Genomic DNA, 55004 nt, shown 5'->3' with positions numbered 1-55004 from the left:
TCACCGTGCTCATCAACGGACCCACCGGCACCGGCAAGGAAGTGCTGGCGCGGACCATCCACCTGCAATCCGCGCGGCGCAACGGCCCGTTCATCGCGATCAATTGCGCGGCGCTCCCTGAAACGATGCTGGAAGCTTTGCTGTTCGGCCACCAGAAGGGCGCGTTCACCGGCGCCTCCTCAGGCGGCGAGGGCTTCTTCCGCGCGGCGAACGGCGGCACGCTGCTGCTCGACGAAATTGCCGAGATGCCGGTCTCGCTGCAGGCCAAGTTGCTGCGCGCCCTGCAGGAGCGCGAGGTGGTGCCGCTCGGCGCGTCGACGCCCGAGCCGATCGATGTCCGCGTTATCGCTTGCGCCAACCGCGATTTGCAGGGCGAAGTCGCGGCCGGTCGCTTCCGCCAGGACCTTTATTATCGCCTCAGCGTCTTCCCGCTGACGACCAAGCCGCTCGCCGATCGCCCGCAGGACATCTCGGCGCTCGCCGCCGCGCTGGTGCTGCGTCACGCCAGCCAGCGCACGCTGGTGCCGTGGATCGACCAATCGGCGATCGACGCGCTGATGGCGCATGACTGGCCCGGCAACGTCCGCGAGCTCGACAATGTCATCCAGCGCGCGCTGCTCTTCGCTGCCGGCGACACGATCACCGCGGGCCATATCCTGTTCGACCGCCCCGCGCCTGCCCGCATCGATCGCGATGCCGCGCCGGCGACGCTCGGCAATATCGTCCAGATGAGCGAATTCCAGGCGATCCGCGACACGCTGGCGGCGTGCGGCGGCAGCCGCATCGAGACCGCGCGGCGGCTCGGCATTTCCGAACGCACGCTGCGCTATCGCCTCGCAAAGGCACGCGAGCAGGGCGAACAGATTTTCCCCAACACTAACCGGGTGGCATCGGCATGAGCGGGATCAACGGCATCGGCGGCGCGGGCGGCATTGACCGCATCATGGCCTTGCGCGCCCAAATTCTCGAGCAGAACCAGGCGCTGCAGCGCGCAAGCCAGCAGGCCAGCGCGACCAATGCGGCGCCGGTCACGAGCGCCGGCCAGCCCGCGCCGGCGGCAGCCAACAGCTTCAGCGCGGCGTTCAACCAGGCGCTGGGTGCGGTTAACGACCAGCAGAACAGCGCCGGCCAGCTTTCCGAAGCGTATCAGCGCGGCGAGAATGTCGACATCGCCAAAGTGATGCTCGCCCGCCAGCAAGCATCGGTCAGCTTCGAAGCGACGCTGCAAGTCAGGAACAAGCTCTTGTCCGCGTACAAGGACATTATGAGCATGCCGGTCTGATCCGGGGGGATTGAACGATGAGCAATAACCTTGCCCAAACGCCCGAGCGCTTCGCCAATCCGCTGAAGCAGCTGAACGGCGTGCTCGCGCAGCCGGCGGTGCGCCGCAGCCTGCCGATGGTGCTGATGCTGGGCCTGATCGCGTCTGCCGCGCTCGCCTGGATGATGCTGGCGACGCCGACGCAGAAGACGCTGTTCCCCAACCTGCCCGATGCCGACAAGGCAGCGGTGACCGCGGCGCTGACCCAAGCCAATATCAAGAGCCATATCGATGCCGCGACCGGATCGCTCACCGTTGGCGAAGAGGATTATTCGCGCGCGCGCATTCTGCTCGCCGGCCAGGGCCTGCCCAAGACCGCACCCACCGGATACCAGGTGCTCGACCAGCTGCCGATGGGCGTCAGCCGCGCGGTGGAAGGCGAACGCCTGCGCCAGGCGCGCGAGACCGAGCTTGCCCAGTCGATCCAGGAAATCGACGCGGTGTCCGAAGCGCGCGTCCACTTGGCGATGCCCGAGAACACGGTGTTCGTGCGCGACAATCCCGAGCCTTCCGCCTCGGTGATCCTGAAGCTCGCGCCGGGGCGCAGCCTGTCCGACGCGCAAGTCTCCTCGATCGTCAATCTCGTCGCCTCGTCGGTGCCGGGGATGAAGCCGGACTCAGTCACCATCGTCGATCAGATGGGTGCGCTGCTGTCGCATCCCGGTGGCGGCGATGACGCCACCGCCGCCTCCGACGCGCGCATCGATTTCCAGCGCAAGATGGAAGCCAAATATCGCGAGCAGCTGACTCAGCTGCTGACGCCGCTGGTCGGTGCCGGCAATTTCTCGGCGCAAGTCCAAGCCGATGTCGATCTCGACGAAACCCAGGCAACGCGCGAAAGCTATGACAAGCAGGGCGCGCTGAAGGCCGAGCAGGGCAATTGGACCGCCGACAAGGCCGGCGCCCAACCGGGCGGCATTCCGGGTTCGCTTTCCAACCAGGCGCCGCCCGCCAGCACCATCACCGCGCCCAAGCAGGCAGCGGGAAATAGCGGCCAGCCGCAGAACGGCAACAGCACCAGTCAGCCGACCGGCGGCGCCGGCAACCCGGCGGACAGCGCCAAACAGTCGGACAGCTATGCCCGCGCGTTCGACCTCGGCAAGGAAGTGTCGGTCACCCGCGCCTCGCCCGGCAAGATCAAGCGGCTCTCCGTCGCCGTCGTGCTGCGCGATCCCGAAACCGGCCGGCCGCGCAACGCCATTGAGATCCAGCAGGTCACCGACCTTGTCCGCGCCGCCGTCGGCTATGATGCGAGCCGCAATGACCAAGTGACGGTCATCTCGCGCCGCTTCGCCGCCTCGGCAACGGGCGCGGCCGATAGCGCCAAGACAGCCTGGTACGACGCTGCCTGGGTGCCGATCGTGGCGCGCAACGTGACCGCGCTGGTGATCGCGCTCCTTGTGCTGATGCTGGGGGTGCGCCCTTTGTCCAAAGCCTTGCTGAAGCGGCGTGACGACGTGCCCGCCGCGCTGCCCGCCTTTGCCGCGCCGGCAATCGCATTCGACGAGACGAGCGGCACACCGGTGCCTGCGCCCGCGCGCCGCCCGTCGATCAGCATCGAAATGCTCGAACAGACGCGCGGCTATGACGATCGCATCGCGATGGTCCAGGGCTTCACGCGTGAAAACCCGACCCGCGCCGCGCTTGCCGTGCGCGACATGATCAAGGCGGATGCCAACTGATGGAACAGCCAGCCAAGACCTATACCGGCGTCGAACGCGCCGCCGTGCTGATGATGCTGGTCGGTGACGACGAAGCCGCCGCCATCCTGCAGAAGCTCGAACCCGACGAGGTGCGCGAGCTGGGCCGGGCGATGTTCGCGGTCGCCGACGTGACCGAAATCGAAGTGGAAAGCGTGCTCAACGATTTCGTCGGCAAGGCGCGCGATCGCACCGCGATCGGCTTTGATCCGCGCCCGAAGATCGAAAGCGTGATGACGCGCGCGCTCGGTCAGGAAAAAGCGGAGAATGTGCTGGCGCGCATCACGCCGTCGCACGATGCCTGCGAAATCGACCTGCTCGACTGGATGGACGCGAGCGACATCGCTGCGCTGGTCGAGAAGGAACATCCGCAGATCGCCGCGGTGCTGATCGCCAATCTCGATCCGGGAATCGCCGCGCAAGTGCTCGAGCTGTTGCCCGAGGCGGCGCAGCCCGAGATTGTCCACCGCATTGCGACGCTGGGGCCAGTGACGCCCGAAGCCGTCGAGACGTTGAAGAGCGTGATCGCCAGCCAGGCCGGCGGGCGGCGCGGCTCGACCGGCGTCACCATCGGCGGCACGCGTGAGGCGGCCAAGATCATGTCGTCGGCGCGCAAGGCGACCGAGCAGCGCGTGATGCCCAAGCTCGCCAAGATGGACCGTGACGTTGCGCGCGCCATCGAAGAAGCGATGTTCGTGTTCGAAAATCTGCTCGACCTGGACGACAAGAATCTGGGCACGCTCATTCGCAATATCGACGGCGATATCCTCACTCGCGCGCTGAAAGGCGTCGACGAAACGGCGCGCAACCGCTTCCTCGGCTGCATGTCGGCCCGCGCGGCCGATTCGATCCGCGACGAAATGGAAGCGCGTGGGCCCATGCGGCTGTCCGAAGTGCTCGAAGCGCAGAAGGCGATCATCCAGATCGCGCGCAACCTCGCCAAGGACGGCACGATCATGATGGGCGGCGGCGAGGACGATTATGTCTGAGTTCACTGCCGGCTTCGCGTCGCGGCTCGATGCGGCGGCGCGTGCGCTGGCGCTCTCTTACGCGCAAGCCGAGGACGGCTTCGCGCCGCGCAGCCTGAAAGCGCGCGCCGCCGGCCGGGCGCGCGCCGAGGCCGATGGCCCGGTCAGCTTCGCGCCGCAGCCGGTGGCACCGCGCTTCCGCAAGGACGACAGCGATGAGAACACCGATCGCGCGATGCACCCCGGCAGCTTCGCCGACCCAATGACGAGCGCGCGCAGCACCGGCTACAATGATGGCTTTCGTGATGGCTACGAACAAGCGCGGCTGGAGCAGCAGCGCGACGAGGCCTTGCTGGGTGATCTTGCACAAGCGCTCAACGCCGGCATCCGCGTCGATCGCGATCTGATCGCGGCGCGGCTGCGCCAGACGGTGCTGTTCCTGGTGAGCAAGCTGATCGGCGAGGCAGGCATAGAGCCTGATCTCCTCGCGCGACGCATCGGCGCGGCGGTCGATCTGGTCGCCGACAGCGCGGAAACGGTGCAGGTCCGCCTCCACCCCGACGATATCGCGCTGCTGCCCGCCGACATGCCCGCCATGGTTCAACCGCTGGCCGACGAGACGATGGCGCGCGGCGCTTTCGTGATCGATGCCGGCGGCACCATTGTCGAGGACGGTCCCGATATCTGGCTCGAGCAGCTCGCCCAGGCGATCGACCGCGTCGGCGTGCCGCCGATATGCTGAACCGTTTCGTCGCCGATTATCTGGACGGGCTGGCGGCCGCCGACTTCGCGCCCACGCCGCGCGTGGCGGGGCGGCTTGCTTCGTATGACGGCCTGCTGATGGAAGCGACCGGCCTGTCGCTGCCGGTCGGCACCGTCTGCGCAATCGGATCGGGCGCTGAACGCGTCGAGGCCGAGGTCATCGGCTTCCGCGCCGGCCGCACGCTGCTAATGAACCTGGGTGGCTCGACCGCGTTGCTGCCCAATGCACCGGTACGCCCGATCGGCCCGCCGGGCGAGGCGGAAGTCGGCCATGCGCTCCTCGGCCGGGTGATCGATGGTGCCGGCAAACCCATCGACGGAATGGGCCCGATCCGCGGCGCCGGCCGCTGGCCGCTCGCCGGCAAGGCGGGCAACCCGCTTGACCGGGGCCGCGTGCTCAAACCGATGGATGTCGGCGTCCGCGCGATCAACGGCTTGCTGACGATCGGCCAGGGTCAGCGCATTGGGATTATGGCGGGCTCCGGCGTCGGCAAATCGGTGCTGCTCGGCATGATCGTCCGCGCCGCGCAAGCCGATGTCATCGTCATCGGGCTGATCGGCGAGCGCAGCCGCGAAGTTGCCGACTTTCTTGAGACCAAGGTGGCGGGCGAAGCGCGGAAGCGCGCGGTCGTCGTCGCGGTGCCGGCCAATCACTCGCCAGTGCTGCGCATCCGGGGTGCACTCCGCGCGACCGCGATTGCCGAAGCCTTCCGCGCCGAGGGCAAGAACGTGCTGCTCATCATGGACTCGCTGACCCGTGTCGCCCATGCCGGCCGCGAGATCGGCCTGGCATTGGGCGAGCCGGCTTCCGCGCGCGGCTATCCGCCGTCAGCCATCGCGATGCTACCCAACATCATCGAGCGTGCGGGCGCCAGCGTCTCGTCGGGCGGATCGATCACCGCGATCTACACCGTGCTCGCCGATGGCGATGACGGCAACGACCCGGTCGTCGATTCGGCGCGGTCGATCCTGGACGGGCACATCGTCCTGTCGCGCCAGATGGCCGAACGGGGCGTTTATCCCGCCATCGACGTCGGCCCCTCGGTCAGCCGGGTGATGACTGACATAGCCGACAAGCCGCACCAGCTCGCCGCGCGAGTGCTGCGCCGGCATCTCGCCACCTATGAGGAAAACCGCGATCTGGTGCTGATGGGCGCCTATCGCGCCGGTGCCGATCCCGCGATCGACGCGGCGATCACCTATCATAGCGCCATCCTCGAATTCATCCGCCAGGAGCCCGACCAGATCGTCCCGATGGCCGAGTCGATTGCCGAACTGACCGGCGTGTTCGGCGATGGCTAAGGCCGATCGCTTCGGACGCGTGCTGCGCGTGCGTACGCTGCAGCTCAACCTGAAGCGCGCCGAGGAAGCGCGCGCGCTGGCCCGTGTCGAAAACGAGCGCGCGCTAAGCTCGCGCATCCGCCAATTGTCGGACGCGGTCGCGCCCGAGGAAAGCGCGACCGAGGCATTCTCCTTCATCGCGGCTGCGCATTTCCGCGAGCGGTTGCACCAATCGGCAAGCGCCGCCGACCAGCGCGTCCGCGCTGCCGAGCGCACGCTTGAAGCGGCCAGCGAAGCGACGCGCGACGCCAAGCGCGACCAGACCGCAGTCGAGAAGCTGATCGAGCGTGACGCCGCGCGCGACGCGCTCAAAGCGATCCGCGCGCTGGGAGAAGCGCCCGCCGTCCGGCGCAACCGGCACGATCCTTGCTGATCCATGCCAAAGCGGCATCGGCGCCGCGCGGGATGGGGCATGGCAACGATTTCTACCGTCACCAATACGGCATCCGCCCTGGTCGCATCGGGACCGGCGTCGGCGCCCGCAACGGCACAGACTGCGGCGCAAACTCCAGCGCAGGCAGTCGCTTCGCCGGATTTTGCGGCGTTGCTGACCGGGGCCGACATCGCCGCCAACCCTATCGCCGACCTCGCCGCGTCCACCGCCACCCCGCCGGCATCGACCGACGCATCGACCCTGCAAGGCGTTGCCGGAGACGGCAAGGATTTGCCGTCGGGCGACGATCAGGATCAAGCCGATAAGGACGCCGACCAGCAGGATCCTGCCAATGCCGCCGCGCTGATCTGGCTGGCGCTTGCGATGCCGGTGGTGGCGCCCGCTCTACCCGCCCCCGCGAACGACGTCGCGCGCTCGGCGCCGGCTGCTCCGGTTGCTACGGTTGGCGCGATTCCGGATGCTCCCAGCGCTTTAATAGCGCTTCCCGCTGACGCGCCAGCATTAACGCCAGCAGCGACCAGCCTAGCTCAACCATCACCAGCATCCGGCGCGCTCGATCTTGCGACCGTAGCGAACAACAGCAACGACGCGCCGCCCACGCCCGTCGACCCGGCATCGCCACCCAGCCCGGCCAAAGCGGATCGCGGCGACTCGGCCAAGGCCCAGGCGGCCCCGCGCGACCCCGTCATCGTCTTGGCCAATGCGCTGCGGACAAGTGCGAACGCGGCACCCCTGGCAAATCAGCCGCCGGCCGCTGCCACGCCGGCTGCAAGCGCGCCAACGCCCGTGATCCCCACCCCCGTCGCCGACAATGCCACGCCGATTGCCCGCGCAACGGACCCCGCATCCACCAGCAGCCCGACCGCGCCCAGCGCGCCGCAACCTGTCGCCAAACCCAATCCCGACGTCCAGCCGCTCACGCTCGCGAGCCTGCCCGGGGCTGCCAACGTCGCCCTTGTCGGCTCGGTGCAACCAGCGAGCCAGGCCTTTGCCGCTGCCTTGAGCGTCGCCCAGCCTGCCGCCAAGCGGTCCAACCGCGACCCCGGCTCGCTCCCTACCGCCCAGCCCTTCACCGGCATTGCCGACGCATCGGCGACTGCATCGGTCGACGCGAAACCCGCGACGGTCGACACGAGCCATACCAAATGGGTCGAGGGGATTATCGACCATATCGAGTTGCTGCGTGATGCCAGCAACGCGAGCGACACCCGCATCCGCTTGCTGCCCGATGCGCTCGGCAAGATCGACGTCGCGATCCGCAAGGACGGCGACACCATCAATGTCCGCTTCTCGTCCGATCAGGCGCCGACGCGCCAGCTGCTCGCCGATGCCCAGCCGCGCCTCGCTGAAATCGCCGCCGGTCGCGGCATCCGGCTCGGCCAGACGCTGATCGACGGCGGCGACAGCGGCGCGGCCCAGCAACAGCAGCGCGGCGCCCCGCAACAGGCGCCCCATGCGCGTCAACCCATTGCAAACGCTCCCCACGTTAAAGGGGACGACAGTGATGACACCGTCGAGACCGCCGCGATTGCCGGCTGGCTCGCCTGATTTGCGAAGGATTTTGACCAATGGCCAAGGCTCAAGTTGAAACGCCCGACGGCGAAGCGCCCAAGAAGAAGGGCAAGAAGAAGCTGCTGATGCTCGTGGGCGCGTTCGTCGTGATTGGCGGCGGCGGCGCGGGTGGCGCGCTTTATGCGATGCAGTCGGGGCTGCTCGGTGGCGGCGCGACCGTGAAAGTCGACAATGGCCCGCACCTCGTACCCAAAAGCCTGGAAAAGCGCGCGAGCGCATCCGGCGAAGGCGGCGGCGAAAGCAAAAGCGGCGGCAGCTCGAACAATGCCCCGCTCGGCACCGGCGGCGAGAAATATGCCTCCACTTATTACACGATCGACAAGGAGTTCACCTCCAACCTGCGCGACAGCGTCCATTTCATCCAGGTCGGCATCGCGGTGTCGACGCCGTACGACGAGCGCGTCATCGAAAATCTGAAGACGCATGAGATCGCCGTGCGCTCGGCGATTCTGATGGCGCTGGGCGATGCCAATGAGGACCAGGTCTTCACCAATGAAGGCAAACGCGCCCTGCAGGTCCACCTCGCCCATGCGATCAACGATGTTTTGAAGCAAAAAGAGGGATTCGGCGGGATTAGTAACGTCTACTTTACCAATTTCGTTGTTCAGTGAACGGGCATGGTTAACGGGGATTCAGACACGGACACCGATCGGCGCTCGCGCGAGCGAGCCGGGCCGCTGGTGACGCATAGCGCGGTGTTCGGCACCGCCAATCTGAATCCTTTTGGTGACCTCCACACGCTGCAGCATCTCTGCGCGCTGCTTTCGCGGCAATTGCGTGGGGTTTTCGAGCCCTTTGTCCGCCGTGAAGTGCGCGTCTGGGCCGATCCGCTCGAGGTACAGCGTTTCTCCGATTATCGTATTGAGCGTGGCGAGCGGCTGACGGCGTGGCTGCCTGTCGCGATGCGCCCGACATCGGGCCAGGCGCTGATCGTGCTCGATGGTAAGTTCGTGCTCGAAATGGTCGATCTGTTCTTCGGCGGCCCCGGCGAAGCCCCCGCCAAGATGCCGGCCGAATTCTCGCCGGCAGCCGAAGCCATGGTGAAGCGGCTCGGCATTGCGCTCACCGGCCCGCTCAAGACCGCGTGGGAGCCGATGGCGCGGATCGATTTCCAGCCCGGCCATGTCGAATCGTCCGCCGCGCTGATCGGTGACATCGACAATGACGATGCGCTCGTCATCACCCGCTTCGGCATCGCCGTCGCCGGTCGCGAGACGGCGCATTTCGACATCGCTTATCCCGTGTCCGCGCTGAAGCCTTATGCGCCTTCGCTCACCGGCAAAGTGCTCGGTCGCGGCACCGAGCCCGATCCAAGCTGGCGCAATGGCCTCACCCGCTCGGTGATGGGCGTCAAGTTCCATGTCCGCTCGGTGCTTGCCGAGCCGGAGATGTCGCTCGCCCATCTGATGGCGCTCAAGGAAGGCGACGTCATCCCGATCAACTTCGGCGACGACGTGCCGGTGATGGTCGGCCGCGACCGGCTCGGCTTCGGCACCGTCGGCACGTCCAATGGCCGCGCGGCCGTGATGCTCAACCAGATCGAACGGAAATTCGAGGAGGATTACCGATGAACGACATGACCGGGGGATTCCCCGTCGACGGGGCGCTGGCGGCGAATTTCCGCTTGCTTCAGGATGTCGACGTGAAGCTCACCGTCGAGATCGGCTCGACGTCGCTGACCTTGCGCGAGCTGCTCGCGCTAGGCGAGGCGAGCGTCATCGAGCTCGACCGCCAGGCGAACGAATTGCTCGACGTGCTGGTCAACGGCACGCTGATCGGCCGCGGCGAAGTGGTGACGGTCGGCGATCGCTTCGGCGTGCGCATGACCGAGCTCGTCAGCCCTGAAAAGCGGGCGGGCCGCGCGTGACCGAATATATCATCAAGCTCGTCATCATGCTGCCGCTCGTCTGCGGCCTGATGATTGGCTGTCTTTATCTCTGGCGGCGGCTGGAAAGCCGCCTGCCCGGCGCGCCGGCGGACCGGATGCTGCAGGTCAAGGAGACGATGATGGTCTCGACCGGCAGCCGCCTCGCCGTGCTCGAATTTCAAGGCCGCAAGCTGCTCGTCGCGGTCAGCCGCAACGGCGTGACGCTGATCGACAAGGTCGACGCGTGATGCCGGCGACCGTCCGCCGCCTGGGCACTGGCCCCAGCCTGTTCCGCGCCGCGCCCGCACCGCGCCGCACGAGCCGGACGGCCAAGATCGCCCTCGTGCTGCTCGCGATCCTGTTTGCAGTTCTCGTCGCGATGCCCGCCTTTGCGCAAACCGCGCCGGCGGTGCCCGCACCCGCCGCGCCCGGCGTCGGCGACGCCGTCGACAAGGCGCTCGGCGATCTCGGCGGTGGCAAGGCGCCGCTCGCGCTTTCCCTGCAAATCCTCATCATCATGGGGCTGCTGTCGGTTCTGCCCGGCATCCTGTTGATGATGACCAGCTTCACCCGCATCGTCATCGTGCTGGCGCTGCTCCGCCAGGCACTCGGCCTGCAGCAGACGCCGCCTAATCAGGTGCTGATCGGGCTCTCCTTGCTGCTCTCCTTCTTCGTGATGGCGCCAACGCTCGACCAGATGAACAAGACCGCGATCCAGCCCTATGCCCAAGGCAAGATCGGCGCGACCGAAATGATCAAGGATGCGGGCGAGCCGCTCCACGCCTTCATGCTCAAGCAGACGCGGATGAAGGACATCACGCTGTTCGCCGGCATCGCCAAATCGGGGCCCTATGCCAAGCCGCAGGACGTGCCGTTCTCGGTGCTGCTGCCGAGCTTCGTGACCAGCGAACTCAAGACCGCGTTCCAGATCGGTTTCCTCATCTTCCTGCCTTTCATCGTCATCGACCTGATCGTGGCATCGGTGCTGATGTCGCTGGGCATGATGATGGTCTCGCCGACGATTATTTCGCTGCCGTTCAAGCTCTTGCTGTTCGTCCTCGTCGATGGCTGGGCGCTGACAATGGGCAGTCTGGCCAGCAGTTTTGTGAGGTAGCGCAGCGATGGACGCCGATTATTTCCTGACGATCGCGCACGAGGCGCTGTGGGTGCTGGCGCTGGCCGCCGCGCCGATCCTGATCCCGGCGCTGCTCTCCGGCCTGATCCTGGGCATGGTGCAGGCGGCAACCTCGATCAACGAACAGACGCTGACCTTCGTCCCCAAGCTTGCGGTGGTGGCGATTTCGCTGCTCATTTTCGGCGGCATGATCCTGGGGCTGCTGAGCGACTTTACGATCAGCATCTTCGATCGCATTCCCGATCTGGTGAAGTGATGGATGCCGGCCGCGCTTCGACGGTGAAACCGCCGCGGCAAAGCCGCGTCGTCGGCCGGCCAGTTGCCCGCCGGCCGGGCTCGGTCGCGTGGCGCGCAGCATGCGCGCTCTCGCGGCCCGCGCCATGCTAGGCTTCGGCCTCTCGATCGAGCCGCAGCTCTGGACGCTCCTGTTCGTGATGGTGCGGATCGGCGCGGCGTTCGTCGCGGCGCCGATGTTTGGCGCGGTCGCGGTGCCAGTGCAGGTGCGCATCACGCTCTCAGGCGCGATCGCGGTGCTGGTGATGGGCGTGCAGCACATCACCCCGCCGGCGCAAGTGTTTTCGATCGTGACGTTTTTGGCGGTGGGGATGGAGGCGCTGGTCGGGCTGGCGCTCGGCTTCGTCCTGCAGATCGCCTTTGCCGCGCCTTTGGTCGCGGGCGAGCTGATCGGCAATTCGATGGGCATCGGCTTTGCATCCGCCATCGACCCGCAAAGCGGCGTCAGCTCGCAAGCGCTCGGCCAGTTCATGATGGTGCTGATGACGCTGTTGTTCCTGTCGGTGAACGGGCATCTGATGCTCGCCGACATCATCGTGAAAAGCTATCAGGCGATGCCGCCGGGCAGCGCCTGGCTCGCGCCCGAACGGCTGCGCGACATCGCCTTTTTCGGTGGCTATGCCTTTTCGGGCGGCTTGTTGCTGGCGCTGCCGGTCGGGTTTCTGCTGCTGTGCCTCAATCTCATCGTCGGCATGTTGTCGCGATCGGCGCCAGCGCTCAACCTGTTCGCGATCGGCTTGCCGGCCAGCCTCGCGGTCGGCGTCATCGCACTGGTCATCGCCTTTCCGGCAATGGGCGATTACATGCTCGTGGTCATTCGTGACGGCCTTGCCGCCACCCAACGGCTGGTGCTCAGCTGATGGCGGAGCAATTCGGCGACAAGACAGAAGCCCCCTCGCAAAAGCGCAAGGACGATGCGTTCAAGGATGGCGATATCCTGCGCAGCCGTGAATTCGCGACGGCGTTGGTGGTGCTGGCGGGGTGCGGCTGGCTGTCGCTGTTCGGCCCGTCGTTAATGGCAGCATGCAAGGCGCTGATGACCGAGAGTTTCCAGTTCGGCCGCGCCGATGTCGAGAATTTCGCGCCGATGCGGCCGCTGGCGGCGGCCGGATGGCGTCTGGCGCCGTCGCTCGGTGCGTTGGCCATCGTTTCGGTGGCCGCGGCGGTCTTGAGCCAGGGCGGGCTGGGGTCGATCAGCTTCAATGGCGGGCTGCTCCAGCCCAAATTCCAGCGGATCAATCCCGCTTCGGGGATGAAGCGCATCTTTGGCCTTAATGGTTGGACGGAGCTCGGCAAATCCTTGCTCAAGGTCGCGCTGCTGGGCTCGATCGGCGCTTATATGCTGTGGTGGGCGGGCAAGCAGTCGATCGGCCTTGCCGCCGGCGATGTCGATGGCGCGGTCGGCTCGCTGGGCTCGATGCTGAGCGGCATTCTGTTCGCGATGGCGCTGGGCCTGGTCATCATCGCCGGCATCGACGTGCCGATCCAACTGTTCCAGCGCTTCCGCCGCTTGCGCATGACCAAGCAGGAAGTGAAGGACGAGCGCAAGGAAGCCGACGGCAATCCCGAGGTGAAAGCGCAGATTCGCCAGCGCCAGCAGGCAATGGCGCGGCGCAATGTGAAGAAGGCAGTCGAAAGCGCGCATGTCGTGCTCACCAACCCGACGCACTTCGCGGTCGCGCTACGCTATGATCGGGGCACCGATCAAGTGCCCGTCGTGGTCGCCAAGGGGCGCGGCGTCACTGCGCTCGCGATCCGCGAAGTGGCAGCGGAAAACAAGGTGCCGACGCTCGAATATCCGATGCTCGCCCGCGCGCTTTACTACACCACGCGCGAAAATCAGGAGATCCGCGACGATCTCTATATGCCGATCGCGACCGTGCTCGCCTTTGTCTTCGGCCTCAATGCGCGCGCTGGCGGCAAGCAGCCCGACGTGCCGGTACCGCCGACCGCGCGGTTCGACGAAAACGGCGTGAAAATCGCAGAAAACGCCTAAAATCGGCGGCGTTCCGGTCGTTCCTGATTGGTAGGGGGCGTGTACCGCGAGAACAGCCATGACGACGACGAGCAGCACCACATCATCGCTGAGCAACGCCCAGTCGGTCCTGACCGCGCTGAATGCCGGCTCCGGCATCGATTATAACGCGATCGTCACCCAATTGGTCGCCGCCGAGTTCGGCCCGCAGACGCAGACCCTGCAGGACCGCAGCGCCAAGCTCGATACTCAGATTTCCGCGGTCGGCACGCTCAAGAGCAACCTCAACGATTTCTACAGCAGCCTGTCGCAGCTCGTCTCCGGCGGTACGCTCGCCACGCAGCCGACCAGCTCGGATTCGACGATCGTCAAGGCGAGCGTCATCCCCGGCCAAAGCGCATCGGGCCTCGCCTCCTCGGTTGAGGTGCGCCAGCTTGCCCAGGCGCAAGTGGCGACCACGGGCGTTGTCGCCGATCCCACCGCCGCAGTCGGCACCGGCAAGCTGACGCTGCAGCTTGGCACGGCGACTTATGCGAACGGCGCGATCACCGGTTTTACCGCTGGCAGCAGCGCGCCGGTGTCGATCACGATCGACTCGACGAATAATAGCCTGCAGGGCATCGCCAAGGCGATCAACGCCGCCAATGCCGGTGTGACCGCGACGATCCTGACCGATTCGAGCGGCGCGCGCCTCTCGCTCAAGGGCAAGACCGGCGAAGCGCAGGCATTTACACTGACCGCGACCGAGGATGCCTCGGCGCCCGGCCTTGCCGCGCTCAACATCGGCGTCGGCGCGACCGGCACGACGATCGGCTCGGCCGCGCAGGATGCGGTTGTCGCGGTGGACGGCGTGCCGCTCAAGCGCTCGACCAACTCGATCAGCGACCTCGTGCCCGGGGTTAAGCTCGATCTGGTTTCGGCCAAGCCCGGCACCATCGTGTCGCTAGGCGCCTCGACGCCGACCGACGCGCTCTCTCAGGCGATCAACAATTTCGTGTCGGCCTATAACTCCCTGCAGAATGTGCTGAAGGGCGATCTCGATGCTAAGACGGGCACGCTGTTCGGCGATCCTGCGGCGACATCGCTCGCTACCTCGCTGCGCGGGCTGACACTCACCAAGCTCTCGACCAGCGCCAGCGGGCCGACGACGCTCACGGAAATCGGCGTCGCGACCAATCGCGACGGCACATTGACGGTCAATGCCGATCAGCTGAAAGCGGCGATCACCAACTCGCCTGATGCGGTCGAAGCGCTGTTCGCCAACGGCACGGGCGCTACGGGCGGCGGCATATCCGCCGCGTTCAAGGCGATCCTCGATAATGCGACCAGCACGACCTACGGCCTGGGCGCGAGCGAGACCAATTACAACAACGCCAAAACTCGCATCAGTGATCAGCTCAGCGCTGTCTCGACCCGGCAGGACGCCGAGACGACGCGGCTGACCCAGCAATTCTCCAACCTGTCGTCGCAGCTTGCCTCGTACAAATCGACGCAATCATTCCTCACCCAGCAAATCGCTGCGTGGAACAGCAAGCAGAACTGATGGTCCATTACGCAACGACGCTGGGCCGCGACCCGGAGGCGATGTACCGCCAGATCGACCTTGCCGGCCGCACCGCCGAGGCCGATCCGGGCAAGCTCGTCAGCCTGCTCTACGAAGAGCTCGATCGAGCGCTGCGCGCGCTGGCCTGGGCAACCGAGCATCGCCAATTCACGGTGAAAAGCGAGAAAGCGACGCGCGCCATTGCGGTGCTGTTCGCGCTCGAAGCCGGGCTCGATTTCGACAAGGGCGGCGACCTCGCCCGCACGCTGAGCCGCGTCTATGCCGGCGCGCGGCGCGAGATCGTCGATGCAAGCCTGGGGCAGGATGCCGCCCCGTTCCTGGCAGTGGCGGATCGCATGGCCGAAATCGCCACCGCGTGGAACCAGATTGCGGGGCGCGCTTAACCCCTATTCCCGCTCGGGCACCGGCACGTTGAAACCGTTGAGCGTCATCGACACGAGACAATAGAGCCCGACGAGATAGATCAACTCGTTGGCACCGTGCTGACCGAAGGTGTCGACGGCGAGGCGGTAGCAGGGCTCGGGCAGCACACCGCCATTGACCAGCGCGAACGCCGCATCATAGGCGACGCTTTCCTGCGGATCGAGATCGCGCGGCTTGATGTTGGCGCACAGCTCCGACAAGCGCTGCGCCGACATCTTCTCGCGCTCGGCGACCGCGATATGCGCGTAGATTTCGTACGCTGAGTCAAAATGCGCGCCGGTGACGAGGATGGCGATCTGCCGCGCGGTATCGGGCAAGGTCGCTTGCATCGACATCGCTTTGGTCAAGTCCCACACCGCCTTGCCGATCACCGGCTCGTGCAGCCAGGGATTCCACGGGCCGATCAGCGCGCCATTGTCGGCAACCGTCTTGAAGTCATTGAAGTTGCTGGCGATACCGGCCTTCATATCCTCGTAGAGCGGCTTCTGCGCGTCGGTGAGTTGCGCGGGGTCGATGAGCGGCAAGCGCATGGGCTGGTCTCCGTCAAGCTACTAATCGTGTTGCAATGCAAAATGACAGGCGAATGCGAAAGTTGCGCGACACGCGCGCAATCCGGTTCCAAAGACTTATCGTCATCCCCGCATAGGCGGGGATCCATTGGCGCTGAGCGAGGCGAGTCTCGCCAGTGCCACCAAGAATGGATTCCCGCCTTCGCGGGAATGACGGATGCATCTGGTTAAGACAGACTCTAAAGGCTGCTGATGCTTCGTCGCCTGGTCCTCACCGATTTTCGCAACCATGCCGATGCGGTGATCGCGCCGGGCGATGGCTTTGTCGTGCTGACCGGCGACAATGGCGCGGGCAAGACCAACATCCTTGAAGCTGTATCGCTGCTCGCGCCCGGCCGAGGCTTGCGCCGAGCGAGCTTGGGCGAAATGGCGCGGCAAGGCGGGGCCGGCGGCTTTGCGGTCGCGGCCGAGCTAGGCGACGACGTTCAGCTCTCGACTGGCACGCGCGCCGATGCACCCGAGCGGCGGATCGTCCGCATCCAGGGCGCGACGGCCGCCGCAACCGCGCTCGCCGAATGGTTGACGGTGCTGTGGCTGACCCCGGCGATGGACCGGCTGTTCGTCGAGCCCGCCAGCGAAAGGCGGCGCTTTCTCGATCGGCTGACGCTGGCGCTCGATCCGGCGCATGCGGTCCACACCAATCGCTACGATGCGGCGATGCGCGCGCGAACCCGGCTGCTGACCGAAACGGAGGCGCCTGACGCCGATTGGCTCGCCGCGCTCGAAGCGCAGATGGCGCAGCATGGCGCGGCGATCGATGCCGCGCGTCGGGCAGCCGTGGCGGCGTTGGGCGCGCGACTGGCCGACCAGCCGCCCGGCATCTTCGCGCGCGCCGGCCTGGCGATCGAGGGCTGGGCCGGTGACGCGCCTTCGCTCGCTACCGATCTGCGCCAGAGCCGCGCGCGTGATGCAGCGGCCGGGCGCGCGCTGGCCGGGCCGCATCGCCACGACTTGATCATCACGCATCTCGACAAGGCGCAAGCGGCGGCGTTGTGCTCGACGGGGGAGCAGAAAGCACTGCTGCTCGGCATCATCCTCGCCCATGCCGGGCTCGTCGCCGATCGGACCGGGCGGCCGCCGGTTCTGCTGCTCGACGAAGTCGCCGCGCATCTCGATCCCGCCCGGCGCGCGGCACTGTTCGATCAGCTCGCCAGCCGCGGCCAGGTCTGGCTGACCGGGACCGAAGCTGCGCTGTTCGATGCCGTGCCGGGGGAAGCAACCCGGCTTACCTTGGCTGATGGGAGGATCGACGCATGAAGGCCGATGTGAGGCGCGAGGCGCTGCTGGCGCGGCTGGTCGATCATGTGCTGGAGCATGGCATCGGCAGCGCCAGCCTGCGCCCGCTCGCGCTGGCAGCCGGGACCAGCGACCGCATGCTGATCTATTATTTCGAGGACAAGGCCGGACTGATCGCCGCCATCCTGACGACGGGCGCCGCGCGCATGGCGGCGATGCTCGACGCGCTTGCCGGGCCGGAGCGGCGCGACGAAGCGACGCTCGCCACCCTGCTCCACCAGCAAGTGCTGGGCGAGCGTTTCTGGCCGTTCATGCAGCTCTGGCTGGAAATTGCGGCGCTGGCTGCTCGCGGCGATACGGCGTGCAAGGCAACGGGCGAAGCGATCGGGCGCGGCTTTGTCGACTGGATCGATGCGCGGTTGGCGATCGACGACGCCGATGCGCGGCGTGCTACCGCCGAGCGATTGCTCGCCGAGTTGGATGCACGCGCGCTGCTGACGGCCTTGGGACTAAGCGACATTGCCGCGCGGCTGGCACGCTGACCGGCGTTGCGCGCGCCGTTCCATCGCCATGCCCAGCGCCAAAGCAACCGCAACGCCCCAAAGCAGCGCCCCTGCCGCCGCGCGGGCCTGCGCCGGGTCGGTCGCATAAATCCAGGGCGCAAAGCCGATGACGATGCCGTCGATGAACAGCGCGGTCATCGACATGACCGTCACGGCGTAGAGCGTCCGATCGATCGGCAAGCGCGCGGCACGGCGCCCCAGTCGCACGGCCGGCACGGTGAGCAGCACGATCAGCGCATAAGCAAGCCAGTGCCAGCCATCGCCGGCGAGCCATCCCGCCGCGGTCAGCGCACGCAGCAGGACGACGCCGAGCGCCCAGAAGAGGACGCCAAGCGGCACAAGAACAGCGAACGCGCCATTCGCGCGGCCGATTTGGGGTTTTGATTGGGCAGACAGGTCCATCGATCGGGCTCCATTATGTAGCGAGTGCTACATAGCAGCATCGATGCGCCGCTGCCAGCCCATTTTGCTTCCGTTATGGCGAGCACATCCCTATATGCTCGTCATGGCATCTGACCCCAATTCCAACGATTATGGCGCTGACTCGATCAAGGTCCTGAAGGGGCTTGACGCGGTGCGCAAACGCCCCGGCATGTATATCGGCGACACCGATGACGGCTCCGGCTTGCATCACATGGTGTTCGAGGTTTCCGACAACGCGATCGACGAAGCGCTGGCCGGCCATTGCGACCGGATCGACATCGTCCTCAACCCCGACGGGTCGGTCTCAGTGACCGATAACGGCCGCGGCATTCCGACCGGCATTCACGCCGAGGAAGGCGTCTCGGCGGCCGAAGTCATCATGACCCAGCTCCATGCCGGTGGTAAGTTCGAGAACACCTCGGATGATAACGCTTATAAGGTGTCGGGCGGCCTGCACGGTGTCGGCGTGTCGGTCGTGAATGCGCTCAGCGAATGGCTCGATCTCACGATCTGGCGTGACGGCGAGGAGCATTATATGCGCTTCGCCCATGGCGATGCAGTCGCACCGCTGAAAGTCGTCGGCAAGGCCGCGCCGGGGCAGAAGGGCACCCGCGTGACCTTCCTGCCCAGCCCGGCGACGTTCAAGATCACCGAATTCGACTTCGAGAAGCTCGAACACCGCTATCGCGAGCTCGCTTTCCTCAATTCGGGCGTCCGCCTGTTCCTCACCGATGCGCGGCATGAGGACCCCAAGACCGTCGAGCTTTATTATGAAGGCGGCATCGCCGCATTCGTGAAATGGCTCGATCGCAACAAGCAACCCTTGATGCCCGAGCCAGTCGCGATCAACGGCACGCGCGACGATGTAACGATCGACGTCGCGCTCGAGTGGAATGACAGCTATTACGAAAACGTCCTGTGCTTCACCAACAACATCCCGCAGCGCGACGGCGGCACGCATCTGGCGGCGTTCCGCGCGGCGCTGACGCGCACCCTCAACAATTATGCGGAAAAGACCGGGCTCTTGAAGAAAGAGAAAGTCACGCTGACAGGCGATGACATGCGCGAGGGGTTGACCGCGATCGTCTCGGTGAAGCTGCCCGATCCCAAATTCAGCAGCCAGACCAAGGACAAGCTGGTTTCGTCCGAGGTCCGCCAGCCGCTCGAAAGCCTGATGGCCGACAAGCTGGCCGAATGGCTCGAGGAAAATCCGGCGCATGGCCGCGCCATTGTCGGCAAGGTGATCGATGCGGCCGCCGCGCGCGAGGCCGCCAAGAAGGCCCGCGAGCTGACCCGGCGCAAAGGCGTGATGGACATCGCCAGCCTGCCCGGCAAGCTCGCCGACTGCCAGGAACGCGATCCCGCCAAGTCCGAACTGTTTCTGGTCGAGGGCGATTCCGCCGGCGGCTCGGCCAAGCAGGGCCGCGACCGGCATTTCCAGGCAATCCTGCCGTTGCGCGGCAAGATTTTGAACGTCGAGCGCGCGCGGTTCGACCGGATGCTGTCGTCCAAGGAAATCGGCACGCTCATCCAGGCGATGGGGACCGGCATTGGCCGTGACGATTTCAACGTCGAGAAGCTGCGCTACCACAAGATCGTTATCATGACCGACGCCGATGTCGACGGCGCGCATATCCGCACCCTGCTGCTGACCTTTTTCTACCGGCAGATGCCCGAGATCATCGAGAAGGGGCATCTCTTCATCGCCCAGCCGCCGCTCTACAAGGCGACGCGCGGGCGCAGCGAAGTGTATCTGAAGGACGATGCCGCGCTCGACGATTATCTGGTCGAGGCGGGCGTCGGCGCGAGTTATCTCGACACCGCCGGCGCGCAACGTTCGGGAGCAGACCTGGCCGGTCTGGTCGATCACGCGCGGCGGATGCGCACGCTGATGCGCTATGTGCCCAAGCGCTATGATCCGGTGATCATCGAGGCGCTGGCGCTGGCCGGCGCGCTTGATCCCCAGGCAGGCAGCGAGGCGCGCGGTGCGCGGCTGGCAGGCGTGACGCGCCAGCTCGACGCGGGCGACCCCGAAGCGCGCTGGTCAGCCGAATTGAGCGCGGAAGGCGGCATCCATTTCCGCCGGCTGTGGCGCGGCGTGACCGATCATCACATCATCGAAGCGGGCTTCCTCGCCTCGGCCGAAGCGCGCAAGCTCCACGCGCTCGCGGCCGAACAGGCGGAAAGCTACGCCGCCGTCGCCAAGCTGGTGCCACTCAAGGGTGCCGCCGTCGCCGAAGAAGCGGGTGAGGACGAGGATGAGGCGCCGGTGACACTCGGCAAGGGCGAAGCACTGATCGCACGGCCATCGCAGTTGCTCGACGCGGTGCTTGCCGCCGGGCGCAAGGGGCTCGCGATCCAGCGCTACAAGGGGCTGGGCGAGATGAACGCCGAGCAGCTTTGGGAAACGACGCTCGACCCCGCCAATCGCTCGATGCTGCGCGTCGAGGTCGAGCAGGCGGATGTCGCCGACGGGATCTTCACCCAATTGATGGGCGACGAAGTCGAGCCGCGCCGCGACTTCATCCAGGAAAACGCGCTGTCGGTCGCCAATCTCGACGTCTGACGGTTTTACTAGGGAGAGCAAGGCAATGAAGCGGATGATGTTGGGCATGGCTGCGCTTTGCGCCATCGCGATTGCGGGTCTGGCAGCGGCGCATGACGGCAAGCACCCGGCATCAGCGGCGCAAGTTGCCGCAGCGCTCGCCGATCCCGCGCGCGCCGACCAGGCAAGTGACGACGCCCGCCGCCACGCCGCCGATATCCTGGCCTTCACCGGCGTCGGGCCGGGCAGCAAGGTCGTCGATCTGCTGCCGGGCGGCCGCTATTACTGGACGCGGATGTTCAGCCCGATCGTTAATGAGACGGGCAAGGTCTATCCGATGTGGCCGCAAGTCGCCGCCGCGCGGGCGGAAAAAGCGGCAGCGGCGCTCGACGGCTGGCACCTCGCCAATGTGACCAACACGATCACGCCGGCCAATGTCCCGACGCTGGGCGCTGCTGATGGCACCATCGACATCGTCTACACCAACGAGAATTACCACGACATCGCCAACCTGCCCGGCGGCGAAGCGGCGCTCGATGCCAACAACGCAGCGGTGTTCAAGGTGCTGAAGCCCGGCGGCGTCTATGTAATCGTCGATCACGCCGACGCTGCGGGCACCGGCCTCACCGGCACCTCGACCAAGCACCGCATCGACCCGGCGGTGGTGAAGGCGGAGGTGCTGAAGGCGGGCTTCACCTTCGCCGGCGAGAGCAAGGTGCTCGCCAATCCGGCTGACGACCACAGCAAGAACGTGTTCGATCCCGCAATCCGCGGACACACCGACCAGTTCGCCTATAAGTTCCGCAAGCCGCTGTAAGTTGGTTGACCCTCCCCCTCAGGGGGAGGTGTCGCTGCAAGCGACGGAGGCGGCGGATACTGATCGAGGGCAAGGTAAGTCGCTCCTCCCCCTCCTTCAGGCTTCCCCTGCCACCTCCCCCGATGGGGGAGGGTTGGATGTCTACTTACAACAACGCCCCCTGGCGCGGCGGCGTGCGATCATAGCTGGTGCCGCCGCGCCGGCGGATGCGTTCCTGCTCGGCGGTGTAGCGCACGTCAGGATCGCGATCGGCGGCGAATGCCTCGAGCGTGTCATCGTCGAGCTCGCGCCAGTCCTTGCCGCGATCGGGGCCGTTCCGCACGCGCGGCAGCAAGCCGGGGAGGTTGGACCATTCGATAAGCTGAGCGACGCTCGCCTCGTTGAGCATGTCACGCAGGTGGTGCGCGGTGACATAAGCATCCGGCCCGGCGCGGTGCGCGGGCAAGCCATGTTCGTGGACGAGCCCCTCGGGCCGCCGCCAGTAGCGCAGCAACTGGTTGGAAAAGCCTGGGGAGTCGGGCCAGAGCCGCAGCGCGCATTTCCAGGTGCAAATCCAGTCGGCGCCGCGGGTCAGTGAGGGCGTGCAGAATTTCATCTCGAAATCGGCGCGGTGCGCAGCGAGCGCGACGCGGCGCGGCCAGGGATCGAGGATCGGCCGGGCACAATCATGCCACCACGGCGCGTCGGCGACATCCTCGTCGCGGATATGGTGGACCGCCATGGTGAGCGGCGGAATCGGCCGGCCGGGATTGACGAGGATCGCGCCACCACCATCGGCCACGACGTCCCAGCGACCATCGGCGCCCAGCGCGACATCCTGCCAGCCAATCTCGCACACGCCATGCGCGAGCGGCGCCTGGCCAGTAGTTTCAAGATCGATGACGCGGATGATGTCAGGGGAGGGCATCCCGCCCCAATGGGGATTTTCCCGCGCGATTGCGAGTCCCGCCCGCGCCGATCAGTGCGCGGCTTGCGGTCCGCGTTCGAGCCCCGATGCCGCGAGCTGCGCGTCGATCTGGCCGATCAGCCGATCGAGCCCCGCCTGATCCTTCGCCTCGGCGCGCGCGACCAGCACATCCTGCGTGTTCGAGGCGCGGAGCAGCCACCAGCCGTCGGGCGTCGTCACCCGCGCGCCATCGGTGCGGTCGACGTCGGCGCCCTCGGCGGTCAGCCGGGCGAGCACTTCGTCTACCACCGCGAACTTGCGGCTTTCATCGACTTGGAAACGCATTTCGGGCGTGTTGACCATCGCCGGCATGTCGCCGCGAATCTGCGTCATCGATTTGCCAATATGGCTCGCCGCGCAGATCAGCTGGACGGCGGCAAACTGCGCGTCATCGAAGCCGTAGAAGTCATAATAATCATGCGCGAAGAAGATATGGCCTGACATCTCACCGGCGAGCGGCGCGCCGGTTTCCTTCATCTTGGTCTTGATCAGGCTGTGGCCGGTTTTCCACATGACGGGCGTGCCGCCCAGTTCGGCAATGCGGTCGTAGAGCGCCTGGCTTGCCTTCACATCGGCGATGATCGTCGCGCCGGGCAGCGCTTCCAGCACAGGCTGCGCCAAAATGGACAGAATTTGATCGCCCCAGATTACGCGGCCTTCGCCGTCAATCGCGCCGATTCGGTCGCCATCGCCATCGAAAGCCAGTCCGAAATCGAGGCGTTTGGCCGCGACCAACGCCTTCAGATCGGCGAGGTTCTTTTCCTCGGTCGGATCGGGATGATGGTTCGGAAAATTACCGTCCACTTGGGTGAAGATCGTGTGGTGCTCACCCGGCAAGAGCTTGACGAGCTTCTCGATCACCGGGCCGGCGGCGCCGTTACCCGCGTCCCAGCCGATGCGGAAGGCTTTGCCGTCAAACCCCTCAACCAGCCGGGCGACATAAGCGTCGAGGATATCATAGTCGCTGACCGTGCCGGCGCCCGACTCCCAATCGCCCGCCGCCGCCATCTCACCGAGTTTCTGAATGTCTTGCCCAAAGAACGGCCGATGCTGCAGCACCATCTTGAAGCCATTATACTCGGCGGGATTGTGGCTGCCGGTTATCTGTATGCCGCCATCCACCTCTAGCGTCGCCTCGGCATAATAGAGCATCGGCGTCGGGCCCATGCCAGTGCGGACAACGTCGACACCGGCAGCAGTCAACCCGTCCAGCAGCGCCGCAGCGAAGGCAGGCGAGCTGGTCCGGCCATCGAAACCCATCGCCACCCGCGTGCCGCCGGCGCGGCGGACGATGGTGCCGAAAGTGCGGCCGATCGCAGTCGCGTCGGCCTCGTCGAGGGTTTTGCCGACAATGCCGCGAATGTCATATTCGCGCAGCGAGGTCGGGTTGAACTGGTGGGACATTGCGAGGCTCCGGGGTGGGCGAGGGACTACAAGGATGAGCTTTTGGCTTGCGCGAGCAACGCATCGCGCGCGGCATTGATCCGCTGCGTCTGCTCGTCCGAGCCGCCATGGTCGGGATGCGCAGTCGCGATCAGCCGGCGATGCGCGGCACGGATTTCGGCCTCGTCGGCACCTGCACTGACACCGAGCACGCCGCGCGCCTCTGCAAGCGTTGTCTGATCGCTGCCAGCCGGGCGCGGCGGCGTCGACTGGTAGCGCCGGCGCGGGTTGGGGCCGTGATACCAGAAACGCCAGGCGAGCCAGGCAAAGGCCAGCGCCAGCAGGAACTTGGCCATCAGCCGAGCCTCGCCATCAGCTGAACAGCGGCAGCGGCGCTTCGGGCAGGCCGAGCCCCGCCATCATTTCGCGCAATTCCTGGCGCGCGGCGACGTGAGAGAGCCCCATCTCGCCAAACTCGCGCGAATCGATCATCGTCAGCCCATTGGGGAACAGCTCGCGATAGATGACGCGCTCGCCCAGGCCGGGAATGATGCGGAAGCCGACGCGCTTGGCGAGCTGATCGAGCGCATCCGATACACGGCGCATGTTGCGCGCCTCGATATGCTGGAGGCGGTTGCGCAGCACCACCCAGTCGATCGTCGAGCCGTCGCTCTTGGCCCGCGCCTTGCGCGCATCCCAGATCAGCTCGGCATAGAAGCTCGGGCGGGTGACTTTGTAGGTCGTGGGATCGACTTGGCCGATCAGGTCGAAATCGACGAAGCTGTCGTTCATCGGCGTAACCAGCGTGTCCGCGCGCGAGGCCGCCATCCGCGCGAAGCGATCGTCGCGTCCGGGGGTGTCGATGACGAGGAAATCGGCGCCCTCCGCTAACGCATCGAGCTGCTCGGTATAGCGCGCCAGGCTTTCGCCATCATGCGTTGCGTGGCGCGGCATCGGCAACTCGTGACCGGTGCGCTTGATCGTCGCTTCGCGATTGTCGAAATAGCGACCCATGGTGCGCTGGCGATGATCGAGGTCGAACGCGCCCACCTTTGCTCCGCGCGCCGCCAGCGCGATCGCGACATGGACGGCGGTGGTCGACTTGCCCGTCCCGCCCTTTTCATTGGCGAAGACGATGACGTGCGTCTTGTGCGGCGGCTGCGACAAACCGATGTGATCCCCAGTTGATCGCCGTCGACTGCCCCCATAGAAGGCGCGCCCGGCGTAAAGTCACGCCGTCCTTATCGAAGGGCATGTGCCGGTGCAAACCATCCGTCAACTGGGCGCGCTGCGCGCGGCGATCGCCGCGTTTCGCCACGCCGGCGAGCGCGTTGCACTGGTGCCGACGATGGGTGCGCTCCATGCCGGGCATCTGGCGCTGGTCGCGGAAGCGCGGCGGCGGGCGATCCGCGTCGTCACCTCGATCTTCGTCAATCCCAAGCAGTTCGGCGCGGGCGAGGATTTGGATCGCTACCCCCGCCGCGAAGCGAGCGACGCGCAGATGCTGAGCGAGGGCGGCTGCGACTTGCTGTGGCTGCCACCGATCGAAGTGATGTACCCGGCGGGGTTCGCGACCAACATTTCGGTCGCAGGTGTTTCGGAAGGATTTGATGGCGCCGCGCGGCCTGGTCACTTCGATGGGGTGGCCACGGTCGTCACCAAGCTGTTCAATCAAGTCCAGCCCGACATCGCGCTGTTCGGCGAGAAGGATTATCAGCAGCTCGCGGTTATCCGCCGTCTGACAATCGACCTCGACTTGCCGATCGAGATTGTCGGCGTGCCGACCCAGCGCGATGCCGATGGCTTGGCGCTATCCTCGCGCAACGCGTATCTGCTGCCCGACGAGCGCGCACGAGCGGTGGCGCTGCCCCGAGCGCTGGGACTGGCGGCGCGGGCGATTGGCCGCGGCGCGGATGTCGGCGCCGCGCTGGCCGAGGCGACTGCCGCGCTTGCTGCTGCGGGCTTCGACCTCATTGATTATGTCGCGCTGGTCGATGCCGTCAGCCTGGCGCCGATCGACCGATTGGGCGGCCCTGCCCGGCTGCTCGCCGCCGCGCGGATCGGCAATACGCGGCTGATCGACAACCTGGCGGTGGAAATTACCGAACAGGGTTAACCGCGTTAACCATTTTTAGACACTCTGCCGGCCACAACCCGTTCTGCCAAATGGGGCGAAAAGGGGTTGGCGGAGATGGCAAACAGCCTGAAGAGCGCGACGTTCCTGATCGAAAGCCGGATTGCAGACGCGGCGCGCGGTGATTTGAATGCCTGTTATGATCTGGGCATCGTTTATTCGACTGGCGCCGGCGGGGTCGATATCGACCTGATCGAGGCGCATAAATGGTTCAACCTGGCGGCAGTGTGGGGCAGCGACGCCGCTCAGCAATGCCGCGCTGACATCGCCGAAGACATGACCGCGCGCGAGATTGCCGAGGCCCAGCGCCAGGCGCGTGCCTTCCTCCAGATGACAAGCGCGCGGGCGGCTTAGGTCGCTCGATACGTCACCCCAGCGAAAGCTGGCGTCGGGTACCGCAAGCGACGCCTGCTTTGGCTGGGGTGATGCGGTCGTTGCCGGGCACAGCTTCGCCCTTTAGCCTGCCGCTCCGAACAGGAGGGGCCATGCATCTTTACATTACCGCGCTGATGGCCGCTGCTTTAGCGCTGCTGCTGGTCGCCTTGGCGATCGCTACCATCATCTTGCGCATGCGCTACGGCGCTGCTTTTGGCGACGCGGGTCAGCAACCTCTGACCTCTGCCATCCGTGCGCATGGCAACCTCGCCGAATATATGCCGATCGGCATCACGCTGACCGGGCTGCTCGAAGCGAGCGGCGTCAACCACGTGCTGCTGGGCGGTCTGGCGGCGGGGTTCGTCGCCGCGCGGCTGCTCAACGCGGTCGGCCTGTTCGCGCCGCCCGGCCCGCCACCACCCTGGCCGCGAGCGGTCGGGATCGTCGCGACGCTGCTGATCCTCGCGGTGATGGCGCTCTGGCTCGTGGCGTCCGTGCTCCAGACAATGAGCTAGGTGGACTTTTTGGCTTTTTTCGCTGTCGATTTGGCCCCGGCCGATTTTTTCGCCGCTGCCTTCCGGGCAGGCTTCTTGCCCTTGGCAGGCGCCGCCGCCGCACGCGCGTCGATCAGTTGCGCGGCTTCTTCCAGCGTCAACGCGTCGGGTGCCACCGTCTTGGGGAGTGTCGCATTGGTAGTGCCGTCGGTGACGTAAGGACCGTAGCGGCCTTCCATCAGCTTGATCTCGGCCTCGGTGCGCGGGTGCTTGCCGAGCAGCTTCAACGGCTCGCGCGATCCGCGCTGCGGGCGACCGCCACCAGCTGCCGCTTCGGCAAGCTTGACGACGGCGGCATTCATGCCGGTTTCGAACACTTCTGCCGTCGATTGCAGCCGCGCATATTTGCCGTCATGCGCCAGATAGGGCCCGTACCGGCCAATCGAGGCGGTAATTTCCTTGCCCGTTTCGGGATGCGCGCCGATCGTGCGCGGCAGCGAGAGCAATTTCACCGCCCAATCGAGATCAAGCTCGGGGATATCCTTGGGAATCGACGCGCGCTTGGCGTCCTTGCCGTCGCCCAACTGGACATAGGGCCCGAACCGGCCCGAGCGACGCGAGACTTCCAGCCCGGTCTCGGGATCGGTGCCGAGCACTTCCGGTCCGGTATCCTCGCCTGCCTGCCCGCCCGCCTGTGCAAAGCGGCGGGTATATTTGCATTCGGGGTAATTGGAGCAGGCAACGAACGCGCCGAACTTGCCGCCGCGCAGGCTCAGCCGGCCCTGGTGGCAATTGGGGCATAGCCTGGGGTCGCCGCCGTCCCCCTTGTCGGGGAAGAGATAGGGGCCGAGGAACTTGTCGAGCTCGGCGGTGACTTCGCTCGGCTTGAAGTCCATCACTTGCTGGGTGCGCGGTTTGAAGTCGCGCCAGAAATCCTCGAGCACCGCCTGCCACGCCGCCCGCCCGCCCGAGACATCGTCAAGCTCCTCCTCGAGCCCGGCGGTGTAATCATAGCCGACATAACGCTCGAAAAACCTCTCAAGGAACGCCGTCACCAACCGCCCGCTCTCTTCGGCGAAGAAGCGGTTCTTCTCGATGCGCACATAAGCGCGATCCTTGAGCGTCTGGATGATCGACGCATAGGTGGAGGGCCGGCCGATGCCGAGTTCTTCGAGCCGCTTGACCAGCGACGCCTCGGAAAAGCGCGGCGGCGGCTGCGTGAAATGCTGCTCGGCGGTCACGCCCTTCTTGGCGGGCGCATCGCCTTCGCGGAGCTTGGGAAGCCGGCGCGACTCCTCATCGGCGCTATCGTCGGCGCCCTCCTCGTAAAGGGCGAGATAGCCGGGGAAAAGCACGACCTGGCCAGTGGCGCGCAGCGCGTGCTGGCCAGTCCCGTCGACCAGCTCGACCGTGGTGCGCTCCAGTCTCGCGGAAGCCATCTGGCTGGCCAGCGCCCGCTTCCAGATGAGGTCATAAAGCCGCGCATGATCGCCCGAGCCGACACGGTCACGGCCGAAATCGGTCGGGCGGATCGCTTCGTGCGCTTCCTGCGCGTTCTTGGCCTTGGTCTGGTAATGGCGCGGCCTGTCAGGGACGTAGCTCGCGTCATAGCGATCAGCGACCGCCCTGCGCGCGGCGGAAATGGCACTGTCGTCCATCTGCACGCCGTCGGTGCGCATATAAGTAATCGCGCCATCCTCGTAGAGTTGCTGCGCGATCCGCATCGTGTGGCTGGCGGAAAAGCCGAGCTTGCGCGCGGCTTCCTGCTGCAGCGTCGAGGTGGTGAAAGGCGGCGCGGGGTTGCGCGTCGCGGGCTTGGTCTCGACCGACGCGACCGCAAAGCGCCCCGCCTCGACATCGGCCTTGGCGGCGAGCGCATCGCCTTCACGGCCAATCGTCAGCCGGTCGATCTTGTCACCCTTCCAGCGCACCAGCCGTGCGGTGAACGGCGTGCCGTCATGTTCCAGATCGGCGACGACCGACCAATATTCCTGCGGCACGAACGCTTCGATCTCGCGCTCGCGCTCGACGATCAGCTTGAGCGCCACCGATTGCACGCGCCCCGCCGATTTCGCGCCGGGCAGCTTGCGCCAGAGCACGGGGGAGAGGGTGAAGCCGACGAGATAATCGAGAGCACGCCGCGCGCGATAGGCGTCGATCAGATCGGTATCGAGTTCGCGCGGGTGCTTCATCGCCTCGGTGACGGTCGCCTTGGTGATCGCGTTGAACGTCACCCGCTCGACCGCCTTGGGCAGCGCCTTCCTTGCGCGCAGCACTTCCTGCACATGCCAGCTGATCGCTTCGCCTTCGCGATCGGGGTCAGTGGCGAGGATCAGCCGGTCGGCTTTCTTGGCCTCGTCGGTGATGGCTTTGAGCTGCTTGGCCTTGTCGGCGTAATTTTCCCAATCCATCGCGAAGCCATGCTCGGGGTCGACCGAGCCGTCCTTCGCGGGCAGATCGCGGACATGGCCGTAGCTCGCGAGCACGCGATAATCGGCGCCGAGATATTTCTCGATGGTTTTAGCCTTGGCGGGCGATTCGACGATGACAAGCTGCATATGCGCGCGATCTAGGGGTCCTTACGTGTACGCGCGAGGGTGGCGGGGTTAGAGGTAAAGCGTCAAGCGGGTTCAGGAGCGCGTGCTTGCCGCAATCTCCCAAACGAATGTCAGCTTTGTTGGCCGCTTGCCGGGCGGCAGCGCGAAGGTAACGGTCTCGATCGACGGGTCACATTTACCGAACCCTTGATCGGAAAGGACCTTGCAGTCGGTAAGCTTGCCTTCGGGCGTCACGCGCAACTCAACCCGCCCCATTTCCTTTCGATATTCATAATTTGTGATCGGGGTAAGCTCGTCGCCATCCTGTAGCGCGCTAATGCGAAACAGGCCGCGCCGTAGTTTTTCTAGACTAATGCCAAAGGTCAAAGCGATATTCCGGCCCCAATTCGGGCGATTGCAGGTTCGTTCCTTGGGGATATGTTGCCAAAAGGGATCAGAGGCGACATCGCAAGCCGTTATGCTGCCATCGGGACTGAAGACAAAGCTTACGGTGCTATGCCCAGTTGGCAATGCCTCATCCGTGCCGGATGCTGCCGCCGTGACTGAGCCATTTGCGAAAACCATCAACAATAATAGCGCACGGATCATGACGCACCTCTAGAGCAGAAATGTTTATTACAACTGTCTGTTGCTTGCCGCTTATCCTGGCAACCGTAATGCTCTACGGCTGCCGACGCCATAGAACGAAGAACAGCCCCGCAAAGAGCGTATCGATCTGCGACAGCGCAAAAGGGAGCGTGTCAAGCCGACCGGCGGCGAACAGCAGCGCGCAGGGCACGGCGAACGCCAGCTTGGCAAGCACGCTGATCGGCATCAGCGCGCGATAGCGGATGGGATCGCCACCGATTGTCCAATAGACGAGCTGCATCGCGAGCGCGGTGCCGACAAAGCCGTAGAGCATCTCGGGGTGGGTAAACGGCTTGTCCGCGGGTGCCAGCCGCTCGGCGAAATAGACCGGCAACAGCACCAGGATGCCATAGATCGCCGCGCCCCGATAAATCGCCTGCGCCAGTCCAACGCGTTTCATGCCAGACTCCTTCAAGTGGTTAACGACACCCGCCCGCCGGCATGCCGTTCCAGCCGGCCCGCCAGTTCCAGTTCGAGCAGCACCGTCTGCACGATCGCCGGCGGCAGCGCGGTCTGGCGGATCAGTTCGTCGACCGGCACCGGCACGGGCCCGAGCAGCGCGGTGATCGTGCGGCGATCGCTGTCGGCGGCGTCAGCGGGGGGCGCCGCGGTGTAGCGATCACCGGGCGCGCGCAGCATCCGCGTATCGATCGGGCGGATCTGCTCGCGGATATCGTCGGCGGTCTGGACCAGGGTGGCGCCGTCGCGGATCAACAGGTTGCAGCCCTGTGCGCGCGGATCGAGCGGGCTTCCGGGCACCGCCATCACCTCGCGGCCCATCTCGGCCGCCAGCCGCGCGGTGATCAGCGAACCCGACTTCGGCGCGGCCTCGACCACCACGGTCCCCAACGCCAGCCCGGCGATGATACGGTTGCGCTGCGGGAAGTGGCGCGCGAGCGGCTCGGTGCCTGGCGGATATTCGGTGACGAGCAGGCCTTCGCTGGCGATGCGCGCCTGCAGCGCGGCGTTTTCGGGCGGGAAGACCATGTCGATGCCACAAGCGATGACGGCAATGGTCCCGCGCTCGATCGCGCCCTGGTGCGCGGCGGTGTCGATGCCGCGCGCCAGGCCTGAGATGATCGCCATGTCCGGCCCCGACAGCGCGTGCGCCAGCTCGCGCGCAAAGCGGATCGCAGCGGCGGACGCATTGCGCGCACCGACCAGCGCAACGCCGTGGCGATCGAACAGTGCCGTGTCACCGCGCACGATGAGCGCGGGCGGCGCGTTCTCCAGCTCGGCGAGCAGGCGCGGGTAGTCGGGGGTATCGAGGAACAGATAGCGCGCACCGAGCTTCGCAACCTGCGCCTGCTCGCGCTCGATGGCACGCGGGTCAGCCAGCACCGGCGCTCGCCCGCCGCCGCGCGCCGCCAGCATCGGTACGGCCTCCAACGCGTGCGCCGCCGTCCCGAAGCGCGCGATCAGCTGGCGGTAAGTGACGGGGCCGATATGGGCGGAACGGATCAGCCGCAGCCGATCGACGGCGTCATCCACTGCGCGCACCAACGCGCGGCTCCGTGCCCGCGAGCAACCGCGCGATATTGGCGCGGTGCTTCCAGACGACGAGCCCGGCCAGCCCGACCAACAGCGCCAGCAAGTCGTATCGCGCCATGATCGCCGCGGCGATCGGTGCACTCGACGCCGCCGTCAGCCCCGCGAGCGATGAAATCCGCAACAGCGCGAGCAGCCCCAGCCACACGACCGCATAGACCAGGGCGATCGGTGGGCAGAGGCCCAGGCACAGCCCCATCAGCGTCGCCACCCCTTTGCCGCCCCGGAAGCGCAGCCAGACGGGGTAGCAATGGCCGATAAAGGCGCCCGCCGCCGCGACGACCTCTTGCCCCGGCGTCAGCCGCGCCGCGATCAGCACGGCGGCGGTGCCCTTCAGCATGTCGAGCAGCAGCGTCGCTGCCGCCAGCCCCTTGCGGCCGGTGCGCAGCACATTGGTCGCACCGATATTGCCCGAGCCGATCTGGCGGAGATCACCCGCACCCGCCGCGCGCGTGAGGATAACGCCGAAGGGAATCGAGCCCAGCAGATAGCCGAGCGCCAACGCCAGCGCGGGCGCCTGCCACAGATAAGTCGGCGTCATGCCCGCGTCCCCTTTGGTGCCTGGCGCGACCATAAGGAGGGGACAGCGGCAAGGTCAAACCCGGCGGTGCCGTGACCGCCGATTTGCCTCGCGCCGCGAGAGCGCTATGGCCGCCGCGATGGATGACCGGCCGATCCTGTTGTTCGACTCGGGCGTCGGCGGCTTGTCGGTGCTGGCGCCGGTACGGGCGCTGCTGCCCAGGGCGCCGATCGTCTACGCCGCCGATTCGGCGGGTTTTCCCTATGGCACAAGGAGCGAGGCGGAGATTGCCGCGCGGGTGCCGGCGCTGCTCGGGCGGCTGGCCGAGCGCTATCGCCCGCGCCTGATCGTCATCGCCTGCAACACCGCCTCGACCATCGCGCTTGCCGCCGTGCGCGCCGCGCTCGATCTGCCGATTGTCGGCACCGTGCCCGCGATCAAACCCGCCGCCGAGCTGAGCAAGACACGCGTGATTGGCGTGCTCGGCACCGAAGCGACCGTCCGCCAGCCCTATGTCGACGATCTGTCGGCGCGCTTTGCCGCCGATTGCTCGGTGCTGCGCCACGGCTCGGCCGATCTGGTGCAGGCGGCGGAGGATGCGCTGCACGGGCGATCGGTAGACCCCGCCCGCTACGCCGCCGCGCTGGCCGGGCTGTTCGAGCAGCCGGGCGGCGACCGCATCGACGTCATCGTCAATGCCTGCACCCATTTTCCGCTGGTTGACGCCGAGCTTCGCCGTGCCGCTGGCGGCCATGGGGTCGCGTTTGTCGATGGCAGCGCCGGCATCGCGCGCCGCGTCGCATACCTGACCGACGGACAGGACTGGCCCGCCGCGCCCGGCCCCGGCATCGCCGTGTTCACCCGTCTTGGCCCTGACGAGCGCGCCCTCGCCCCCGCGCTGGCTCGCTACGGCCTAGACCAGCTCGACGCGCTCTGACCCTGGCCCTGCGCCCCTATGGATTTTCCGGCAGCGAATCGGTAGGAAGCCGCCTCATGATGGACTCGGGTCTGCCGCGCCTCGATTATGCGCGTGTGTTCAACCAGGCGATCGACCGGCTGCATGCCGAGGGCCGGTATCGCGTGTTCATCGATATCCTGCGCAACAAGGGCGCGTTTCCGAACGCGCGCTGCTTTGCGGGGCATAACGGGCCAAAGCCCGTCACCGTGTGGTGCTCGAACGATTATCTCGCGATGGGCCAGCACCCCAAGGTGATCGCGGCGATGGAGGAAGCGCTGCACGATGTCGGCGCCGGCAGCGGTGGCACGCGCAACATCGGCGGCAACACGCATTACCATGTCGATCTGGAAGCCGAGCTTGCCGATCTCCACGGCAAGCAAGGCGCGCTGATCTTCACCAGCGGCTATGTCTCCAACGACGCGACCTTGTCGACGCTCGGCAAAATTCTGCCCGGCTGCGTGATCTTCTCCGACGAGCTGAACCACGCCAGCATGATAGCCGGCATCCGTAATTCGGGCTGCGAGAAGCGCATTTTCCGCCACAACGACGTTGCGCATCTCGAAGAATTACTGGCGGCGGAAGACCCCGCGACGCCCAAGCTTATTGCGTTCGAGAGCGTCTATTCGATGGAAGGCGATGTTGCGCCGATCGCGGCGATCTGCGATCTCGCCGACAAATATAACGCGCTGACCTATCTCGATGAAGTCCACGCCGTCGGCATGTACGGCGCGCGCGGCGGCGGCGTTTCGGAACGCGACGAGGTCGCGCACCGGATCACGATCATCGAAGGAACGCTGGGCAAGGCGTTCGGGGTGATGGGCGGTTATATCGCCGCCGACCAGACGATCATCGACGTCATTCGCAGCTATGCCCCCGGCTTCATCTTCACGACCTCGCTGTCGCCGGTGCTCGTCGCCGGTGTGCTGGCGAGCGTGCGCCACCTGAAGGCGTCGAGCGTCGAGCGTGACGGGCAGCAGGCGGCAGCGGCGCGGCTGAAGGCGATGTTCGCCGATGCTGGGCTGCCAGTGATGATCGGTGACACGCACATCGTCCCACTGATGGTCGGCGATCCGGTGAAAGCCAAGAAGATCAGCGATATCCTGCTCGCTGAGTACGGGGTGTACGTCCAGCCGATCAATTACCCGACCGTCCCGCGCGGCACCGAGCGGCTGCGCTTTACTCCCGGGCCCGCGCACACCGAGGAAATGATGGTCGAACTGACCCAGGCGCTCGGCGAAATCTGGGGCCGGCTCGACTTGCGCCGCGCGGCCTGAGGAGGTGGCGCGCGCTTTCGCTGACCTCGTCGCTGGCGAAACCGACCCCTACGCCGATTGGAGCCTGCCCGGCTGGCTCTACACCGATCCGGAGTATTTCGAGGTCGAGATGGCGCGGGTCATCCGCCCGTCCTGGCAGATCGTCTGCCATGAAAGCGACATCGCGGACCCGGGAGATTGGCGCAGCATCGACTATATCGGCGAGAGCGTCATCGTCGTGCGCGGCGACGATGGTGCGGTGCGCGCCTTCGCCAATGTCTGCCGCCACCGCGCGATGCGGCTGGTCGAGGGGCATGCCGGCTGCGCGAAGAAGCTCGTCTGCCCCTATCACGCCTGGACTTACGAGCTGGACGGTCGCTTGTCGGGCGTGCCGATGCGGCGCGATTATCCGGCGCTGAAGCTGGAAGACAACGGCCTCGCCCCGGTGGAGGTCGAAATCTGGCGCGGGTTCGTGTTCGTGCGGCTGGAGGATGATGGCGGGCCGTCGGTCGCCGCGATGATGGCGCCATATGACGCCGAAATCGCGCCCTATCGCTTCGAGGAGATGCGGCGGATCAGCGATGTCCGGCTGCGCGAGCGCGCGGTCAACTGGAAGAATGTCGGCGATAATTATTCGGATAATCTCCACATCCCTGTCGCGCATCCCGGCCTGACGCGGCTGTTCGGCAAAAGCTATGCGATCGAGGCGCAGCCTTGGGTCGACAAGATGTCGGGCTATCTGCAGGACCGGCCGAGCGAGGATTTCTGGGAGCGTTTCTACCAGACGCATCTGCCCCATGCACCGCACCTGCCTGACGGAAACCAGCGGCTCTGGCTCTATTTCAAGCTGTGGCCCAATATCGCGTTCGACATCTATGCCGACCAGATCGACTTCATGCAGTGGTTGCCGCTGACGCCGACGACTTGCGTGCTGCGCGAAATGGCCTTCTCGCTGCCCGATGACCGCCGCGAGATGAAGCTCGTCCGCTATGCCAATTGGCGGATCAACCGCACCGTCAATACCGAGGATACCTGGCTGATCGAGCGGGTGCAGCAGGGCATGGCCTCGGCGACCTACACCGCCGGGCCGATCGGCGCGAGCGAAGTGTGCCTGCGCAGCTTCGCGCGCAAGATACGGGCGATCATCCCCGAAGCGCGCCAGCATCGCGCGCCGCCGCCGGGGTGGAGCCGGCGGGTGCGGGGGGCTTGATCCCCGCGTCGCCCCACCGAAAGCTGGGGCCGCTTGCAATTGATGCCCTGACCGGCCAACGACCCCAGCTTACGCTGGGGTGACATCCAAGAACTGGGTGGGGATAGAGACGGATGACCAAATCGTACGATGCGCTCATCATCGGCGGCGGGCATAACGGGTTGGTCTGCGCCTTTTATCTGGCCCGCGCGGGGCTGAAGGTGCGCGTGCTGGAGCGGCGCGATATCATCGGCGGCGCGTGCGTGACCGAGGAATTCCACCCGGGTTTTCGCAACTCGACCGCCAGCTACACCGTCAGCCTGCTCCGCCCCAAGGTGATCGCCGACATGAGGCTGCACGATCGCGGCTTCCGCATCATCGAGCGGACGATCAGCAATTTCTTCCCCTTTCCCGACACTTATTTGAAGCTCGGCGGCGGCACCGCGCGCACCCAGGCCGAATTCGCGCGGTTCAGCCAGAAGGATGCGGAGGCGTTTCCCGCCTACGGAGCAGCACTGGAGCGCGTGGCGGAAGTGCTGCGCGATCTGTCGCTCAAGACGCCGCCCAATGCCGGCGGCGGCATCCGCGCGCTGCTGAGTGCGGCGGCGCAAGGGCGGCGGCTTGCGGGAATGGACATCGAGGCGCAGCGCGACGTGCTCGCGATGTTCGTCAAATCGGCCCGCGAGTTTCTGGAAGGCTGGTATGAAGACGATCATGTCCGTTCCGCCTTCGCTTTCGACGCAGTGGTCGGCAATTTCGCGGGCGTGTCGACGCCCGGATCGGCCTATGTCCTGCTTCACCACGTGTTCGGCGAAGTGAACGGCAAGAAAGGCGCGTGGGGCCATTCGGTCGGCGGCATGGGCGCGATCACTCAGGCGATGGCTTCGGCGTGCCGCGACGCGGGCGTGGAGATCAGCCTGGAGACGCCGGTCGCGCAGCTGCTCGTCGATGGCGGCCGCGTCGCCGGCGTGCGGCTGGCAGGCGGCGAGGAAATCGCCGCGCCGCTGGTTGCTGCCAATGTCGGTCCGGCGCTGCTCTATCGCCAGCTGATCGCGGCCAATGATCTCGCACCCGATTTCCGCCGGGCGATGGACGGCTACAAGGCAGGATCGGGCACGTTCCGGATGAACGTTGCGCTGTCCGAGCTCCCCGACTTCACGGTACTGCCCGGCAAGGACAAGGCCGAGCACCACACCGCCGGCATCATCATCGCGCCGAGGATGGATTATATGGACCGGGCGTATGACGATGCCCGCGTCCATGGCTGGTCGAAGGCGCCGATTATCGAGATCAAAATCCCCTCGACCGTCGATGACAGCCTGGCGCCACCGGGCGCGCACGTCGCCAGCCTGTTTTGCCAGCAATTCGCGCCCGAGCTGCCCGGCGGGCAAAGCTGGGACGATGTGCGCGAGACCGTCGCTGATCACATTATCGACACCGTCACCCAGCATGCGCCCAATTTCAAAGCGGCGGTCATCGCGCGGCAAATCCATTCGCCGCTCGATCTCGAACGCAAATTCGGGCTGATCGGCGGCGACATCTTCCATGGCCGGATGAGCCTCGACCAGCTTTGGGCCGCGCGGCCAGTGCTGGGCCACGGCGATTATCGCGGGCCGATCAAGGGGCTCTACATGTGCGGATCGGGCACGCATCCCGGCGGCGGGGTGACCGGCGCGCCGGGGCATAATTGCGCGCACGAAATCCTACGTGACCGGTCGGTGCTGGGCAGATTATTCGGTTGATCAACCGGTAACCCGCCCATTTGCCTAGTCTGGCGCCCCGAAACCGCCGCCACCCGGCGTTTCGGTAACGAAGATGTCGCCGGGCGCCATGGCAGTGCTTGCGGCCGAGGCAAGCATCTCAACCCGGCCGTCGACCCGCTCGACCCATGACCGACCCGGCGCGCCATTCTCGCCGCCCTCAAGGCCGAACGGCGCGACGCGACGCCGATTGGCGAGGATCGTCGCGGTCATCGGCGCCAGGAAGCGGATGCGCCGCCGTACGCCATCGCCGCCCGGCTGCGCACCCGCGCCCCCCGAGCCGCGACGGATCGCAAATTCCTCGATCAGCACGGGGAAGCGCTGCTCGATCACTTCGGGATCGGTCATCCGGCTGTTGGTCATGTGCGTCTGCACCGCCGAGGCACCGGGGAAATCGGGACCCGCTCCGGCGCCGCCGGCGACCGTCTCGTAATATTGCCGCTCGCCGTCGCCGAAGGTGAAGTTGTTCATCGTGCCCTGCGCCGCGGCCATCGCGCCGAACGCGCCAAACAACGCGTCGGTAACGACCTGGCTCGTCTCAACATTGCCCGCCACCACCGCCGCCGGCCAGCGCGGGTTGAGCAGGCAGTCCTCGGGCAGGCGAATATCGAACGGCACCAGACAGCCATCGTTGAGCGGAATCGCCTCGTCGACCATCACGCGGATGACATAAAGCAGCGCCGCCCGCGCGATCGACGAGGGTGCGTTGAAATTGTCGTCGCGCTGCGAGCTGGTGCCGGTAAAATCGACGACCGCACTGCGCCGCGCGCGATCGACCGTAACGCTGACCGCGACGACCGCGCCATTGTCCATCTCGTAGCGGAATGCGCCGTCATCGAGCCGCGCCAGCAACCGGCGGACCATCTCCTCCGCATTGGCGCGAACGTGACGCATATAGGCATGGACGACGGCGAGGCCATGCTCGTCGACCGCCGCGCGCAACGCCTCGGCACCACGCGCGCAGGCGGCGATCTGGGCGCGGATGTCGCCGACATTCTGGTCAGGATTGCGCGCCGGCCATGCGCCCGAGCCGAGCAGATCGCGCAACGCCGCCTCGTCCAACCGCCCGGCATCGACGAGCCGCAAATCGCGGATCAGCACGCCCTCATCCTCGATCCGGCGACTGTCGGCCGGCATCGATCCCGGCGTCAAACCGCCGATATCGGCCTGGTGCCCGCGCGCGGCGACGTAAAAGTCGGGCTCAGAGCCATCGACGAAAACCGGCATGATGACGGTCACGTCGGGCAGGTGGGTGCCACCCTGATAGGGGTCGTTATGCGCAAAAACATCGCCCGGCCGCATCGTGCCTGAGCGGCTGGTGATGATGGCGCGGATGCTCTCCCCCATCGAGCCCAGATGAACGGGCATGTGCGGCGCGTTGGCGATCAGCTGGCCATCGGCATCGAACAGCGCGCAGCTGAAATCCAGCCGTTCCTTGATGTTGACCGACCAGGCGGTCTGCTGCAGCGCAACCCCCATCTGCTCGGCAATACTCATGAACAGATTGGCGAACAGCTCGAGCCGCACCGGATCGACCTCGGTGCCGGCGGCAGCACGGCGGGCGCGCGGCGCCGTGCGATCGAGCATCAGATTGGCATCGGCATCGATCCGCGCCGACCAGCCGGGAGCGACGAAGGTGGTGCCCGAGGCATCGACGATCACGGCGGGTCCCTCGACCGACCAGCCACCGGGGAGGGTCGCCCGGTCGAACAGCGGCGCGGGAACGGCGCCAGCATCGCTCTGCAGGGTCATCGGGACGGCGTCCGGGCGCCCGGTGCCGGTCACAAACCGCGCTTCCGCCGCCGCCGATTGCCCGATCGCCTCGGCCTCGCCCGCTTCGACGATGATCGCCACGCCCGGCTCGGCAAAGCCGAAGCGCGCGGCGTGGGCACGCGTGAAGCGGTCGACCAGCGTGTCGTACGGCGCGGCATCGATTGTCAGCGTCGTATCGGCATTGGCGTAGCGCAGCCGCAGGCGGCGCTCAATGCGGTCAAGCGCGACGCCTTCGCTCGCCAAGGCGGCGGCGGCTTCTGCCGCCAGCGCGTCGAGCACCGCCATCACCTCGCGTTCCGACGCCGGCGGCAAGGCAATCGCGCGCTCGCGGATCACGCGGTGCGCCGCCAGCCCCATGCCGAACGCCGACAGCACCCCGGCGAGCGGGTGGATCATCACGCGATCGATGCCAAGGATATCGGCGATCGCGCAGGCATGCTGACCACCTGCGCCGCCAAAGCTCGCCAGCGCATAGCGCGCCAGATCATGCCCGCGCGCGACCGAAATGGTGCGGATCGCGCTCGCCATCGCGTCGTTGGCGATCTCGATGAAGCCCGCGGCGAGCCGCTCGGGTGTCGAGCCCACCTCGGCCGCCAGCGCCGCAAATTTCTCGCGGACGACATCGGCATCGATCGGCTGGTCGCCATTGGGGCCGAACAGCGCCGGGAAATGATCCGGCTGCAACCGCCCGAGGAGCAGGTTGCAATCGGTGATCGTCAGCGGCCCGCCGCGCCGATAACAGGCCGGTCCCGGATCAGCGCCTGCCGAATGCGGGCCGACGCGCAGCCGCATCCCATCGAACCAGCAGACCGAGCCGCCGCCTGCCGCGACGGTTTCGATCTGCAGCATCGGCGCGCGTACGCGTAAGCCGGCGACGACGGCCTCGCCGGTGCGCTCATAATCGCCGGCGAAGTGCGACACATCGGTCGAGGTGCCACCCATGTCGAAGCCGATGACGCGATCGATGCCGGCGAGCCGTGCCGTTTCCGCCATGCCGACGATCCCGCCCGCCGGGCCGGACAGGATCGCATCCTTGCCGCGAAAGCTGGCCGCGCCGCACAGGCCGCCATTCGATTGCATGAACAACAGCTCGGTATCGCCCAGTGCACCCGCAACGCACTGCACATAACGATCGAGCACGGGCGACAGATACGCGTCGACGACGCTCGTCTCGCCGCGACCGACCAGCTTGACGAGCGGTGTCACTTCATGGCTGACCGAGATTTGAATAAAGCCGATCTCGCGCGCCATTGCCGCCAGCCGCGCCTCGTGCGCAGTGTAGCGGTAGCCGTGCATCAGCACGATCGCGATCGAGCGAAAACCTTGGGCGAAAGCCTTCGCCAGCGCGGCGCGGGCCGCCTGCTCGTCGAGCGGACGGAGCACTTCGCCGGTCGCCGTTACCCGTTCGTCGATCTCGACAATAGCGGCATAGGCCTGTTCGGGCAGCACGATGTGCTTGGCGAAAATCTCCGGTCGCGCCTGATGGCCGATGCGCAACGCATCGCCAAAGCCGCGCGTGATCGCGAGCAGCGTCGGCTCGCCCTTGCGCTCGAGCAATGCATTGGTGGCGACGGTGGTCCCCATCCTGACCGTCTCGACATCGGCCAGCGTTGCGCCGTGCGCCGCCGTCAGCCGCATGATCCCTTCGATCACGGCATCGGCATAGCGCGCATCTTGGGAGAGCAGCTTGGCGGTCACGATGCTGCCATCGGGTCGGCGCGCGACGAGATCGGTGAAGGTGCCGCCGCGATCGACCCAGAATTGCCAGCCCCGCTGCGTCATCGCCGCGTCCTTCGCAGAAATTTGGGCGCGATGTAAGAGCCGCTGGCGCCGGGTCGCTTGGCTGGTTAGGCTCGCGTCATGGGGCGCACCATGCCAGGCCGGATCGACCGCTAGATGCTCGTGCTGAGCGGCATCGCCGTCATCGTGCTCGGCTTCCTGTTGCGCTTCAATCCGCTGCTCGTGGTGGCGCTGTCAGCGCTGGTGACGGGCCTGGCCGCCGGGCTCGACCCGCTGAAAATCCTCGCCGTCTTCGGCAAGGCGTTCAATGACAACCGCTTCGTAACGGTGATCTATCTCGTCCTGCCGATCATCGGGCTGCTCGAACGCAATGGCCTGCGCGCGCAGGCAGCACAGCTCGTCGAGCGGATGCGCGGGGCAAAACCGGGGCGGCTGCTGATCGCCTATCTCGCTTTTCGCCAGATCACCGCGGCGCTGGGGCTGACGGCGATTGCGGGCCACGCGCAGACCGTCCGCCCGCTGGTCGCGCCGATGGCCGAGGCCGCCGACAGCGACCGGCAGCACGCGCCGGAAGAGTTGCGCGCGCTGGCAGCGGCGACCGACAATATCGGGCTGTTCTTCGGCGAGGACATCTTCATCGCGATCGGCTCTATCCTGCTGATGAAAGGCGTGCTCCAGGGCTATGGCATCGCGGTCGAGCCGTTCCAGCTTTCCGCCTGGGCGATCCCGACCGCAATCGCGGCACTCGTGATCCACGCGACGCGGCTGTGGCTGCTCGATCGTCGGGCGGCGCGACGATGATCGGGCTCAATCTCGTTTATCCCGTCACGGCAGTGATGTTCCTGGCGTTCGCGGTGCTTGGGTTTGCCGAGCGGCGCTGGCGCAATGGCCTGTTTCACCTGCTGCTCGCGATCAGTTTCGCGCTTGGTGACGTGCTCGGCGATGTCGGCAATGGCGTGCTGGTCGTGGCGATCGTCCTTATCGTGGCGTCGGGTAGACTGGCCTCGCGCCAAGCCGACGGTGGCGCGGCCATCGCGCCACGCGGTGCGTGGCTGTTCGCCCCGGCTTTGCTGATTCCGGCGGTCGCGATCATCGGCACGCTCGCTTTCAAGCAGCTGCCCGCGATCATCGATCCCAAACAGGCAACGCTGGTCGCCGTCGTTCTCGGCGCGCTGCTCGCGCTTGGCGTCTGTTATTGGTGGCTTAGGCCCGGCCTCGTCGCGCCATTCCGCGAGGGGCTGAGGATGATTGACGATATCGGCGCGGTCGTCGTGCTGCCGCAGATGCTGGCAAGCCTGGGAGCGGTGTTCGCGCTCGCCAAACTGGGTGATGTCGTCGGTGGGCTTGCCGGGCACATCATTCCTGCCGGCAATGTGCTCGGCGCGGTCGTCGGCTATGGGTTCGGTATGGCGCTGCTGACGATGGTGACCGGCAATGCCTTCGCCGCCTTTCCGGTGATGGCGACCGCGATCGCGCTGCCGCTGCTGATCCACGGCCATGGCGCCGATCCGGCGCGGGTCGCGGCGATCGGCATGCTGGCGGGGTTCTGCGGCACGTTGATGACGCCGATGGCGGCGAACTTCAATCTGGTGCCGGCGGCACTGCTCAACCTGCCCAACCGCTACGGGGTCATCCGCGCGCAGATTCCGACGGCGCTGCTGCTGCTCGCCTTCAACATCGCGCTGCTCTGGCTGGTGATCCGATGACCGAACTCGATGCCGCCCTCGCCGAGCGCTTCGCGACGCTGACGCTCGGCCATCTCGGCCAGGAATATCCGCACAAGCTCGATCACGTGATGAACGGACCAGAGGATGCGGCAACGCCGGCTGCGCTCCACCCGATCTTTTTCGGCAGTTTTGATTGGCACAGCTGCGTCCATGGCTGGTGGCAAGTGCTACGGCTGGCGCGGCTCTACCCGCACAATCCATCGGCGGCAGTGGTCCGCGCCCGCGCTGACGCGATGCTGACGCCAGCCAAGGTTGTGGCGGAAGTCGCTTACCTCCAGCGCCCGGGCAGCGCGGGGTTCGAGCGGCCTTATGGCTGGGCCTGGGCACTCGCGCTGCACGGCGAGGCGGCGAGGCACGAGGCACCGTGGGGGGCCGCACTCGCGCCATTGGCCGAGGCATTCGCGACGCGCTTCAAAACATTCCTCCCCAAGCTGACCTATCCGATCCGTACCGGCACCCATGGCAACACTGCCTTCGCGCTGCTGCTCGCGCTGGATTGGGCGCGGGCGCACGATGCCGATCTGGAACGGCTGATCGAGGCTCGGGCGCGCGACTGGTTCCTTGGCGATGCAGGCTGTCAGGCATGGGAGCCGGGCGGCGACGAATTCCTTTCGCCGTCGTTGATCGAGGCGGCACTGATGAGCCGGGTGCTGGGCGAGAGCGATTTTGCGACCTGGTTCGCCGCGTTTTTGCCCGAGCTTGCGAGCGGCAAGCCGGCCACCCTCTTCACCCCCGCCACGGTATCCGATCGCAGCGACGGCAAGATCGCGCACTTGGATGGCCTCAATCTCAGCCGCGCCTGGTGCTGGCGGCTTGTCGCGAGCGCGCTCGGCCGCGATTACCCGATCAGCGCGGTCGCCATGGATGCAGCCACCCGCCACATCGCGGCGAGCCTACCGCACATTGCCGATGATTATATGGGCACGCACTGGCTGGCGAGCTTCGCGCTGCTCGCGCTGCTCGCGCTGGCGGCGGGCGAGGGTTAACTCGCTCCGTCCAATCCCTAAAGGAGAGGTTCCGGAGGGTTCTGTTGCCCGGCCCCTCCGGCAGCCGCTGGAATCCACTTCTGTTGCCCGGTGTGGCCCGAACCGCGCTTTTGTCTGACTAACCTAGTCCGTGAGGACTTGGGTTAGGCCGCAATCGCGAGCGCCTCGTTATCGTTGGCACTTGTGTATGGGCCGTCACGGTGGTCCCATTCCGAGCAAAAGACAGCGCCGTTCAACACACGTCGATCCTGGTTCGGCCCCATCAGCTGAGCCGCTCGGCCGGCACGCTTCACGCGTGCTGGCCAACCGGCTTACCTGGTGGAGCCGCCGGGTACTGCCCCCGGGTCCGCTGCGCCTAGTTCGCGCCGCCGTTTATCGCCATAGCCGGGCGAACCCGGCAACTTGGTTATATAGGCGCGGGGAAATTAATGAAAAGCCCGCCTTTCGCTCGCCACATTAAGCGTGCATAGGGTGTTCCACTATGTTGACACAGCGTTCCCGTTACGCGCTGCGCGCGATGTTGTTTCTGGCGCAAACCCCCAAAGGGGCCGATCCCATCCCGATGACGCGGATCGCGCGCGAGGCAAACGTGCCGAAGAAGTTCCTTGAGCTCATTCTGGCGGATCTGCGCGAAGCGGGCTTCCTGATCAGCCATCGCGGCAAGCTGGGCGGCTACACATTGTCCCGCCCCAAGCACTTGATTTCGCTGGGCGAGATCATCCGCGTCATCGAAGGGCCGCTGGCGCTCGTGCCATGCGTCAGCCGCACGGCGTACAAACGCTGTGCGGATTGCCATGACGAAGCGAGCTGCGCGATCCGCCACGCCATGATGCGCGTGCGCGACGAGACCGCCCGAATCCTTGATGGCACCAGCCTGGCCGATGCCACAGCCGAGGATCTGGCGGCAGCCTGATCGCCTTTCAGCCGCGCGGCGCTGTCAACGCATCCCTGATTTCACGCAGCAGCACCACGTCAGCGGGCTCGGGTGCCGGCGCGGCCGCCTCGGGCTCGGGCTTGGTCATGCCGCGATTGGCGGCGCGGACGAGCAGGAAGATGATGAAGGCGATGATGACAAAGTTGACCGCCTGAGTCACGAACTCGCCATAGCCGAGCAACGGCACGCCCGCCTTCTTGAGCGCGGCATAATCGCTCAGCGAGCCCTTATAGCTTCCCGGCACCGGCCCCATCACGACGAAATAGCTGGAAAAATCGAGCCCACCGAACAGCTTGCCGATCACCGGCATGATGATGTCATCGGTCAGTGAGGTCACGATCTTGCCGAAGGCGGCACCGATGATGACCGCCACAGCGAGGTCCAGCACGTTGCCGCGACTGATAAATGCGCGAAACTCCTTGAACATCCCCGCTGTCCTCCTCATGTAACACACCGGTCCGGCGTGAACCCCTTGCCGAATTGGCTTTGGCGAGTGTTCCTCTCCGGGCTAAAAGGGTCAAGGGCCATCGGGCCGGAACGATCTTGGTTGGAGGGAAATCGATGAAGCTTCGTTTGCCGCTCGCGCTTGCCGGTGCTGCTGCCTTGTCCGGCTGCGGCCTCAACAGCGTGCCGACCGCCGAGGAGAATGTGAAAGCGCGCTGGGCCGATGTGCAGGCCGATTATCAGCGCCGCGCCGATCTGATCCCCAATCTCGTCGCAACGGTCAAAGGCTCGGTCCAGGGCGAAGACAAGGTGCTGACCGACGTGATGAACGCGCGCGCCAAGGCAACGCAGGTCACCGTGAACGCCGGCGACCTGACTGATGCCGCCAAGGTGCAGCAATTCGCCCAGGCACAGGGCCAGCTCAACGGTTCGCTCAGCCGGTTGCTCGCCGTTTCAGAACGCTACCCCGACGTGAAGAGCCAGGAAAATTTCAAAACCCTGATGAGCCAGCTCGAAGGCACCGAGAACCGCGTGACCATCGCCATCCGGGATTACAACACCGCGGTGCAGGAGTATAACACCCGCATCCGCACCTTCCCCGACGCGATCGGCGCCAAGATCTTTTACGGCGCCAAGCCCTATACCCCCTATGCTGCGACGACTCCGGGCGCCGAGAACGCCCCGACCGTCAGCTTCGGAAACAGCTTCTGATCCGGCTGCTTGCCTTGCTGTGGGCGGTGCTGTTCGCCAGCACCCTTCACGCGCAGACCTTCCCGCCGCTCTCCGGCCGGGTGGTCGATGCTGCGCATGTGCTGAACGATGCGCAGGTCGCGCAGCTCGCCGCGCTGTCGTCCGAGGTGGAGCAGGCGTCATCCCGCCAGCTTGTCGTGGCGACGATTCCCGATCTGCAGGGCAATGAGATCGAGGATTATGGCTACAAGCTCGGCCGCGCCTGGGGCATCGGCCAAAAGGGCGCGAACAACGGCATCATCCTGATCGTCGCGCCCAAGGAGCATAAGGTGCGGATCGAGGTCGGCTATGGTCTTGAGCCGATCATGACCGACGCCTTGTCGAACCAGATCATCAGCGAGGCGATCGTGCCGCGCTTCAAGGCAGGCGACATGCCCGGCGGCATCATTGCCGGCGCGCAGGCGATTGCCGATCAGCTGAAGGCCCCGCCCGAAGCCGCCGAGCAGAAAGCGCTCGCAGCGGGCAAGGCGCGGCGCCACCATGGCGACAATCCGGCGGGTGCGATCGTCGTGCTCGTCATTATGATCCTGCTGTTCGTCGTTCTGCCGATGATCTTCCGCCGTGCCGGCGGCCGGCGCTATTATGGCGGCGGCGGCATTCCTCCGGTTATCCTATGGGGCGGTGGTGGCGGCTCGGGCTGGGGGAGCGGCGGCGGCTCGGATTGGGGCGGCGGCGGTGGTGGCGGCTTTTCCGGCGGCGGCGGGTCGTTCGGCGGCGGCGGCGCGTCGGGGAGCTGGTGATGGCACGCATCCTGGGCCTGACCGACGCGGAGCGCGATCTGGTGACGATGGCGGTCACCGACGCCGAGAAGACCACCGATGGCGAAATCGTGACCGTCGTCGCCCGCCGGTCAGACAGCTATGCCGATGCCGCGCTCCACTGGGCCGTGCTGGCGATGCTCGCCGTTGCCGCAGTGGCAGCGGCGTTTCCGGTGCTGCTCGAAACGCTCGCTTATCCCACTGGCGACAACTGGGGCACCGCGCCGTCGCTCGCGCGGCTGATCTTTGCCTTGTTGATCGCGATGATCGTCGCGTTTCTCGCGGTTCGGTATGCGCTGGAATATCGGCCGTTGCGGCTCGCACTGACACCCCATGCCACGCGGGTGCGGCGCGTCCGCCGGCGCGCGCTCGAAGTGTTCCACCTCGGCACCGAGGCGCGGACCAAAGGCCGGGTGGGCGTGCTGCTTTACCTCTCGCTCGACGAGCGCCGCGCTGAAATCGTCGCCGACGAAGCGATCCACGCTCAAGTCGCTGACGAGGAATGGGGCAAGGCAATGGCGACGCTGCTCGAGCATGTCCGCGCCGGCAAGCCGGGCGAGGGGATGGCAGCGGCGGTGGCGGCGATCGGCGTCGTGCTTGCCCGACATCTGCCGAAAACGACTGATGACAGCAACGAGCTCCCCGATCGCGTGATCGAATTGTGAGCGGACCCGGTCAATGAGCGTGCCCGACCAGGACGCGCCGCTGGAAGTGATGTGGCAAGGCCGCTTCATCACGGCGCAGCGGCGCGGGCGCTGGGAGTTTGTCAGCCGGGCGCGCGGCATTCGCGCGGCCGTGATACTGGCGGTGGAGGACGGCCATGTCCTTTTGGTCGAGCAATATCGCGTGCCGCTTGGCCGCCGCTGTCTCGAGCTTCCCGCCGGGCTGATCGGTGACGAAGGCGACGCCGACGAAGCGGCCGAAACCGCCGCCGCGCGCGAGCTGGAAGAGGAAACCGGCTACCGTGCGAGCCGGATCGAAAGCCTGGGCGAGTTCTTCTCGTCGCCGGGCATGGTGTCGGAGAGCTTCACCTTGGTCCGCGCCACCGGCCTGACGCGGGTGAGCGAGGGCGGCGGCGCGGGTGATGAGGACATCACCGTCCATCGCGTGGTGCTGACCGATGTCACTGACTTTATCGCCGTCACGCGCGCCGCAGGTGTCGCGATCGACGTCAAGCTGCTCGCCTTGCTCGGTGCGGGGTTCCTCGCCGGCGCTTAGCAGCGTCGCAGAATTGCGCCTTGACTTGGCTGGAGCAACGCAGGACCTCCAACCCCATGCAAAAGCTGGCCGAATATGAAGCGGTGGACGACGCGGCGTTCGCGGCGATCCGGGCGGCGGCGGAGCCGGCCGTGCTGCGCGGGCTGGTCGCGGATTGGCCGGTGGTGGCATCGGGTCTGGCGGGGGCACTCGGGCCCTATCTGTCCGCGATGGCGACTGATCAGCCAGTGCCGATGGTGCGCGCTACAGCTGCCGAGCAGGGTCGGCTCCATTATGATGCCGCGCTCACTGGCCCCAATTTCGCGCGCGAACCCACGACGATCGCGCGCTTCTTTGCCAAGGTCGGCCGCCAGACGGACGCGAGCGCGCCGGACACGCTGGCAATCCAGGCGATTCCGGCAGGGCTTCTGCCCGGCTTCAGCGAGACCAACCCGCTGCCGCTTCGCGCCGTCGCCGTCGAGCCGCGTTTGTGGCTCGGCACGGCCGCCGTGGTCGCGACGCATCATGATCAGGTCGAAAATGTCGCATGCGTCGCCGCCGGGCACCGCCGTTTCACGCTGTTCGCGCCCGAGCAGGTGAGCAACCTCTATATGGGGCCATTCCATATCACGCCGGCAGGTACGGCGGTCAGCATGGCGCATGTGACCGCGCCCGACCTCGATCGCTACCCGCGCTTTGCGGACGCGCTTGCCGAGGCGCGCCAGGCAGATTTGGCGCCGGGCGATGCGATCTACATCCCCTATGGCTGGTACCACCATGTCGAAGCGCTTTCGCCCATCAACCTGCTCGTCAATTACTGGTGGAACCCAGCGCGGCCTGATCTGGGATCGCCTTGGGACGCGATGATGCACGGCATGGCGGCGCTGCGCCATCTGCCGCCCGACCAGCGCCGATCATGGCGCGCGATGTTCGATCATTATGTTTTTGCGGCGGGGGGCGATCCCGCCGCGCATCTGCCGCCCGCGGCGCGCGGCATTTTGGGCGCGGAAAGCGCGGAGGATCTGGCGACGATGCGCCGCTCAATTGTGGCAGCGCTGCAGCGGACCAAGCCTTGAGCGCGACCTAGCGGAAATTGTCGGCGTAGGCCTGGAGCTTCAACGTCTTGGTCGGCGCGGGGATGACATGCGCGTCAATGCCTTCCCGCGCCGCATAAGCGAGCGCGGCCTCGGCGGTGGGGAAGCTCAGCCGCACCTGCTCGCGCGTATCGCCGCTGCCCGCCCAGCCGGTGAGCGGATCAGGGCGCTTGGCCTCGGCAGGCTCGAACTCGAGCACCCATTGGTTGGTGCGGGCCCGGCCCGACTGCATGGCGTTCTTTGGGCGTTGGTAGATGCGCGCGCTGGTCATGGGCGTGCTCTTTATCGCAAGCCTTTGGCGCGCGCATCCGCATTTTTGGTGCGGAGCGTCGCGGATGCGTTGGCGGGATCGTCGGGCCACGGGTGGCGCGGGTAGCGGCCGCGCATTTCCTTGGCGACCGCTGCCCAACTGCCCGCCCAGAAGCCAGGCAGATCGCGCGTCGTCTGGATGGGCCGCCCCGCCGGGGAGGTTAGGCTCAGCACCAGCGGCACGCGGCCATCGGCGACCATCGGGTGGCGCGTCATGCCGAACAAGGCTTGCGGGCGCAGTTCCACCGTTGGGCCTCCTTCAGCTGTGTAATCGATCGCGTGACTGCTGCCGGCCGGCGTCTCGAGCCGCGCGGGGGCCAGCCGGTCGAGCGCGCGCATCCCCTCCCAGCCGATCAGCCCGCGCAGCGCCTCGGCAAGCGCGGCGGCGTCGATCTGGTCGAGCCGACGCTTGCCGGTGACGAGCGGCGGCAGCCACTCGTCGAGTCGCGCGAGCAGCGCGGGGTCGTCGAGCGCGACCTCCGGTCCGCCATGCGCCGCGACGAACGCCGCGCGAGCACGCAGCGCGGTTGCCGCCTCGCCCCAGGGCACCAGGTCGAGGCCATGGCTACGGACGCCGTCCACCAATGCTTCGGCGATCTCGGTCGCGCTCGCTTCCGCATCCGGCCCGCCCGACAAGCGGATCGCGCCCAGCCGCCGCTCGCGTTCAGCTTTCACGCTGCCCGTGGTTCGATCAAAGCTGACATGGCGGCGCGTTTCGATGCGGTCGGCAAAGAGCGCGTCCACCTCGGCCACCTCGATCGGCGCGGCGGACAGGATGCGCGCGCCCGCCGCCATGCCCTGCGTCTCCGCGACCGCCAGCCATTCGGCGCGCGCCAGCGACGAAGTCGGATCGAGCCGGAACCCCCGCCCACCGACCGACGCCCAAGTCTCGCCTGTGGGGTCGCGTCGCCGGGCAACACGATCGGGGAAAGCGAGGGCGATGCAGTTCGGGAGCTTCGCCGCCGCATCTGCCCCAGGCGACCGGCTGCTCGGCGCTGGTTCTCCAAGCAACGCCAGCCAGCGCCTCGCCAAGCCACGCGCGGCTTCCGCCTTGCTCCCCCGCTCCTGCCGCCAGCGCCGGAGCCGCGTTTCGAGATCGGGGTCATTGCCGCCGAGCCCGCGCTCCTGCAGCAGCACCGCGACTTCCGCCGCGACCCCGACGAAGCCGCGCTTGGCCGCTTCGACCAGCATGTGCGCGAGGCGCGGCGGCAGTGGCAACCGCGCAATCGCCTCGCCATGCGCGGTCACGCGACCATCGGCATCGATCGCGCCTAGAGCAAGGAGTCGGCCGCGTGCCTCCGCCACCGCGGCCTCAGGCGGCGGATCGAGCCAGGCAAGGCGGCGCGGATCGGTGACGCCCCAGCGCGCGCAATCGAGCGTGAGGCCGGAGAGATCGGCTTCGAGGATTTCGGTCGGGTCGAAGCGCGGCAGCCCGGCGGTCGCCGCTTCGGGCCACAAGCGATAAGCGACGCCCGGGCCCTGTCGCGCCGCGCGGCCGGCGCGCTGCGTAACGGCGGCTTGGCTGGCACGCTCGGTCACCAGGCGGGTCATCCCCGCCGCGCGATCATAGCGCGGGCGCCGTGCCAGCCCCGAATCGACCACCACGCTGATCCCGTCGAGCGTCAGGCTCGTCTCGGCGATCGAGGTGGCGAGCACGATCTTGCGCCACCCTTGTGGATCAGGGGCGATCGCGGCGCGCTGCTCGGCGGGGTCGAGGCTGCCGTGCAGGCGATGGAGGACGATGGCATCGCTCAGCCCCGTCAGCCGCTCCGCCGTGCGCTCGATTTCGGCCACGCCGGGCAGAAAGGCGAGCACGCCCCCACTTGTCTCGCGCAGCGCCTGGCGGATGGCGCCGGCGACAGCGTCCTCGATCCGGGCATCGGCGCTACGATCGAGATGGCGCAGCTCGAGCGGCCAAGCCCGCCCGGCGCTCTCGATCACCGGCGCGCTACCGAGCAGCTTGGCAAAGCGCGCGCCATCGAGCGTGGCCGACATCGCCACCAGCCGCAAGTCCGACCGCAAGCCGCCTTGCGCGTCGACCGCTAATGCCAGCCCGAAATCGCTCTCCAGCCCGCGCTCATGCACTTCGTCGAACAGCACTGCCGAGACGCCGGCGAGCTCGGGATCGGCTTGCAAGCGATTGACGAAAATGCCGTCCGTCATGACGGTCACGCGCGTCGCGGCGGAGCGGCGCGTGTCCATGCGGGTCGCGTAGCCGAAGGTGCGACCGACCGGCTCCCCGGCCAATGCCGCCATCCGCTCGGCCGCTGCCCGTGCGGCAAGGCGGCGCGGGCTGAGCAGCAACACTTCGCCGGTGCACCAGGGCTCAGCGATCAGCGCCGGCGCGACCGCCGTCGTCTTGCCCGCCCCCGGCGGCGCGACGAGCACCGCGCTCGACCCGGCGCGCAGGGCGGCAAGCAGATCGGGCAGCACGGCGTTGATCGGCAGCTCGGTCGGTGTCATCACCTGTCGCTAGGGGCGATGGCCGGCGCCAGGCAAGCCCTGTTGGCGCGGATCACCACGTCCTAGTATCACCCAAGGGCAAGGTGATAAGCGCGCTGAGGCCCTTGAGTCGCACAACTGGAGTTTCGCTTGCCGCCGCACGATCACGCTGCTCACCATGGCCATCATCACGGGCATGACCATGGCACGCATGACCATGGGCACAGCCACGGGCATAGCCATGGCATCGGCCATCACCATGTCCACGCGCCCGCCTCGTTCGGCCGCGCCTTCGCGATCGGCATCACGCTCAATCTGGGCTTCGTGCTGGTTGAGGCAGGGGTAGGGCTGTGGGCGCAATCGGTGGCGCTGCTGGCGGATGCGGGGCATAATCTGTCGGACGTGCTGGGCCTCGCGATTGCCTGGGGCGGCATGGCGCTGTCGCGCGCGGCACCGTCCAAGCGCTTCACTTATGGACTGTCGGGCTCGACCATCCTCGCCGCGCTGCTCAACGCGCTGATCCTGCTGTTCGCGCTTGGCGCGATCGCACTGGAGGCGATCCAGCGGATCGGCGCGCCGGCGGCGGTGCCGGGGCAGGTGGTGGCGATCGTGGCGGCGGCAGGCATCGTCATCAACCTCTCGACCGCGCTGCTGTTCGCGCGCGGCCGCGACGGCGATATCAACATTCGCGGCGCTTATCTCCACATGGCGGGTGACGCGGCAGTGTCGGCGGGTGTGCTGGTCGCGGGCGTCATCATCTGGCGGACAGGCCTCGCCTGGATCGACCCGATCGTCAGCCTCGCGATCGTCGCGCTGATCTTTTGGCAGACCTGGGGATTGTTGCGCGAGGCGATCGAGATGTCGCTGTTCGCGGTGCCGCGGCGGTTGGAATATGATGCGATCATCGCGGCGCTGAAGGGGCTGGAGGGCGTGGAGGCCGTGCACGACCTTCATGTCTGGCCGATGAGCACGACCGACGCCGTACTGACGACGCATCTGCTGATGCCGGCGGGCCACCCGGGCGACGCGTTTCTGGCGACGACCCAGGCAATGCTGCACGACCGCTTCCAGATCGGCCACGCGACGATCCAGATCGAAACGACACCCGATTGCGCGCTGCAAGGCGGCTGCGCGTAGCCAATCGTACCCGTCACCCGGCCTTGAGCCGGGGTCCCGCTTCGTCTTCGCTTCGGTTAGATAGCGAGGCCCCGGGCCAAACCCGGGGAGAAGCTGGCAAAAACAGAGCGCTCAATACGCCCGCGCGATCGCGAACTGCACCGCCTCGACCATCGCCGCTTTCGCCTGGCTGTTGCCGAAGCCACCCAGCGCGTCGATCGCGCGCTGGCCGTAATGGCGCGCACGCGCCAGCGTGTCGTCGATCGCGCGCGTCTCGCGAATCAGGTGCACGGCATGGGCGAGGTCGTCATCGCTCGATCGCCGCCCTTCCATCGCTTCCTTCCAGAACGCCTTGTCGGTCTCTCCCCCGCGCGCCTGTGCCAGGATGACCGGCAGCGTCACCTTGCCGTCACGGAAGTCGTCGCCGGCGTCCTTGCCCATCGTGCCGGCGTCCGAGACATAATCGATCGCGTCATCGACCAGCTGAAACGCAATGCCGAGATTGCGGCCATAGGCGTCGAGCGCTTGCTCCTCGCCATCGGGCCGTTCCGCCACCACCGCGGCGATGCGGCACGCGGCGGCAAACAGCGCAGCGGTCTTGGCGCCGATAATGTCGAGATAGCGCTCTTCGGTCGTCTCGATGCGGCGTTGCGCGGTCAGCTGGTTGACTTCGCCCTCGGCGATGACGGCGCTGGCATGGCTCAGAATACGGAGCACTTTCAGGCTGCCATCCTCGACCATCAGCTCGAAGGCGCGGCTGAACAGGAAATCGCCGACCAGCACCGTCGCGGGATTGCCCCAGATGGTGTTGGCAGTGCGCCGCCCGCGCCTCAAATCCGATCCGTCGACGACATCGTCGTGGAGCAGCGTCGCGGTGTGGATGAACTCGACCGCCGCCGCCAGGCCATGCTGGCGCGTGCCGGTATAGCCGAGCAATGCCGCGCTCGCGAGCGTCAGCATCGGCCGCATCCGCTTGCCGCCGCCGGCAATCAGATGCCCGGCAAGCTCGGGGATCAGCGGGATCTGCGACTGCATGCGGTCGAGAATCACCGCATTGACCTGATTCATCCCCGGCGCGACCAGCGCCACCATCGCGTCAAGCGACGGCGGCGGACGATTGTCGAGACGATGGACGGTCGCGGTCATGACGCGCGCGATGTGGCGGTTCGGGCGGCCAAAGGCAAGAGCGCGCGCGTCCGAACGGGGTTGCGCGGGACGCCGAGCATACTCAAAAGAACGGCAGGGCGAGCAAGCCCGGTCGGCAAGGGGCGATGAGCGATGCAGGATAATGTGCTGGGCAGCTATCGCCAGAGCATCGACAATATCGATGCTGCCTTGGTGTTCATGCTTGCCGAACGCTTCAAAATCACCCAGGCGGTTGGCCGCTACAAGGCCGAGCACGGCCTGCCGCCTGCCGACCCGGCGCGCGAGGACGAACAAATTGCCCGCCTGCGCACGCTGGCGCGGGATGCCGACCTCGACCCCGATTTCAGCGAGAAATTCCTGCGCTTCATCATCGACGAAGTGATTCGCCACCATGAGAAAGTGCGGGGGTAGGCGCCTGGCGTGCCCTAAAGCATCCCAATCTGCTTCAACCATTGCTCGACCAGCATCGGCCATTGCCCGACCGGCTCGGCCTTGCGGCGCAGCGCAAAGGCATGGCCGCCATGCGCGAACAAATGCAGCTCAGTCGACACCCCCACGCGGTCGAGTGCCTGCGCGTATGACAGGCTGTTGCACACCGGGTCGGTCGCATCATCCCATGCCTGCGCGATGAACGTCGGTGGGGCTTCTTTCACGACCGTCAGCGTTGGGTCGAACGCGCCCTTGTCGCGGCAGATATGGCCGGGATAGAGCGCAACGGCGAAGTCGGGTCGGCTGCTGATCCGGTCGATAGCGTCGACCGGCTTATACGTCGGTTTCAGGATGTTGCTGGTCTGCGCGACAAGATAACCCCCGGCGGAAAAGCCCATCACACCGATGCGATGCGGATCGATGCCAAGCTCACCTGCCTTGGCGCGCACCAGCCGGATGGTGCGCTGCGCATCCTGCAGCGCGCGCGGAATTTTTGGCGTAATCCGGCGCTTCAGCCGGTCGTCATAATAATCGTTGCCGCCGGGTGCGCGGTATTTGGAGACGATGCAGGTGATGCCCCTGGTCGTCAGCCAATCGCAGATTTCGGTGCCCTCGAGCGTGATGAACACCATCTGAAAACCACCGCCGGGAAAGACGATCACCGCCGTGCCATTGCCGCGCCCCTTGGGCGGGATGATCGTCATCGTCGGCACGGCGATGTCGAGGACCGCTTCAGACTTGCCGCCATATTCGGGCGGCTCCTTATAGGTTCGCACGGTTTCCGGCGGCTGCGACATCAGCGTGCCGTCAGGCGCGGCGCCGGGCCAGATCGGCAGCTGGCGCAGCCCGGGAGCGGGCTGCCAGACACCGACTGTGTTGACCGGCCCATCCGATGCAGGAGGCTCTGCCACGGAGGACGTGCAGGCGTTAGCGATGAGCGCCAGC

At 66.4% G+C, this 55004-nt stretch carries 57 protein-coding genes and 1 other RNA gene (2 of these 58 running past the window's edge); 40 read left to right on the top strand and 18 right to left on the bottom strand.

Annotation, left to right across the window (positions count from 1 at the left end):
- The 18 genes from ACLB0R_RS08130 to ACLB0R_RS08045 all read left to right on the top strand — a co-directional run.
- Positions 1 to 899 carry the 3' portion of a sigma-54 interaction domain-containing protein gene (locus tag ACLB0R_RS08130; protein WP_416642763.1) on the top strand. 367 nt of this gene lie to the left of the window's left edge, so only the last 899 of its 1266 coding nucleotides appear in the window; its start codon lies off the left edge, out of view; the stop codon is at positions 897 to 899.
- On the top strand, positions 896 to 1282 hold the full coding sequence (gene fliE, locus ACLB0R_RS08125; RefSeq protein ID WP_416642762.1) for a flagellar hook-basal body complex protein FliE: 387 nt from the start codon (positions 896 to 898) through the stop codon (positions 1280 to 1282). The genes ACLB0R_RS08130 and fliE overlap by 4 nt, the downstream gene beginning before the upstream one ends.
- 17 nt (positions 1283 to 1299) lie before the next feature.
- The gene (gene fliF / locus ACLB0R_RS08120; RefSeq protein ID WP_416642761.1) at positions 1300 to 3003 is read left to right on the top strand and encodes a flagellar basal-body MS-ring/collar protein FliF; all 1704 of its coding nucleotides are present in this window, start codon (positions 1300 to 1302) and stop codon (positions 3001 to 3003) included.
- The gene (gene fliG, locus ACLB0R_RS08115) at positions 3003 to 4010 is read left to right on the top strand and encodes a flagellar motor switch protein FliG (RefSeq protein ID WP_416642760.1); all 1008 of its coding nucleotides are present in this window, start codon (positions 3003 to 3005) and stop codon (positions 4008 to 4010) included. Before fliF ends, fliG begins: the two co-directional genes overlap by 1 nt.
- Positions 4003 to 4731 (top strand): flagellar biosynthesis protein FliH, encoded by a 729-nt coding sequence (locus ACLB0R_RS08110; RefSeq protein WP_416642759.1) that lies wholly within the window; start codon positions 4003 to 4005, stop codon positions 4729 to 4731. Before fliG ends, ACLB0R_RS08110 begins: the two co-directional genes overlap by 8 nt.
- Positions 4725 to 6053: a FliI/YscN family ATPase gene (locus ACLB0R_RS08105; RefSeq protein WP_416642758.1), complete on the top strand. Its 1329-nt coding sequence runs from the start codon at positions 4725 to 4727 to the stop codon at positions 6051 to 6053. The genes ACLB0R_RS08110 and ACLB0R_RS08105 overlap by 7 nt, the downstream gene beginning before the upstream one ends.
- Complete coding sequence (locus tag ACLB0R_RS08100; protein WP_416642757.1) at positions 6046 to 6465, top strand: hypothetical protein; 420 nt, start codon at positions 6046 to 6048, stop codon at positions 6463 to 6465. Before ACLB0R_RS08105 ends, ACLB0R_RS08100 begins: the two co-directional genes overlap by 8 nt.
- A 39-nt stretch (positions 6466 to 6504) precedes the next feature.
- Complete coding sequence (locus ACLB0R_RS08095; RefSeq protein ID WP_416642756.1) at positions 6505 to 8034, top strand: flagellar hook-length control protein FliK; 1530 nt, start codon at positions 6505 to 6507, stop codon at positions 8032 to 8034.
- Positions 8035 to 8054: 20 nt separating this feature from the next.
- Positions 8055 to 8669, top strand: coding sequence for a flagellar basal body-associated FliL family protein (locus tag ACLB0R_RS08090; protein ID WP_416642755.1), 615 nt, complete (start codon positions 8055 to 8057; stop codon positions 8667 to 8669).
- A 6-nt stretch (positions 8670 to 8675) separates the two neighbouring features.
- Entirely contained in the window at positions 8676 to 9629 is a 954-nt protein-coding gene (locus ACLB0R_RS08085; RefSeq protein WP_416642754.1) for a flagellar motor switch protein FliM, read from the top strand.
- Positions 9626 to 9925, top strand: a complete 300-nt coding sequence (gene fliN / locus ACLB0R_RS08080) for a flagellar motor switch protein FliN (protein WP_416642753.1) — start codon at positions 9626 to 9628, stop codon at positions 9923 to 9925. The genes ACLB0R_RS08085 and fliN overlap by 4 nt, the downstream gene beginning before the upstream one ends.
- A complete protein-coding gene (locus ACLB0R_RS08075) occupies positions 9922 to 10173 on the top strand; it encodes a flagellar biosynthetic protein FliO (protein ID WP_416642752.1) in 252 nt (83 codons plus the stop codon). The genes fliN and ACLB0R_RS08075 overlap by 4 nt, the downstream gene beginning before the upstream one ends.
- Positions 10173 to 11039, top strand: a complete 867-nt coding sequence (gene fliP, locus ACLB0R_RS08070; RefSeq protein ID WP_416642751.1) for a flagellar type III secretion system pore protein FliP — start codon at positions 10173 to 10175, stop codon at positions 11037 to 11039. The genes ACLB0R_RS08075 and fliP overlap by 1 nt, the downstream gene beginning before the upstream one ends.
- A 7-nt stretch (positions 11040 to 11046) precedes the next feature.
- Positions 11047 to 11316, top strand: a complete 270-nt coding sequence (fliQ, locus tag ACLB0R_RS08065) for a flagellar biosynthesis protein FliQ (protein WP_416642750.1) — start codon at positions 11047 to 11049, stop codon at positions 11314 to 11316.
- A gap of 100 nt (positions 11317 to 11416) precedes the next feature.
- Positions 11417 to 12214 carry a flagellar biosynthetic protein FliR gene (gene fliR / locus ACLB0R_RS08060; protein ID WP_416642749.1) on the top strand — a complete coding sequence of 266 codons (798 nt, stop codon included), beginning with the start codon at positions 11417 to 11419 and terminating at the stop codon, positions 12212 to 12214.
- Complete coding sequence (locus tag ACLB0R_RS08055) at positions 12214 to 13350, top strand: EscU/YscU/HrcU family type III secretion system export apparatus switch protein (RefSeq protein WP_416642748.1); 1137 nt, start codon at positions 12214 to 12216, stop codon at positions 13348 to 13350. The genes fliR and ACLB0R_RS08055 overlap by 1 nt, the downstream gene beginning before the upstream one ends.
- Positions 13351 to 13408: 58 nt before the next feature.
- Entirely contained in the window at positions 13409 to 14872 is a 1464-nt protein-coding gene (gene fliD / locus ACLB0R_RS08050) for a flagellar filament capping protein FliD (protein ID WP_416642747.1), read from the top strand.
- Positions 14872 to 15276 carry a flagellar protein FliS gene (locus tag ACLB0R_RS08045; protein WP_416642746.1) on the top strand — a complete coding sequence of 135 codons (405 nt, stop codon included), beginning with the start codon at positions 14872 to 14874 and terminating at the stop codon, positions 15274 to 15276. Before fliD ends, ACLB0R_RS08045 begins: the two co-directional genes overlap by 1 nt.
- Before the next feature lie 3 nt (positions 15277 to 15279).
- Here ACLB0R_RS08045 and ACLB0R_RS08040 read toward each other — a convergent pair whose 3' ends face one another.
- Complete coding sequence (locus ACLB0R_RS08040; RefSeq protein ID WP_416642745.1) at positions 15280 to 15846, bottom strand: carboxymuconolactone decarboxylase family protein; 567 nt, start codon at positions 15844 to 15846, stop codon at positions 15280 to 15282.
- A gap of 231 nt (positions 15847 to 16077) precedes the next feature.
- On the opposite strand from ACLB0R_RS08040, the gene recF reads away from it, so the two are divergent.
- Complete coding sequence (recF, locus tag ACLB0R_RS08035) at positions 16078 to 17142, top strand: DNA replication/repair protein RecF (RefSeq protein ID WP_416642744.1); 1065 nt, start codon at positions 16078 to 16080, stop codon at positions 17140 to 17142.
- Entirely contained in the window at positions 17139 to 17663 is a 525-nt protein-coding gene (locus ACLB0R_RS08030; protein WP_416642743.1) for a TetR/AcrR family transcriptional regulator, read from the top strand. The genes recF and ACLB0R_RS08030 overlap by 4 nt, the downstream gene beginning before the upstream one ends.
- On the opposite strand, the gene ACLB0R_RS08025 is transcribed toward ACLB0R_RS08030, so the two are convergent.
- Complete coding sequence (locus tag ACLB0R_RS08025) at positions 17631 to 18086, bottom strand: hypothetical protein (protein WP_416642742.1); 456 nt, start codon at positions 18084 to 18086, stop codon at positions 17631 to 17633. The two genes, ACLB0R_RS08030 and ACLB0R_RS08025, sit on opposite strands and share 33 nt — an antisense overlap.
- Positions 18087 to 18189: 103 nt before the next feature.
- Here ACLB0R_RS08025 and gyrB point away from each other — a divergent pair, with 103 nt between their 5' ends.
- Positions 18190 to 20673 (top strand): DNA topoisomerase (ATP-hydrolyzing) subunit B, encoded by a 2484-nt coding sequence (gene gyrB, locus ACLB0R_RS08020; RefSeq protein ID WP_416643042.1) that lies wholly within the window; start codon positions 18190 to 18192, stop codon positions 20671 to 20673.
- 25 nt (positions 20674 to 20698) lie between these two features.
- Positions 20699 to 21469 carry a class I SAM-dependent methyltransferase gene (locus ACLB0R_RS08015; protein ID WP_416642741.1) on the top strand — a complete coding sequence of 257 codons (771 nt, stop codon included), beginning with the start codon at positions 20699 to 20701 and terminating at the stop codon, positions 21467 to 21469.
- Positions 21470 to 21614: 145 nt separating this feature from the next.
- On the opposite strand, the gene ACLB0R_RS08010 is transcribed toward ACLB0R_RS08015, so the two are convergent.
- The 4 genes from ACLB0R_RS08010 to ACLB0R_RS07995 are packed head-to-tail and all read right to left on the bottom strand — an operon-like array spanning position 21615 to position 24965.
- Complete coding sequence (locus tag ACLB0R_RS08010) at positions 21615 to 22376, bottom strand: 3'-5' exonuclease (protein ID WP_416642740.1); 762 nt, start codon at positions 22374 to 22376, stop codon at positions 21615 to 21617.
- Between the two features lie 51 nt (positions 22377 to 22427).
- Positions 22428 to 23819, bottom strand: a complete 1392-nt coding sequence (pgmG, locus tag ACLB0R_RS08005) for a phosphoglucomutase/phosphomannomutase PgmG (RefSeq protein ID WP_416642739.1) — start codon at positions 23817 to 23819, stop codon at positions 22428 to 22430.
- 26 nt (positions 23820 to 23845) lie between these two features.
- Positions 23846 to 24154 carry a J domain-containing protein gene (locus tag ACLB0R_RS08000; RefSeq protein WP_416642738.1) on the bottom strand — a complete coding sequence of 103 codons (309 nt, stop codon included), beginning with the start codon at positions 24152 to 24154 and terminating at the stop codon, positions 23846 to 23848.
- 16 nt (positions 24155 to 24170) lie between these two features.
- Positions 24171 to 24965, bottom strand: coding sequence for a division plane positioning ATPase MipZ (locus ACLB0R_RS07995; protein WP_416642737.1), 795 nt, complete (start codon positions 24963 to 24965; stop codon positions 24171 to 24173).
- 94 nt (positions 24966 to 25059) lie between these two features.
- Here ACLB0R_RS07995 and panC point away from each other — a divergent pair, with 94 nt between their 5' ends.
- The 3 genes from panC (at position 25060) to ACLB0R_RS07980 (ending at position 26822) form a co-directional block, all read left to right on the top strand.
- Positions 25060 to 25914, top strand: coding sequence for a pantoate--beta-alanine ligase (gene panC, locus ACLB0R_RS07990; RefSeq protein ID WP_416642736.1), 855 nt, complete (start codon positions 25060 to 25062; stop codon positions 25912 to 25914).
- 75 nt (positions 25915 to 25989) lie between these two features.
- Positions 25990 to 26286, top strand: coding sequence for an SEL1-like repeat protein (locus tag ACLB0R_RS07985; RefSeq protein ID WP_416642735.1), 297 nt, complete (start codon positions 25990 to 25992; stop codon positions 26284 to 26286).
- Between the two features lie 131 nt (positions 26287 to 26417).
- Positions 26418 to 26822, top strand: a complete 405-nt coding sequence (locus ACLB0R_RS07980) for an MAPEG family protein (protein ID WP_416642734.1) — start codon at positions 26418 to 26420, stop codon at positions 26820 to 26822.
- Here the strand turns inward: ACLB0R_RS07980 and topA are convergent.
- The 5 genes from topA to plsY form a co-directional block, all read right to left on the bottom strand.
- Positions 26819 to 29359, bottom strand: a complete 2541-nt coding sequence (topA, locus tag ACLB0R_RS07975) for a type I DNA topoisomerase (RefSeq protein WP_416642733.1) — start codon at positions 29357 to 29359, stop codon at positions 26819 to 26821. The genes ACLB0R_RS07980 and topA overlap by 4 nt on opposite strands.
- 72 nt (positions 29360 to 29431) lie before the next feature.
- Entirely contained in the window at positions 29432 to 29947 is a 516-nt protein-coding gene (locus tag ACLB0R_RS07970; RefSeq protein ID WP_416642732.1) for a hypothetical protein, read from the bottom strand.
- 73 nt (positions 29948 to 30020) lie between these two features.
- Complete coding sequence (locus tag ACLB0R_RS07965; protein ID WP_416642731.1) at positions 30021 to 30386, bottom strand: hypothetical protein; 366 nt, start codon at positions 30384 to 30386, stop codon at positions 30021 to 30023.
- Positions 30387 to 30397: 11 nt separating this feature from the next.
- Positions 30398 to 31477 (bottom strand): DNA-processing protein DprA, encoded by a 1080-nt coding sequence (dprA, locus tag ACLB0R_RS07960; RefSeq protein ID WP_416642730.1) that lies wholly within the window; start codon positions 31475 to 31477, stop codon positions 30398 to 30400.
- The gene (gene plsY / locus ACLB0R_RS07955; protein WP_416642729.1) at positions 31470 to 32075 is read right to left on the bottom strand and encodes a glycerol-3-phosphate 1-O-acyltransferase PlsY; all 606 of its coding nucleotides are present in this window, start codon (positions 32073 to 32075) and stop codon (positions 31470 to 31472) included. Before plsY ends, dprA begins: the two co-directional genes overlap by 8 nt.
- Before the next feature lie 118 nt (positions 32076 to 32193).
- On the opposite strand from plsY, the gene murI reads away from it, so the two are divergent.
- The 4 genes from murI (at position 32194) to ACLB0R_RS07935 (ending at position 37196) form a co-directional block, all read left to right on the top strand.
- Positions 32194 to 32991, top strand: a complete 798-nt coding sequence (murI, locus tag ACLB0R_RS07950; protein WP_416643041.1) for a glutamate racemase — start codon at positions 32194 to 32196, stop codon at positions 32989 to 32991.
- Between the two features lie 56 nt (positions 32992 to 33047).
- Positions 33048 to 34286 carry a 5-aminolevulinate synthase gene (gene hemA, locus ACLB0R_RS07945; protein ID WP_416642728.1) on the top strand — a complete coding sequence of 413 codons (1239 nt, stop codon included), beginning with the start codon at positions 33048 to 33050 and terminating at the stop codon, positions 34284 to 34286.
- Positions 34287 to 34290: 4 nt separating this feature from the next.
- Entirely contained in the window at positions 34291 to 35475 is a 1185-nt protein-coding gene (locus tag ACLB0R_RS07940) for an aromatic ring-hydroxylating oxygenase subunit alpha (protein WP_416642727.1), read from the top strand.
- A gap of 113 nt (positions 35476 to 35588) precedes the next feature.
- A complete protein-coding gene (locus ACLB0R_RS07935) occupies positions 35589 to 37196 on the top strand; it encodes a phytoene desaturase family protein (protein WP_416642726.1) in 1608 nt (535 codons plus the stop codon).
- A gap of 24 nt (positions 37197 to 37220) precedes the next feature.
- Here the strand turns inward: ACLB0R_RS07935 and ACLB0R_RS07930 are convergent, their stop codons facing one another.
- Complete coding sequence (locus ACLB0R_RS07930) at positions 37221 to 40769, bottom strand: hydantoinase B/oxoprolinase family protein (protein WP_416642725.1); 3549 nt, start codon at positions 40767 to 40769, stop codon at positions 37221 to 37223.
- A gap of 114 nt (positions 40770 to 40883) precedes the next feature.
- Between ACLB0R_RS07930 and ACLB0R_RS07925 the strand changes: the two genes are divergently transcribed.
- Genes ACLB0R_RS07925 through ACLB0R_RS07915 form a run of 3 tightly spaced genes read left to right on the top strand, consistent with a single transcriptional unit; the run spans position 40884 to position 43440 of the window.
- On the top strand, positions 40884 to 41528 hold the full coding sequence (locus ACLB0R_RS07925) for a DUF969 domain-containing protein (RefSeq protein WP_416642724.1): 645 nt from the start codon (positions 40884 to 40886) through the stop codon (positions 41526 to 41528).
- Positions 41525 to 42433, top strand: a complete 909-nt coding sequence (locus tag ACLB0R_RS07920; RefSeq protein ID WP_416643040.1) for a 5-oxoproline transporter, DUF979 family subunit — start codon at positions 41525 to 41527, stop codon at positions 42431 to 42433. The genes ACLB0R_RS07925 and ACLB0R_RS07920 overlap by 4 nt, the downstream gene beginning before the upstream one ends.
- On the top strand, positions 42430 to 43440 hold the full coding sequence (locus tag ACLB0R_RS07915) for a DUF2891 domain-containing protein (RefSeq protein WP_416642723.1): 1011 nt from the start codon (positions 42430 to 42432) through the stop codon (positions 43438 to 43440). The genes ACLB0R_RS07920 and ACLB0R_RS07915 overlap by 4 nt, the downstream gene beginning before the upstream one ends.
- Positions 43441 to 43509: 69 nt before the next feature.
- Here the strand turns inward: ACLB0R_RS07915 and ssrA are convergent.
- Positions 43510 to 43878, bottom strand: a transfer-messenger RNA (tmRNA) gene (gene ssrA, locus ACLB0R_RS07910).
- A 43-nt stretch (positions 43879 to 43921) separates the two neighbouring features.
- On the opposite strand from ssrA, the gene ACLB0R_RS07905 reads away from it, so the two are divergent.
- Complete coding sequence (locus ACLB0R_RS07905) at positions 43922 to 44353, top strand: RrF2 family transcriptional regulator (RefSeq protein WP_416642722.1); 432 nt, start codon at positions 43922 to 43924, stop codon at positions 44351 to 44353.
- Between the two features lie 7 nt (positions 44354 to 44360).
- On the opposite strand, the gene mscL is transcribed toward ACLB0R_RS07905, so the two are convergent.
- Positions 44361 to 44801: a large conductance mechanosensitive channel protein MscL gene (gene mscL, locus ACLB0R_RS07900; RefSeq protein WP_416642721.1), complete on the bottom strand. Its 441-nt coding sequence runs from the start codon at positions 44799 to 44801 to the stop codon at positions 44361 to 44363.
- Between the two features lie 134 nt (positions 44802 to 44935).
- Between mscL and ACLB0R_RS07895 the strand changes: the two genes are divergently transcribed.
- Genes ACLB0R_RS07895 through ACLB0R_RS07875 form a run of 5 tightly spaced genes read left to right on the top strand, consistent with a single transcriptional unit; the run spans position 44936 to position 48599 of the window.
- Positions 44936 to 45529, top strand: coding sequence for a LemA family protein (locus ACLB0R_RS07895; protein ID WP_416642720.1), 594 nt, complete (start codon positions 44936 to 44938; stop codon positions 45527 to 45529).
- A gap of 26 nt (positions 45530 to 45555) precedes the next feature.
- Positions 45556 to 46308, top strand: coding sequence for a TPM domain-containing protein (locus ACLB0R_RS07890; protein ID WP_434953813.1), 753 nt, complete (start codon positions 45556 to 45558; stop codon positions 46306 to 46308).
- Positions 46308 to 46991 carry a TPM domain-containing protein gene (locus tag ACLB0R_RS07885; RefSeq protein WP_416642718.1) on the top strand — a complete coding sequence of 228 codons (684 nt, stop codon included), beginning with the start codon at positions 46308 to 46310 and terminating at the stop codon, positions 46989 to 46991. The genes ACLB0R_RS07890 and ACLB0R_RS07885 overlap by 1 nt, the downstream gene beginning before the upstream one ends.
- Positions 46992 to 47004: 13 nt before the next feature.
- Positions 47005 to 47544, top strand: coding sequence for an NUDIX hydrolase (locus tag ACLB0R_RS07880; protein ID WP_416642717.1), 540 nt, complete (start codon positions 47005 to 47007; stop codon positions 47542 to 47544).
- A 56-nt stretch (positions 47545 to 47600) separates the two neighbouring features.
- Complete coding sequence (locus tag ACLB0R_RS07875; protein WP_416642716.1) at positions 47601 to 48599, top strand: cupin-like domain-containing protein; 999 nt, start codon at positions 47601 to 47603, stop codon at positions 48597 to 48599.
- Between the two features lie 7 nt (positions 48600 to 48606).
- On the opposite strand, the gene ACLB0R_RS07870 is transcribed toward ACLB0R_RS07875, so the two are convergent.
- Together ACLB0R_RS07870 and hrpB are read right to left on the bottom strand one after the other, a co-directional pair.
- A complete protein-coding gene (locus ACLB0R_RS07870) occupies positions 48607 to 48888 on the bottom strand; it encodes an NADH dehydrogenase ubiquinone Fe-S protein 4 (RefSeq protein ID WP_416642715.1) in 282 nt (93 codons plus the stop codon).
- An 11-nt stretch (positions 48889 to 48899) separates the two neighbouring features.
- The gene (gene hrpB, locus ACLB0R_RS07865; protein ID WP_416642714.1) at positions 48900 to 51389 is read right to left on the bottom strand and encodes an ATP-dependent helicase HrpB; all 2490 of its coding nucleotides are present in this window, start codon (positions 51387 to 51389) and stop codon (positions 48900 to 48902) included.
- A gap of 129 nt (positions 51390 to 51518) precedes the next feature.
- On the opposite strand from hrpB, the gene ACLB0R_RS07860 reads away from it, so the two are divergent.
- Positions 51519 to 52505, top strand: a complete 987-nt coding sequence (locus tag ACLB0R_RS07860; RefSeq protein WP_416642713.1) for a cation diffusion facilitator family transporter — start codon at positions 51519 to 51521, stop codon at positions 52503 to 52505.
- Positions 52506 to 52616: 111 nt separating this feature from the next.
- Here the strand turns inward: ACLB0R_RS07860 and ACLB0R_RS07855 are convergent, their stop codons facing one another.
- Positions 52617 to 53630 carry a polyprenyl synthetase family protein gene (locus tag ACLB0R_RS07855; protein ID WP_416642712.1) on the bottom strand — a complete coding sequence of 338 codons (1014 nt, stop codon included), beginning with the start codon at positions 53628 to 53630 and terminating at the stop codon, positions 52617 to 52619.
- Between the two features lie 132 nt (positions 53631 to 53762).
- On the opposite strand from ACLB0R_RS07855, the gene ACLB0R_RS07850 reads away from it, so the two are divergent.
- A complete protein-coding gene (locus ACLB0R_RS07850; RefSeq protein WP_416642711.1) occupies positions 53763 to 54041 on the top strand; it encodes a chorismate mutase in 279 nt (92 codons plus the stop codon).
- A 14-nt stretch (positions 54042 to 54055) separates the two neighbouring features.
- Here ACLB0R_RS07850 and ACLB0R_RS07845 read toward each other — a convergent pair whose 3' ends face one another.
- Positions 54056 to 55004: the 3' portion of an alpha/beta hydrolase gene (locus ACLB0R_RS07845; RefSeq protein ID WP_416642710.1), read on the bottom strand. Its footprint extends 26 nt past the window's final position; only the last 949 of its 975 coding nucleotides appear in the window; the start codon falls outside the window, past its right edge — the gene reads right to left on this strand; its stop codon occupies positions 54056 to 54058.

This window comes from Sphingomonas sp. GlSt437, from assembly GCF_048015635.2.
Classification (GTDB): Bacteria; Pseudomonadota; Alphaproteobacteria; order Sphingomonadales; family Sphingomonadaceae; genus Sphingomonas.
This window is presented reverse-complemented; position numbering and strand designations above follow the sequence as displayed.

Coding starts and splice junctions, on each gene's coding strand:
- ACLB0R_RS08015 (WP_416642741.1), top strand. CDS start 20,699: ATGAAGCGGATGATGTTGGGCATGGCTGCGCTTTGCGCCATCGCGATT.
- ACLB0R_RS07930 (WP_416642725.1), bottom strand. CDS start 40,769: ATGACGCAGCGGGGCTGGCAATTCTGGGTCGATCGCGGCGGCACCTTC.
- ACLB0R_RS08000 (WP_416642738.1), bottom strand. CDS start 24,154: ATGGCCAAGTTCCTGCTGGCGCTGGCCTTTGCCTGGCTCGCCTGGCGT.
- gyrB (WP_416643042.1), top strand. CDS start 18,190: ATGGCATCTGACCCCAATTCCAACGATTATGGCGCTGACTCGATCAAG.
- ACLB0R_RS08010 (WP_416642740.1), bottom strand. CDS start 22,376: ATGCCCTCCCCTGACATCATCCGCGTCATCGATCTTGAAACTACTGGC.
- fliE (WP_416642762.1), top strand. CDS start 896: ATGAGCGGGATCAACGGCATCGGCGGCGCGGGCGGCATTGACCGCATC.
- ACLB0R_RS07925 (WP_416642724.1), top strand. CDS start 40,884: ATGCTCGTGCTGAGCGGCATCGCCGTCATCGTGCTCGGCTTCCTGTTG.
- ACLB0R_RS08025 (WP_416642742.1), bottom strand. CDS start 18,086: ATGGACCTGTCTGCCCAATCAAAACCCCAAATCGGCCGCGCGAATGGC.
- ACLB0R_RS07880 (WP_416642717.1), top strand. CDS start 47,005: ATGAGCGTGCCCGACCAGGACGCGCCGCTGGAAGTGATGTGGCAAGGC.
- plsY (WP_416642729.1), bottom strand. CDS start 32,075: ATGACGCCGACTTATCTGTGGCAGGCGCCCGCGCTGGCGTTGGCGCTC.
- hrpB (WP_416642714.1), bottom strand. CDS start 51,389: ATGACACCGACCGAGCTGCCGATCAACGCCGTGCTGCCCGATCTGCTT.
- ACLB0R_RS07920 (WP_416643040.1), top strand. CDS start 41,525: ATGATCGGGCTCAATCTCGTTTATCCCGTCACGGCAGTGATGTTCCTG.
- ACLB0R_RS07870 (WP_416642715.1), bottom strand. CDS start 48,888: ATGACCAGCGCGCGCATCTACCAACGCCCAAAGAACGCCATGCAGTCG.
- pgmG (WP_416642739.1), bottom strand. CDS start 23,819: ATGTCCCACCAGTTCAACCCGACCTCGCTGCGCGAATATGACATTCGC.
- ACLB0R_RS07985 (WP_416642735.1), top strand. CDS start 25,990: ATGGCAAACAGCCTGAAGAGCGCGACGTTCCTGATCGAAAGCCGGATT.
- ACLB0R_RS07915 (WP_416642723.1), top strand. CDS start 42,430: ATGACCGAACTCGATGCCGCCCTCGCCGAGCGCTTCGCGACGCTGACG.
- ACLB0R_RS07965 (WP_416642731.1), bottom strand. CDS start 30,386: ATGAAACGCGTTGGACTGGCGCAGGCGATTTATCGGGGCGCGGCGATC.
- ACLB0R_RS08100 (WP_416642757.1), top strand. CDS start 6,046: ATGGCTAAGGCCGATCGCTTCGGACGCGTGCTGCGCGTGCGTACGCTG.
- ACLB0R_RS07895 (WP_416642720.1), top strand. CDS start 44,936: ATGAAGCTTCGTTTGCCGCTCGCGCTTGCCGGTGCTGCTGCCTTGTCC.
- fliD (WP_416642747.1), top strand. CDS start 13,409: ATGACGACGACGAGCAGCACCACATCATCGCTGAGCAACGCCCAGTCG.
- ACLB0R_RS07905 (WP_416642722.1), top strand. CDS start 43,922: ATGTTGACACAGCGTTCCCGTTACGCGCTGCGCGCGATGTTGTTTCTG.
- ACLB0R_RS08095 (WP_416642756.1), top strand. CDS start 6,505: ATGGCAACGATTTCTACCGTCACCAATACGGCATCCGCCCTGGTCGCA.
- fliP (WP_416642751.1), top strand. CDS start 10,173: ATGCCGGCGACCGTCCGCCGCCTGGGCACTGGCCCCAGCCTGTTCCGC.
- fliQ (WP_416642750.1), top strand. CDS start 11,047: ATGGACGCCGATTATTTCCTGACGATCGCGCACGAGGCGCTGTGGGTG.
- ACLB0R_RS07980 (WP_416642734.1), top strand. CDS start 26,418: ATGCATCTTTACATTACCGCGCTGATGGCCGCTGCTTTAGCGCTGCTG.
- ACLB0R_RS07970 (WP_416642732.1), bottom strand. CDS start 29,947: ATGATCCGTGCGCTATTATTGTTGATGGTTTTCGCAAATGGCTCAGTC.
- ACLB0R_RS08110 (WP_416642759.1), top strand. CDS start 4,003: ATGTCTGAGTTCACTGCCGGCTTCGCGTCGCGGCTCGATGCGGCGGCG.
- ACLB0R_RS08105 (WP_416642758.1), top strand. CDS start 4,725: ATGCTGAACCGTTTCGTCGCCGATTATCTGGACGGGCTGGCGGCCGCC.
- hemA (WP_416642728.1), top strand. CDS start 33,048: ATGATGGACTCGGGTCTGCCGCGCCTCGATTATGCGCGTGTGTTCAAC.
- ACLB0R_RS08090 (WP_416642755.1), top strand. CDS start 8,055: ATGGCCAAGGCTCAAGTTGAAACGCCCGACGGCGAAGCGCCCAAGAAG.
- murI (WP_416643041.1), top strand. CDS start 32,194: ATGGATGACCGGCCGATCCTGTTGTTCGACTCGGGCGTCGGCGGCTTG.
- ACLB0R_RS08085 (WP_416642754.1), top strand. CDS start 8,676: ATGGTTAACGGGGATTCAGACACGGACACCGATCGGCGCTCGCGCGAG.
- ACLB0R_RS07850 (WP_416642711.1), top strand. CDS start 53,763: ATGCAGGATAATGTGCTGGGCAGCTATCGCCAGAGCATCGACAATATC.
- ACLB0R_RS07935 (WP_416642726.1), top strand. CDS start 35,589: ATGACCAAATCGTACGATGCGCTCATCATCGGCGGCGGGCATAACGGG.
- recF (WP_416642744.1), top strand. CDS start 16,078: ATGCTTCGTCGCCTGGTCCTCACCGATTTTCGCAACCATGCCGATGCG.
- ACLB0R_RS08055 (WP_416642748.1), top strand. CDS start 12,214: ATGGCGGAGCAATTCGGCGACAAGACAGAAGCCCCCTCGCAAAAGCGC.
- ACLB0R_RS08040 (WP_416642745.1), bottom strand. CDS start 15,846: ATGCGCTTGCCGCTCATCGACCCCGCGCAACTCACCGACGCGCAGAAG.
- ACLB0R_RS07885 (WP_416642718.1), top strand. CDS start 46,308: ATGGCACGCATCCTGGGCCTGACCGACGCGGAGCGCGATCTGGTGACG.
- ACLB0R_RS08030 (WP_416642743.1), top strand. CDS start 17,139: ATGAAGGCCGATGTGAGGCGCGAGGCGCTGCTGGCGCGGCTGGTCGAT.
- mscL (WP_416642721.1), bottom strand. CDS start 44,801: ATGTTCAAGGAGTTTCGCGCATTTATCAGTCGCGGCAACGTGCTGGAC.
- fliG (WP_416642760.1), top strand. CDS start 3,003: ATGGAACAGCCAGCCAAGACCTATACCGGCGTCGAACGCGCCGCCGTG.
- ACLB0R_RS08045 (WP_416642746.1), top strand. CDS start 14,872: ATGGTCCATTACGCAACGACGCTGGGCCGCGACCCGGAGGCGATGTAC.
- ACLB0R_RS07875 (WP_416642716.1), top strand. CDS start 47,601: ATGCAAAAGCTGGCCGAATATGAAGCGGTGGACGACGCGGCGTTCGCG.
- topA (WP_416642733.1), bottom strand. CDS start 29,359: ATGCAGCTTGTCATCGTCGAATCGCCCGCCAAGGCTAAAACCATCGAG.
- fliF (WP_416642761.1), top strand. CDS start 1,300: ATGAGCAATAACCTTGCCCAAACGCCCGAGCGCTTCGCCAATCCGCTG.
- ACLB0R_RS07855 (WP_416642712.1), bottom strand. CDS start 53,630: ATGACCGCGACCGTCCATCGTCTCGACAATCGTCCGCCGCCGTCGCTT.
- fliR (WP_416642749.1), top strand. CDS start 11,417: ATGCGCGCTCTCGCGGCCCGCGCCATGCTAGGCTTCGGCCTCTCGATC.
- fliN (WP_416642753.1), top strand. CDS start 9,626: ATGAACGACATGACCGGGGGATTCCCCGTCGACGGGGCGCTGGCGGCG.